The sequence below is a fragment of the Halorubrum sp. Atlit-28R genome, assembly GCF_003665955.1.
Taxonomy (GTDB): domain Archaea; phylum Halobacteriota; class Halobacteria; order Halobacteriales; family Haloferacaceae; genus Halorubrum; species Halorubrum tropicale.
In genome coordinates, this window is sequence record NZ_QPLS01000002.1 from 55,442 (window position 1) to 110,642 (window position 55,201).

At 71.4% G+C, this 55,201-nt stretch carries 56 protein-coding genes (2 of these 56 cut by a window edge); 24 read left to right on the forward strand and 32 right to left on the reverse strand.

Going from position 1 to position 55,201, the window contains the following annotated elements; genetic code table 11:
* The 6 genes from DVK06_RS03820 to DVK06_RS03845 all read right to left on the reverse strand — a co-directional run.
* Positions 1–177: the start of a universal stress protein gene (locus tag DVK06_RS03820; RefSeq protein WP_053771176.1), read on the reverse strand. It extends 249 nt beyond the left edge of the window; 177 of the gene's 426 nt are visible here — the first part of the coding sequence; it begins with the start codon at positions 175–177; its stop codon lies beyond the left edge, outside the window.
* 222 nt (positions 178–399) lie between these two features.
* On the reverse strand, positions 400–684 hold the full coding sequence (locus DVK06_RS03825) for a hypothetical protein (protein ID WP_121599356.1): 285 nt from the start codon (positions 682–684) through the stop codon (positions 400–402).
* Positions 685–870: 186 nt separating this feature from the next.
* Complete coding sequence (locus DVK06_RS03830) at positions 871–2,475, reverse strand: MATE family efflux transporter (protein WP_121599357.1); 1,605 nt, start codon at positions 2,473–2,475, stop codon at positions 871–873.
* A gap of 98 nt (positions 2,476–2,573) precedes the next feature.
* Positions 2,574–3,014: an EamA family transporter gene (locus tag DVK06_RS03835; RefSeq protein WP_053771179.1), complete on the reverse strand. Its 441-nt coding sequence runs from the start codon at positions 3,012–3,014 to the stop codon at positions 2,574–2,576.
* Positions 3,015–3,044: 30 nt separating this feature from the next.
* Positions 3,045–4,835, reverse strand: coding sequence for a histidine kinase N-terminal 7TM domain-containing protein (locus DVK06_RS03840; RefSeq protein WP_121599358.1), 1,791 nt, complete (start codon positions 4,833–4,835; stop codon positions 3,045–3,047).
* A gap of 98 nt (positions 4,836–4,933) precedes the next feature.
* Complete coding sequence (locus DVK06_RS03845) at positions 4,934–5,899, reverse strand: UbiA family prenyltransferase (protein ID WP_121599359.1); 966 nt, start codon at positions 5,897–5,899, stop codon at positions 4,934–4,936.
* A gap of 178 nt (positions 5,900–6,077) precedes the next feature.
* Here DVK06_RS03845 and DVK06_RS03850 point away from each other — a divergent pair, with 178 nt between their 5' ends.
* Positions 6,078–6,845 (forward strand): VOC family protein, encoded by a 768-nt coding sequence (locus DVK06_RS03850; protein WP_121599360.1) that lies wholly within the window; start codon positions 6,078–6,080, stop codon positions 6,843–6,845.
* Positions 6,846–6,920: 75 nt separating this feature from the next.
* Here DVK06_RS03850 and DVK06_RS03855 read toward each other — a convergent pair whose 3' ends face one another.
* The 9 genes from DVK06_RS03855 to DVK06_RS03895 form a co-directional block, all read right to left on the reverse strand.
* A complete protein-coding gene (locus tag DVK06_RS03855) occupies positions 6,921–9,632 on the reverse strand; it encodes a PAS domain S-box protein (RefSeq protein ID WP_121599361.1) in 2,712 nt (903 codons plus the stop codon).
* A 156-nt stretch (positions 9,633–9,788) separates the two neighbouring features.
* A complete protein-coding gene (locus tag DVK06_RS03860; RefSeq protein ID WP_121599362.1) occupies positions 9,789–10,232 on the reverse strand; it encodes a Zn-ribbon domain-containing OB-fold protein in 444 nt (147 codons plus the stop codon).
* Positions 10,229–11,395, reverse strand: a complete 1,167-nt coding sequence (locus tag DVK06_RS03865) for a thiolase domain-containing protein (protein ID WP_121599363.1) — start codon at positions 11,393–11,395, stop codon at positions 10,229–10,231. Before DVK06_RS03865 ends, DVK06_RS03860 begins: the two co-directional genes overlap by 4 nt.
* A gap of 114 nt (positions 11,396–11,509) precedes the next feature.
* Positions 11,510–12,262, reverse strand: a complete 753-nt coding sequence (locus tag DVK06_RS03870; protein ID WP_121599364.1) for a proteasome assembly chaperone family protein — start codon at positions 12,260–12,262, stop codon at positions 11,510–11,512.
* 101 nt (positions 12,263–12,363) lie between these two features.
* Positions 12,364–12,546, reverse strand: coding sequence for an RNA-protein complex protein Nop10 (locus tag DVK06_RS03875; RefSeq protein WP_053771187.1), 183 nt, complete (start codon positions 12,544–12,546; stop codon positions 12,364–12,366).
* 27 nt (positions 12,547–12,573) lie between these two features.
* Positions 12,574–13,374 (reverse strand): translation initiation factor IF-2 subunit alpha, encoded by an 801-nt coding sequence (locus DVK06_RS03880; protein ID WP_121599365.1) that lies wholly within the window; start codon positions 13,372–13,374, stop codon positions 12,574–12,576.
* A gap of 18 nt (positions 13,375–13,392) precedes the next feature.
* The gene (locus DVK06_RS03885; RefSeq protein ID WP_004595868.1) at positions 13,393–13,566 is read right to left on the reverse strand and encodes a 30S ribosomal protein S27e; all 174 of its coding nucleotides are present in this window, start codon (positions 13,564–13,566) and stop codon (positions 13,393–13,395) included.
* A gap of 2 nt (positions 13,567–13,568) precedes the next feature.
* Positions 13,569–13,850, reverse strand: a complete 282-nt coding sequence (locus DVK06_RS03890) for a 50S ribosomal protein L44e (RefSeq protein WP_053771189.1) — start codon at positions 13,848–13,850, stop codon at positions 13,569–13,571.
* Between the two features lie 95 nt (positions 13,851–13,945).
* Positions 13,946–14,623 carry a cyclase family protein gene (locus DVK06_RS03895; protein ID WP_121599366.1) on the reverse strand — a complete coding sequence of 226 codons (678 nt, stop codon included), beginning with the start codon at positions 14,621–14,623 and terminating at the stop codon, positions 13,946–13,948.
* 131 nt (positions 14,624–14,754) lie between these two features.
* Here DVK06_RS03895 and DVK06_RS03900 point away from each other — a divergent pair, with 131 nt between their 5' ends.
* Positions 14,755–16,902, forward strand: coding sequence for a S9 family peptidase (locus DVK06_RS03900; RefSeq protein ID WP_121599367.1), 2,148 nt, complete (start codon positions 14,755–14,757; stop codon positions 16,900–16,902).
* A 36-nt stretch (positions 16,903–16,938) separates the two neighbouring features.
* Here DVK06_RS03900 and mce read toward each other — a convergent pair whose 3' ends face one another.
* Positions 16,939–17,325 carry a methylmalonyl-CoA epimerase gene (gene mce, locus DVK06_RS03905; RefSeq protein ID WP_053771191.1) on the reverse strand — a complete coding sequence of 129 codons (387 nt, stop codon included), beginning with the start codon at positions 17,323–17,325 and terminating at the stop codon, positions 16,939–16,941.
* A 157-nt stretch (positions 17,326–17,482) separates the two neighbouring features.
* Between mce and DVK06_RS03910 the strand changes: the two genes are divergently transcribed.
* The gene (locus tag DVK06_RS03910) at positions 17,483–18,286 is read left to right on the forward strand and encodes a formate/nitrite transporter family protein (RefSeq protein ID WP_053771192.1); all 804 of its coding nucleotides are present in this window, start codon (positions 17,483–17,485) and stop codon (positions 18,284–18,286) included.
* 46 nt (positions 18,287–18,332) lie between these two features.
* Here the strand turns inward: DVK06_RS03910 and DVK06_RS03915 are convergent, their stop codons facing one another.
* Complete coding sequence (locus tag DVK06_RS03915; RefSeq protein ID WP_121599368.1) at positions 18,333–20,006, reverse strand: methylmalonyl-CoA mutase; 1,674 nt, start codon at positions 20,004–20,006, stop codon at positions 18,333–18,335.
* Positions 20,007–20,125: 119 nt separating this feature from the next.
* Here DVK06_RS03915 and DVK06_RS03920 point away from each other — a divergent pair, with 119 nt between their 5' ends.
* Both DVK06_RS03920 and DVK06_RS03925 read left to right on the forward strand, forming a co-directional pair.
* Positions 20,126–20,791, forward strand: coding sequence for an O-methyltransferase (locus DVK06_RS03920; RefSeq protein WP_053771194.1), 666 nt, complete (start codon positions 20,126–20,128; stop codon positions 20,789–20,791).
* 46 nt (positions 20,792–20,837) lie between these two features.
* Entirely contained in the window at positions 20,838–23,477 is a 2,640-nt protein-coding gene (locus DVK06_RS03925) for a PAS domain S-box protein (protein WP_121599369.1), read from the forward strand.
* 50 nt (positions 23,478–23,527) lie between these two features.
* On the opposite strand, the gene DVK06_RS03930 is transcribed toward DVK06_RS03925, so the two are convergent.
* Both DVK06_RS03930 and DVK06_RS03935 read right to left on the reverse strand, forming a co-directional pair.
* On the reverse strand, positions 23,528–23,926 hold the full coding sequence (locus DVK06_RS03930) for an OsmC family protein (protein ID WP_121599370.1): 399 nt from the start codon (positions 23,924–23,926) through the stop codon (positions 23,528–23,530).
* 152 nt (positions 23,927–24,078) lie between these two features.
* A complete protein-coding gene (locus DVK06_RS03935; RefSeq protein WP_121599371.1) occupies positions 24,079–24,801 on the reverse strand; it encodes a metal-dependent hydrolase in 723 nt (240 codons plus the stop codon).
* 105 nt (positions 24,802–24,906) lie between these two features.
* Here DVK06_RS03935 and DVK06_RS03940 point away from each other — a divergent pair, with 105 nt between their 5' ends.
* The 6 genes from DVK06_RS03940 to DVK06_RS03965 all read left to right on the forward strand — a co-directional run bounded on the left by DVK06_RS03940 (position 24,907) and on the right by DVK06_RS03965 (position 30,925).
* Positions 24,907–26,049 (forward strand): zinc ribbon domain-containing protein, encoded by a 1,143-nt coding sequence (locus tag DVK06_RS03940; RefSeq protein ID WP_121599372.1) that lies wholly within the window; start codon positions 24,907–24,909, stop codon positions 26,047–26,049.
* Positions 26,050–26,127: 78 nt separating this feature from the next.
* Complete coding sequence (locus DVK06_RS03945) at positions 26,128–26,871, forward strand: fumarylacetoacetate hydrolase family protein (protein ID WP_053771199.1); 744 nt, start codon at positions 26,128–26,130, stop codon at positions 26,869–26,871.
* Positions 26,872–27,120: 249 nt separating this feature from the next.
* The gene (locus DVK06_RS03950) at positions 27,121–28,557 is read left to right on the forward strand and encodes a GTPase (protein ID WP_121599373.1); all 1,437 of its coding nucleotides are present in this window, start codon (positions 27,121–27,123) and stop codon (positions 28,555–28,557) included.
* 75 nt (positions 28,558–28,632) lie between these two features.
* Positions 28,633–29,727 (forward strand): histidinol-phosphate transaminase, encoded by a 1,095-nt coding sequence (gene hisC / locus DVK06_RS03955; RefSeq protein WP_121599374.1) that lies wholly within the window; start codon positions 28,633–28,635, stop codon positions 29,725–29,727.
* Positions 29,724–30,296, forward strand: coding sequence for an adenylate kinase family protein (locus tag DVK06_RS03960; RefSeq protein WP_121599375.1), 573 nt, complete (start codon positions 29,724–29,726; stop codon positions 30,294–30,296). Before hisC ends, DVK06_RS03960 begins: the two co-directional genes overlap by 4 nt.
* A 26-nt stretch (positions 30,297–30,322) precedes the next feature.
* The gene (locus DVK06_RS03965; RefSeq protein WP_053771203.1) at positions 30,323–30,925 is read left to right on the forward strand and encodes a CDP-alcohol phosphatidyltransferase family protein; all 603 of its coding nucleotides are present in this window, start codon (positions 30,323–30,325) and stop codon (positions 30,923–30,925) included.
* A gap of 19 nt (positions 30,926–30,944) precedes the next feature.
* On the opposite strand, the gene DVK06_RS03970 is transcribed toward DVK06_RS03965, so the two are convergent.
* Together DVK06_RS03970 and DVK06_RS18615 are read right to left on the reverse strand one after the other, a co-directional pair.
* Positions 30,945–31,565, reverse strand: a complete 621-nt coding sequence (locus DVK06_RS03970) for a hypothetical protein (RefSeq protein WP_121599376.1) — start codon at positions 31,563–31,565, stop codon at positions 30,945–30,947.
* Between the two features lie 72 nt (positions 31,566–31,637).
* Positions 31,638–31,790 carry a hypothetical protein gene (locus DVK06_RS18615; protein WP_158295139.1) on the reverse strand — a complete coding sequence of 51 codons (153 nt, stop codon included), beginning with the start codon at positions 31,788–31,790 and terminating at the stop codon, positions 31,638–31,640.
* A gap of 44 nt (positions 31,791–31,834) precedes the next feature.
* Between DVK06_RS18615 and DVK06_RS03975 the strand changes: the two genes are divergently transcribed.
* Complete coding sequence (locus tag DVK06_RS03975) at positions 31,835–32,071, forward strand: hypothetical protein (protein WP_053771204.1); 237 nt, start codon at positions 31,835–31,837, stop codon at positions 32,069–32,071.
* Positions 32,072–32,108: 37 nt separating this feature from the next.
* On the opposite strand, the gene DVK06_RS03980 is transcribed toward DVK06_RS03975, so the two are convergent.
* Both DVK06_RS03980 and DVK06_RS03985 read right to left on the reverse strand, forming a co-directional pair.
* On the reverse strand, positions 32,109–33,293 hold the full coding sequence (locus DVK06_RS03980) for an MFS transporter (RefSeq protein WP_053771205.1): 1,185 nt from the start codon (positions 33,291–33,293) through the stop codon (positions 32,109–32,111).
* Positions 33,294–33,403: 110 nt separating this feature from the next.
* The gene (locus DVK06_RS03985) at positions 33,404–34,579 is read right to left on the reverse strand and encodes a Xaa-Pro peptidase family protein (RefSeq protein WP_121599377.1); all 1,176 of its coding nucleotides are present in this window, start codon (positions 34,577–34,579) and stop codon (positions 33,404–33,406) included.
* A 112-nt stretch (positions 34,580–34,691) separates the two neighbouring features.
* Here DVK06_RS03985 and DVK06_RS03990 point away from each other — a divergent pair, with 112 nt between their 5' ends.
* Both DVK06_RS03990 and DVK06_RS03995 read left to right on the forward strand, forming a co-directional pair.
* Positions 34,692–35,348: a hypothetical protein gene (locus DVK06_RS03990; RefSeq protein ID WP_121599378.1), complete on the forward strand. Its 657-nt coding sequence runs from the start codon at positions 34,692–34,694 to the stop codon at positions 35,346–35,348.
* A 271-nt stretch (positions 35,349–35,619) separates the two neighbouring features.
* Positions 35,620–36,597, forward strand: coding sequence for a transcription initiation factor IIB family protein (locus tag DVK06_RS03995; RefSeq protein WP_121599379.1), 978 nt, complete (start codon positions 35,620–35,622; stop codon positions 36,595–36,597).
* A 75-nt stretch (positions 36,598–36,672) separates the two neighbouring features.
* On the opposite strand, the gene DVK06_RS04000 is transcribed toward DVK06_RS03995, so the two are convergent.
* Entirely contained in the window at positions 36,673–36,864 is a 192-nt protein-coding gene (locus DVK06_RS04000; RefSeq protein WP_121599380.1) for a hypothetical protein, read from the reverse strand.
* A 106-nt stretch (positions 36,865–36,970) separates the two neighbouring features.
* Between DVK06_RS04000 and DVK06_RS04005 the strand changes: the two genes are divergently transcribed.
* Entirely contained in the window at positions 36,971–37,444 is a 474-nt protein-coding gene (locus DVK06_RS04005) for an NUDIX hydrolase (RefSeq protein ID WP_121599381.1), read from the forward strand.
* A 128-nt stretch (positions 37,445–37,572) separates the two neighbouring features.
* Positions 37,573–39,792, forward strand: coding sequence for a hypothetical protein (locus DVK06_RS04010; protein WP_121599382.1), 2,220 nt, complete (start codon positions 37,573–37,575; stop codon positions 39,790–39,792).
* Positions 39,793–39,871: 79 nt separating this feature from the next.
* Here the strand turns inward: DVK06_RS04010 and DVK06_RS04015 are convergent, their stop codons facing one another.
* On the reverse strand, positions 39,872–40,177 hold the full coding sequence (locus DVK06_RS04015) for a hypothetical protein (protein WP_004045854.1): 306 nt from the start codon (positions 40,175–40,177) through the stop codon (positions 39,872–39,874).
* A 295-nt stretch (positions 40,178–40,472) separates the two neighbouring features.
* Here DVK06_RS04015 and DVK06_RS04020 point away from each other — a divergent pair, with 295 nt between their 5' ends.
* Positions 40,473–41,825 (forward strand): adenylosuccinate synthase, encoded by a 1,353-nt coding sequence (locus DVK06_RS04020; RefSeq protein WP_121599383.1) that lies wholly within the window; start codon positions 40,473–40,475, stop codon positions 41,823–41,825.
* Positions 41,826–41,861: 36 nt separating this feature from the next.
* Here DVK06_RS04020 and DVK06_RS04025 read toward each other — a convergent pair whose 3' ends face one another.
* Complete coding sequence (locus DVK06_RS04025; RefSeq protein ID WP_121599384.1) at positions 41,862–42,728, reverse strand: aldo/keto reductase; 867 nt, start codon at positions 42,726–42,728, stop codon at positions 41,862–41,864.
* Positions 42,729–42,868: 140 nt separating this feature from the next.
* On the opposite strand from DVK06_RS04025, the gene DVK06_RS04030 reads away from it, so the two are divergent.
* The 4 genes from DVK06_RS04030 (at position 42,869) to DVK06_RS04045 (ending at position 46,599) form a co-directional block, all read left to right on the forward strand.
* Entirely contained in the window at positions 42,869–43,357 is a 489-nt protein-coding gene (locus DVK06_RS04030; RefSeq protein ID WP_053771215.1) for an Lrp/AsnC family transcriptional regulator, read from the forward strand.
* Positions 43,354–44,493 carry a pyridoxal phosphate-dependent aminotransferase gene (locus DVK06_RS04035; RefSeq protein WP_121599385.1) on the forward strand — a complete coding sequence of 380 codons (1,140 nt, stop codon included), beginning with the start codon at positions 43,354–43,356 and terminating at the stop codon, positions 44,491–44,493. Before DVK06_RS04030 ends, DVK06_RS04035 begins: the two co-directional genes overlap by 4 nt.
* A gap of 133 nt (positions 44,494–44,626) precedes the next feature.
* Complete coding sequence (locus DVK06_RS04040) at positions 44,627–45,781, forward strand: acyl-CoA dehydrogenase family protein (RefSeq protein WP_121599386.1); 1,155 nt, start codon at positions 44,627–44,629, stop codon at positions 45,779–45,781.
* Positions 45,782–45,846: 65 nt separating this feature from the next.
* Positions 45,847–46,599, forward strand: coding sequence for a sensor histidine kinase KdpD (locus DVK06_RS04045; RefSeq protein WP_121599387.1), 753 nt, complete (start codon positions 45,847–45,849; stop codon positions 46,597–46,599).
* A gap of 45 nt (positions 46,600–46,644) precedes the next feature.
* Here the strand turns inward: DVK06_RS04045 and msrB are convergent, their stop codons facing one another.
* Positions 46,645–47,055, reverse strand: a complete 411-nt coding sequence (gene msrB, locus DVK06_RS04050) for a peptide-methionine (R)-S-oxide reductase MsrB (protein WP_121599388.1) — start codon at positions 47,053–47,055, stop codon at positions 46,645–46,647.
* A gap of 107 nt (positions 47,056–47,162) precedes the next feature.
* On the opposite strand from msrB, the gene DVK06_RS04055 reads away from it, so the two are divergent.
* Complete coding sequence (locus DVK06_RS04055) at positions 47,163–47,399, forward strand: CDGSH iron-sulfur domain-containing protein (RefSeq protein ID WP_053771220.1); 237 nt, start codon at positions 47,163–47,165, stop codon at positions 47,397–47,399.
* 31 nt (positions 47,400–47,430) lie between these two features.
* Here the strand turns inward: DVK06_RS04055 and DVK06_RS04060 are convergent, their stop codons facing one another.
* On the reverse strand, positions 47,431–48,516 hold the full coding sequence (locus DVK06_RS04060; RefSeq protein ID WP_053771221.1) for a DNA topoisomerase IV subunit A: 1,086 nt from the start codon (positions 48,514–48,516) through the stop codon (positions 47,431–47,433).
* Positions 48,517–50,958, reverse strand: coding sequence for a DNA topoisomerase VI subunit B (locus DVK06_RS04065; RefSeq protein ID WP_121599389.1), 2,442 nt, complete (start codon positions 50,956–50,958; stop codon positions 48,517–48,519).
* Between the two features lie 195 nt (positions 50,959–51,153).
* On the opposite strand from DVK06_RS04065, the gene DVK06_RS04070 reads away from it, so the two are divergent.
* Positions 51,154–52,113 carry an oxidoreductase gene (locus DVK06_RS04070; protein WP_121599390.1) on the forward strand — a complete coding sequence of 320 codons (960 nt, stop codon included), beginning with the start codon at positions 51,154–51,156 and terminating at the stop codon, positions 52,111–52,113.
* 55 nt (positions 52,114–52,168) lie between these two features.
* Here DVK06_RS04070 and DVK06_RS04075 read toward each other — a convergent pair whose 3' ends face one another.
* The 3 genes from DVK06_RS04075 to DVK06_RS04085 form a co-directional block, all read right to left on the reverse strand.
* Positions 52,169–52,708, reverse strand: coding sequence for a hypothetical protein (locus DVK06_RS04075; protein ID WP_121599391.1), 540 nt, complete (start codon positions 52,706–52,708; stop codon positions 52,169–52,171).
* A 117-nt stretch (positions 52,709–52,825) separates the two neighbouring features.
* Positions 52,826–53,020, reverse strand: coding sequence for a cold-shock protein (locus tag DVK06_RS04080; protein ID WP_004045866.1), 195 nt, complete (start codon positions 53,018–53,020; stop codon positions 52,826–52,828).
* Positions 53,021–53,156: 136 nt separating this feature from the next.
* On the reverse strand, positions 53,157–53,927 hold the full coding sequence (locus DVK06_RS04085; protein ID WP_121599392.1) for an MOSC domain-containing protein: 771 nt from the start codon (positions 53,925–53,927) through the stop codon (positions 53,157–53,159).
* Between the two features lie 222 nt (positions 53,928–54,149).
* On the opposite strand from DVK06_RS04085, the gene DVK06_RS04090 reads away from it, so the two are divergent.
* Positions 54,150–55,201, forward strand: the start of a protein-coding gene (locus tag DVK06_RS04090; protein ID WP_121599393.1) for a heavy metal translocating P-type ATPase. The gene runs 1,606 nt beyond the window's last position; the window shows 1,052 of its 2,658 coding nt (coding positions 1–1,052); it begins with the start codon at positions 54,150–54,152; its stop codon lies off the right edge, out of view.

Here is a 55,201-nt window from a genome sequence, read left to right on the forward strand (position 1 = left end):
CGCGAACTCGTCTCGTCCGGTCTTGATCGTCGTCTCGTCGCCCTCACCCGGGGTCACGTGCGTCACGATGAGCGTCGTCCCCGGGTCGAGATGCGGCCGAACCGCCCGCGCCGTGGCCTCGGCGTCGTCCGGGCCCGCGATCGGTATCAGGATCCGCTCGAATAGCTCGTCGTTCACGAGCGTCCCCTCTGAGGGCGCGACCAAAAGCGTATGGGGCGCCCCCGGGTACCGTCCCCGTGTCCGGACCGCCGGACGGCCGGCGGCGTCGAACGCCGCACGGAGCGACCCGTCGCGGCCGCCCCGTCGGTCACACCGGGAATCCCGCCGGCCGTGGGCCGCGGAACCCGGCCCGAGACCGTTCGCCGGCGGCGCTCCCGGACGCTCTCTCCCGAAGTACGTTCACTCGTCGGCGGCGTCCTCCGTGCCGGCGCGGTCAGAGGTCTCCGCCCCCTCCGCGTCCGCGAGGAGCAGTCCGGTCCCGCCCGCGGCGATCATGCCCACGCCGACCGCGCGCAACTGCCGGAGGTACGCCGGCTTCGCGTCGAGTTCGTCGGCGTTGTGGAAGTTCTTCCCGATCATCTTCTTGGTGAGGCGAACGCTCGCCCGTGGGAACAGCGCCGTCACGACTCCCTGCAACAGCACCAGTGCCGACCCGAACAAGCGCGCTTTCTCACAGTTCTCCATACCGAACTATCGGTGACGCGGCCGCATAACTATTGTGCCTACCATCCAATACTGGCCTCGGATCGAGCTTCGATCGGAATCTCCCAGCTTCTTACTCCTTAAGTATTGTGTAGAATTCACAATATCAAGTCGCTCGAACGGCGCCCGCACGTGACTCGAGGAGCGGCGATCTGCTCGCCGCCCGCCTCAGTCGTCCGCGGCCGCTTCGGGCCGGTACGCCTCGCTGATCGCCTTCCACTTCCCGGAGCGGAACCGCAGGTAGTTGATCGCGGCGGGGATCGTCGTCTCGGCCATGAACGCGAGGTAAAGCCCCCACAGGCCGATCGCGGGCAGGGCCACCTCCGGGAGCGTGAACCCGACGAACGGAATTTCCACGAGCGGGGTCGCGAAGCCGACGAGCGGGAGCTTTACCGCCGGGATCGTGAGGACTTCGGGAACCGTTACCGCCGGCGTCGCGTCGTGCGCGCCGACGTACGCGAGGGGGATCGAGACGCAGAACATCCCGAGGAACTGGCTGGCGAAGGGGATCTTCGTGTCGCCTGCGGCGTCGAGGGGGCCGGCCGCTCCGCCGGAGACGCCCTGGAAAATCACCGCCGCGCAGGCCGCGTACACGAGGTCGACGGCGATCGGGATCTCCGGGCTGGTGGGCGACTCGGCGAACAGCGAGACGATGTCGGTCGCGAAGGTCGCGATCAGCACCGCGGAGACGGCGTACGTCGCCACCGAGAAGCGGATGATGTCGCGGGCGTACGCCTCCGCCTCGTCGGGGCGCTCGACGCCGAGCGCCTGCCCGACCAGGCTGGAGGAGGCGAGGCCGAATCCCCAGCCGGGCGTGTTCATGATCCCCCAGATGCGGCGGGCGATGACGAACGCCGCGACGGTGTTCTCGCCGAACACGTCGAGGATGGCGAGCATGGGGAACTCGGCTGCGGTCCACACGAGGTTGCGCGCGCCGACCGGGACGCCTATCTCGACGAGGTCGCGGAGCATGCCGGGGTTGACGTACGAGCCGGTCGCGTCGATGGCGACCGGGAACTCGCCGATCAGCGGGGCGCTCCCGCGGACGAGGCCGACGGTGAAGCCGGCGACGGCGAGCACGTTCGAGAGGACGGTGCCGACCGCGGCGCCCTCGACGCCCCAGCCGAGGCCGAAGATGAACAGCGCGCTGAGGACGATGTTGGCGACCGCGCCGCCCGCCCGGACCTGCATCGCGGTGTAGGCGTCGTCGCAGCCGACGAGCACGCGGCTCCCGACGAGGTTGAGCGCGGCGAACGGGACGCCGAGCCCGACCACGCGGAGGTAGTCGGCGCCGTGAGCGATCGCGGCCTCGTTGCTGCTCAGGACGTCGATGAACGCCGGCGCGTACAGCCAGAAGGCGCCGCTGACGGGGACCGTGATCGCGATCACGAGGAGGACGCTCGACCGGACCGCGTCGCCGAGCTCGGCGAACGCCTCGGCGCTGAACCGCTGGGAGACGAGGGCGATGGTGCCGCCGGCGACCCCGCCGCCGAGCGCGAACGCGAGCCCCCAGTAGGGGCCGGCGAAGCCGACGCCGGCGACGGCGCTGGTGCCGACCGCGACGCCGACCATCGCGACGTCGACCGCGTTCTTCGACATCCGCGCGATCCCCGTGACGATCCGCGGCCACGCGAGGTCGGTGGTCCGGACCACGCGGTGGCGGTCGATCAGGCCGACCCGGGCGAGCGCGAAGCCGATGTACAAGATGAGCAGCCGAAACGGGTTCGGAAGGCGGGAGATCAGCTCGCGGGGAGAACTCGGGAGGCGAGACACGACGGATGGGCCCGTTTCCCGCTGGCGGCTAAAGGGGTTTCGTCACGCGGCAGGCGGTTCCGGATCGGCGGCGGTCTCGGGCCCGCAGCGGTCCGCGGTCAGGCGCCCGAGACCAGGTAGACGGCCGCGGCGGCGAAGGCGATCCCGAGCCCCTTCCGGGCCGTGAACGACTCGCCGAGGAAGAGGAAGCCGATCACCGACGAGAAGACGAGGAACATCGCGAAGATGGGCGTCACGACGCTCACGGGCCCCAGCGAGAGCGAGCGGTAGAGGGCGAGGATACCGATGCCGAGGAACACGCCCGCCGCGAGGACGTGCGCCAGCTTCGGCGACCCGAGGTGGGCCGTGAACCCCTGTCCGGTGTACGCGATCACGCCGATCGCCATGGCGACGAGCAGCGTGTTCGAGACGACGACGGCGACGTCGCTCGGGATCGCGTTCGGTCCGGTCGTGGCGACGCGCATCAGCGGCGAGACGAGGGCGTACGCGCCCATCGCGAGCAGCGCGTACGGGAGATAGGTCGTGGCCGTAGCGTCCATGTGCCGCGGTCGGCGTCCGGCGTCAAGTGCCTATCGACCCGCGTCCGGCGGCGCCCGCCGCGAGACCGAACCGCCCGCGGCCGACGGGCCGTCGGCGGGCGGCTCCGAGGCCTCGGCCCCTTCGTCTTCGGCCCTCACCGCTGTCCGGTCGAGCGGAACGGCGACCGTCACGAGCGTGCCCGCGGGGTCGCGCTCGTCGAACGAGATCCGGCCGCCGAGGTGGTCGACGCCCCACTTGACGATCCACAGGCCGATTCCGCTACCGTGTCGGAGGGGGGTCTCGGTGCCGCGATCTAAGACGTCGTACTCGGCCGGGTCGATCCCGGGGCCGTCGTCCGCGACGGTGATCTCGACCCACCCGTCCGAGACCGCGGCGTCGACCCGCATCCACGGCGCGTCCGCGTCGTTGTGTTGGAGCGCGTTCGAGCAGAGGTTCTCTAAGACGACCACCAACACCCCTCGGACGGGGACGGTCGGCACGTCCCCGACCTCGGTCCGCGCGTCGGGATCGTCCGCCCGCGCCGCCGCGACGGCCTCGTTGACGACCGTCGGCAGCGGCGTCCACTCCGACTCGTCCGTCGGATCGAACAGCTCGCCGGCGGTCCGAGTGCGCTCGCTGAGGTCCAGCATCCGCTCGGCGCTCTCCGAGATGACGGATAACGCGCGCTCGTCTGTCGGGTCCGAGCGGAGCTGTTCAAGGTACCCCAGGATGAGGTTCGTCTCCGTGCGAACGTCGTGCCGGAAGACGCGGTTGAGTACGTTGAGCCGCTGTTGTTGACCGAGGTACGCCCCCACGTCGTGGTAGGTAATCACCCGCGCAGTGGTGCGGTCGTGGTCGTCGACCACGTCCCTGATCGTCGCCTCGTAGGGCCGCTGCCCGTCGCGCCCGACGACCCGTATCGCCCGCGGCTTGTCCTCCCCGCCGTCGTCGAGTTCGCGGACCGCGTCGTACTTCGGGACGACCGCCGACGCCGGCTCCCCGATGGCCGCGCGGCGGTCGACGCCGAACGTCTCGGCCGCGCTCTCGTTCAGGTCGACGAGGAGCCCCTCCGTCCCGACGACGAAGACGGGGTCGTGGAGCTGTTCGAAGACGAGCTGGCGCGCGCGGCGGCGCGGGGCGGGCGCGAGCGTCAGCAGCCGGAACCGCGAGAGCGCGAGCAGGTACGCGACCCCCGAGACCCCGAACACCAGCGGCGTGGGGTCGAGTCCGGGGACCGGGATCGCGCCAGAGAGGTACGCGACGCTGCCGGCCCACGGCGCCGCGGTCCCGACGAGGAGCGCCGCGCTCTGTCCCCGGAACGGGCGGGCGTCGTCGCGGATCAGCTGGATCAGCGGGACCGATCCGACCGCCCCGAGGAGGTAGGTGTAGCCCGCGATGATGTAGTACAGCGGTCCGGGCATCACTTTGAGGAACGTGCCGACGGCCGTCTCGCGGACGACCCGGTCGGCCGCGAGGAGGTTGCCCGGGTCGCCGGCGGCGGCGACCGCGACGGTGGCCGCGGGCACGACGGACACCATCGCCACGGAGAACGGCGTCACGTAGCGGTCGTAGCCGGTGTACGCCAGCGCGAAGAAGAGCCACCCGACCGGGATGACGACGACGCCGACCCACTGGACGTCGTACCACAGCGCCTTCGCCGGCAGCGTCGTCGCCTCCAGTTCGAAGACGAGGAACGTCGCCCACCAGACCTGCCCGGCGAGCAGCACCGCGAGCCACGTCGCGCCCGGTTCCGGGCGCTCGCGCCACGCCAGGATCGCCGCCGCCAGTCCGACCGTCACCGCCACGAGGAGGACGACGGACAGAGGGCTCAACGCCGCCATAGAATTTTTACGGACATTGTATTTATAATTCATCGGGTTGTGATTATCTATCGAAAAAATCGGGATCTGGGGCCCTCAGCGCCTGAGATTACGCCGCCTCACAGCGCGAACGCGAGGAGGACGACGCCGGCGACGAGGTAGCTGCCGTCCGGGGCGACGCCGAGCGCCGTCCCGTCAAGCCTGTCGGCGAGCGCGGTGATGGTCATCGAGACCACGAGACCGACGCCGAGCGCGACGAGGGCCGGCGTCGACGCGGCGCCGGTCGTCGCGGTGACGGCCAGCAGCCCGGCGGCGACGGCGTCGACGCCGAGGAGGATCCGTCGCGTTCCGGCGACCCCGAAGACGACCGGGAGCGTCGCCACGCCCTGCGCCGCGTCGGCGGCGGCGTCCCTGACGTTCGGGACTTCGACGTCCACGAACGAGCGGACGAGGACGTACGCGAACAGCAGGGCGACCGTCCTCGGCCCGACCGAGTCGACGGGGACGCCGGCGAACGCGAGCGGCGCGGCGACGACCGCGACCGCCCAGGCGAGCGCGACCGCCGCGGAGTTGAAGAGGAACACGTCCTTGAGCCGCGGCACCGAGCCCGCGCCGAGCGGCGCGAGGCGGTCGCCGAGAGTCGGTAGCCAGTCGGTGGCGTAGCCGATCCACACCGCGCCCGGGACGAGCGCGAGCGCCAGCGCCGCGGGCCCGGCGCCCGCCGCGAGCGCGACCGCGAGCCCGTAGCTCACGGCGGCGGCGACCATCAGCTGGTCGGCGTAACGGAGCGCGAAGCGGGCGCGCAGCGGCGTCGCGTCGGCGTCGCCCTCCGCGTCGGCGACGTGGTCCGCCGCGTACACGGAGAAGGCGATCAGCCCGACCGCGACCGGCGCGGCGGACCGCTGGACCCCGAGCGCGGCCGTCACGAGCGCCACCTCGACGGCCGCGACGAGCGCGGTGAACGGGGCCCCCGCGGCGAACGCGGCGACCCGGCGCACGGCGCTCGTGTCTGGGGGAGTCACGTGCGAGCGATACTGCGATGTCGTGCCGTCTGCCGTCGACGGCTTCGTCGGTTCGTTTGCCATAGAGTCGTTCGCCGCCGGTCGACGGCGAACGTACGGTATGGGAGATCGAACCGTATCTATCCACCCCGTTCAGCGTTAATAAAATGCGAATTAGACCCGTATCTGGTCCACCGGTTCGGCCCGTCGCGGGGGTTCGGGCTTCAGTACGCTTTTGACCCGAGCGGCCGATTTCCCGCCCATGGACGGAACCTTCGATCACGTGATGATCCGCGTCGAGGACCTAGAGGAGAGCCTCGACTGGTACCAGACGCACCTGAACTACGAGGAGAAGGGCCGCTGGGAGGCGGACACGTTCACGAACGTGTTCCTCGGCCCCGAGGACGTTCACGAGGACGGCGCACTCTTAGAGCTCACGTACAACCACGACGGCCGCAGCTACGAGATCGGCGACGCCTGGGGCCACATCGCGGTCCGCGTCCCCGAGGACGCGCTCCAGGAGTCGTACGACCAGCTGATGGACGAGGGCGTCGAGGACTACCGCGACCCCGAGTCCTGCGGGAACCGCTACGCGTTCGTGAAGGACCCCGACGGCCACGAGATCGAGATCGTCAAGCGCGACCACGGCGCGAAGTGGAGCATCGACCACACGATGATCCGCGTCGAGGACGCCGACGAGGCGCTCGGCTACTGGACCCGGAAGTTCGAGTACACGGAGTACCCGGGCCGCTGGGAGGCCGACACCTTCTCGAACTACTTCGTGGCGCCCGAGGACGCGGCCGAGGAGGAAATGAAGCTCGAACTCACCTACAACTACGACGGCCGCGAGTACACGATGGGCGACGGCTGGGGCCACGTCGCGGTGCGCGTCGACGACCTCGACGAGGCGTGGGACGACCTCATGACCCGCGAGGCGCCCGACTACCGCGACCCCGCCTCGTGCGACCACAACTACGCGTTCACCAAGGACCAAGACGGCCACGAGGTCGAACTGGTCACGCGGGACTGATCGAGTCCGCTCGGCCGCGATTACACGGGCGACGCCGCCCCTCTGCTCCCCTGCTCGCGCCCGGTTCGGACCGGCTCACTCCTCGAACTCGACGCCGGTGATCTCGAACCGCGCGCCGCCGTCCTCGCTCGCTCCCGCCCGCACCGACCAGCCGTGCGCGTCGGCCACCTGCTCGACGATACGCAGCCCGAACCCGGTTCCCGACTGCGAGGTCGTGTGCCCCGCCTCGAACACGTCTTCCCGGCGGTCGGGGTCGATGCCCGGGCCGTCGTCGACCACGTAGAAGCCGTCCGGCAGCGTCCCGACCGCGACCGTCACGTCGTCGCCGCCGTGTTCGATCGCGTTCCGCATCAGGTTCTCTAACAGCTGTTTGAGCCGTCCCTCGTCCGCGAGGATCATCCCCTCTGCGTCGGCGCGCAGCGTCGCGTTCCGCGTGTCGACCGTCCGCCAGCAGGAGCCGACGACCCGGCCCAGGTCCACCGGGTCGGGGTCGGTCACGGGGTCGCCCTCGCGGGCGAGCGTGAGCAGGTCGTCGATCAGGGCGGTCATCCGGCCGTGCGCGCGCTCGACGGCCGCGAGGTGGTCGCTGTCGCACTCCTCGCGGGCGAGTTCGGTCCGGCCGCGCGCGACCTCCAGCGGGTTCCGCAGGTCGTGTGACACCACCCCCGCGAACTCCTCTAAGCGGTCGTTCTGTCGCTCCAGTTCCGACGTCCGCTCCGCAAGCCGGCGGGTGCGCGCCTCGGCCTGGAACGCCGTCTCGGCCGCCGTCGCCAGGATTCCGGCGAGGTACTCGTCGACGCCGCCGAACACGCCGGGCTCCGTCTCGCCGACCGATATCGTCCCGTAGTCGCCGATCGGGACGATCAGCAGGCTGCGGAGGTCCGTGTCGGCGTCGAGCGCCTCGGTCTCGCGGATGTCGTCGAACTTCCGGGGCTCGCCGGCGTCGAACGCGCCCCAGTTCAGGCTCCCCCCGTCGGGGGTGTACGTCCGCCGTTCCGGCAGCAGGTCCACCGCCTTCGGCGAGACGGCCATCGGCACCAGTCCGCCGGCGTCCTCGTCGTGGATCCGGACCGTGACGATCGAGAACCCGAGCACGTCGGTGGCGGCCTCGACCGCCCGCTCCGCGATCTCCTCCCGCGAGTCCGCCCGGACGAGGGTCCGAGTCGCGTCGTGGAGCCGCTCCACGCGGCTCTCCCGCTCGATGCGGTCGAACGCCGCCTCGAGGTGGCCGGTGAGGATCTCGGCCACGAGCACGTCGGTGTCGGTGAACTCGTTCGGCTCCGGCGAGGAGACGACGAACAGCCCGTGGCCCCCGATCGGGCGCAACACGAGGCTCTCCGCCGGCGAGGGCTCGTCGAGCGGCTCGTACGCCGACAGCTCGTCGACGACGAGCGACTCGTCGCTCCGGTAGGCGTCCCACGCCATCGCCGCCCGCGTCCCCGGCGGCGCGTCCCGGTCGTACGACGGCTGCTCCTCGAACAGCGCGGGCACCGACTGGCCGAGCGCGACCGGTTCGAGGCGGTCACCCTCCTCGGTGCGGAGGTGGATCCCGCTCAGTCCCGCGTCGATCAGGTCGTCGACCGCGTCCACCGCCAGCTCGGCCGCTTCCTCGGTGGTCCGGGCGTAGTTGAGGTCCCGGGTCCACTCGCGGAGCCGGGCGAGGGTCCGCTCGCGCTCCTTCCGCTCGGAGACGTCCCGCGTGGTGACGACGTATCCCTCGGTGGCGTCCGTCTCGATCCGCTCGCTCCCGACCGATTCGAGCCACCGGTACTCGCCGTCGGCCGTCTCGAACCGGTACTCGGCCGTCGGCGGGCCGCCCTCGGCGTCCAGCTCGCCGAACGCCGCCCTGACCGCCTCCCGGTCCTCCGGGTGGACGTAGTCGAGCGACCGCTCGCCGAGCAGGTCCGACGGGGCGTGGCCGGTCACGCGCTCGCAAGAGGGGCTCAGGTACCGGAACCGCCAGTCGCGCGACAGCACGGCGACCACGTCGCTGGCGTGTTCGATGAACGCCCGGTGGCGGTCGCGGTCGGTGGCGTCGCGGATCACGCCGACGAAGTGTCGCTCGCCGTCCGCGGTGAACTCGCCGTACGACAGCGAGACCGGGACCTCGTGACCGTCGCGGTGGAGCGCGTCGAACCGAACGTCCGACCAGTCGACGCTCCGCTCGCCGGTGGCGAGGTATCGCTCGACCGCCCCGAGGCGGTCGTTCCGGTGCCGGTCGGGCATCAGCGTCGTCAGCGGTTCGCCCTCCAACTCGCTCGGCTCGTACCCGAACACCGACTCGACGGCCGGGTTCGCGAACTCGATCACCCCGTCGGTGTCGACCGACAGGATCGCGTCCGACGCCCCCTCCGCGACCGCGCGGAACTGACCGACGGCCTCCTCGGCCTCCCGTTCGGCCCGCCGCTTCTCGACGGCCTCGACGACCCTGTTCGCCAGCCGCTCGTACCGCTCCGTGCCGCCGCGCTTCTGGAGGTAGTCGGTGACGCCGGCGGAGGTCGCTTCGCTCGCGACCTCCTCGGACCCCCGGCCGGTGAAGAGGATGAACGGGAGGTCCGGGCAGCGCTCGCGGACCGCGGCGAGGAACGCCAGCCCGTCCCGGCCGGGCATCTCGTAGTCCGAGACGACGCACTCGAACTCGCCGTCCGCCAGGGCGTCGAGCCCGGCGTCCGCGTCGGGCGCCGTCTCGACCGCGATCCGGTCGGCCTCGCGCTCTACGTACGAGGCGGTGACCTCTCGCAGGTCCGGGTCGTCGTCGACGAGGAGGACCGGGATGCGGTCGGGCATACGCTCGGAATACTTACCATTCGCGTATAATGGTTTTGCCCGTCCGCGCCTCGGACCCCGAAAATCGACGGGGAAGGCCGCGAGCGACGTCGGCTCCGGGGCGGCGTTCACTCGCCCCGCGACTACGCCGAGTGGCTCGACGCGCTCGCGCTCGGCTCACTCGTCCGGGGACCGGTCAGGCGCGGGACGGAAGACGACGAGCCGCTCGCCGTCGGTGGCCCGCTCGCCGACGGCGGCCGTCACCGCGTCACCGATCGCCACGTCCGGGGCGGCGTCCTCGTCCGAGTCGTCGCCGCGGACGATCCCCGTCAGCCGCGTCGGGCCGAAGTCGACCACGGCGGTCGCGTACGGCGCGTCGTCGGCGAAGCGGGGCGACGGGACGTGGACGACGCTGTACGTCTCGACGGTCCCCGTCTCGCGGAGCGGCTCCCGCGAGAGGTCCGGCGACCCGCACTCGGGGCAGACGCGGCGCGGGGGGAGCGAGCCGTGGCCGTCCGGACACGCGAGCGCGAACCCCTCGCCGTCCGCGAGCGCGTCGAGCCACTCGGCGTAGTCGCGGTCGGTCGGCGGGGCCTCCCCGCCCGTGTCCGCGTCGCTCATTCCGCCACCTCCAGCACGTGGACGACCGCGCTGGCGACGGTCCCGCCCGCGTTGTGCGCGACGCCGACCTCGGCGTCGGGGACGTGCTCGCTGTTGGGGTGGTCCCCGCGGAGAAGGCGGGTCAGCTCGGCGATCTGCGACCCGCCGGTCGCGCCGACCGGGTGGCCCTTCGCCTTCAGCCCGCCCGAGAGGTTCACCGGGAGGTCGCCGTCGGCGGTCGTGACCCCCTCGCGGGCGGCCGATATCCCCTCGCCCGGCTCGAACAGCCCCAGCGACTCCAGCGCCAGCACCTCGGCGATGGTGAAGCAGTCGTGGACCTCCGCGACGTCGACGTCGCTCGCCCCGACGCCGGCGTCGGCGTAGGCCGCGTCGGCGGCGTCGTCCGCGGCGGGCGTCCGGGCGAGGCGGTCGCGGTCGCCGAGCGCCATCCGGTCGGTCCCCTGTCCGGTGCCCGTCACCGCGACCGGCGCGTCGAGGACGTTCCGCTCCGCGTACTCCGCGGAGACCAGCACGAGCGCGCTCGCGCCGTCGGTGATCGGGCAGGCGTCGTACAGGTGGAGCGGCTCCGCGACCGGCGGCGCGTCCATCGCCTCCGCGACGGAGACCTCCTTCCGGTACTGGGCGTACTCGTTGGGCACGGCGTTGGCGTGGTTCTTCGACGCGACGTGCGCCAGGTCCTCGCGGCTCCCGCCGTAGGCGTCGAAGTAGGCGTTCGCCATGAGCGCGTAGGCGCCGGGAAAGGTGACGCCCGACCGCACCTCGAAGAGGTCGTCGGCCGCGATGGCGAGCCCCTCGGTGACCTCGGCGGTCGGGAGGTTCGTCATGCGCTCCATCCCGCCCGCGAGGACCACGTCCGCGTCGCCCGCGGCCACCGTCCGGACCGCCTCCCGGACCGCGACGCCGGCCGACGCGCACGCCGACTCGTAGCGCGTCGCCGGGCAGCGCACCCCGGCGGCCTCGGCCATCAGCGGCGCCTGGTGGCCCTGGTGCTCGGCGAGCGCCCCCATGAAGTTGCCGTAGTTCAGCTCCTGGACGTCGGCCCTGTCGACGCCGGCGTCCTCGAACGCCCGAAGCGCGGCCTCCCCGAACAGATCGCGGCCGGTGCGCTCCGGGTGACTGCCGAAGGGAGTGAGCCCGACCCCGGCGACGCGTACCTCTGTCATACACGAACGATGATCGGGGACGTGATTTATCTCTGCCGGAAGCGGGAGTTCCGGTTCTCCGGCGGAAACGAACGGCCCCGCAGAGAACGAGCGGGTCGCGGCGGTCGCGTCCGGTCAGCCGATGTAACGCAGGTCGTCGTCCGGCACCGCCGGTCCCTCCTGCATCTCGCGGATCTTGCCGACGACTTCCTCCATCTCCTCGGCGCGGTCCTCTAAGCTCTCGTAACCGACGGAGAGGTCGAGGACGGACTCTAGGACCTCCAGCACGGCGCGGGCGCTCTTCGGGTCGACGAGGTAGCCGCTCGTCTCGCCCATCAGGCAGGCGGCCTCGAACCCGCGGCGACCGCCGAGCCCCAGGACGAGCCCGGAGACGCCGACGATGCCGCCCGCCGGCTCGTCGGCGCGGAACTCGACGCCGGCGTCTTCCAAGTCCTCCGTGAGCGCGCCGTCGGAGACCGCGCCGAGGACCGTGTACTCCTCGACGAGTTCGCCGGTCGGAACGCCGCCGAGCGCGAACGCGCGCTCAGCCCCGAACGCCTCGGCCACGTCGAGGAACGTCGAGGTGAGCTTGTAGTGGCCCGCGTTCGACCCGGCCTGGTGGTCGCCGGTCAACACGAGCAGGTCGGCGCCGTCGGTCTCGACGGCGTGGAACTCGGCGCAGGTCAGCTCCGCGACCCCCCCGTCGTCGACGTTCACCTGCGGCGGGAACTCCGTGGCGTACACCCGGCGGACGAGCTCCCCGTCGAACTCCTCCAGCAGGTGTTCGGCCGCCAGCTTCCCCACGTGCCCGACGCCCGGCAGCCCCTCGATCAACACCGGGTCCGTGAGCTCCGGCGTCGCGACCTCGTCGATCTCGATGTCCTCCATACCCCGTCCGTCCGGGCGGCGGTCACAAGAGCGTGGCTATTCCGGTGGCTCGCGATCGAGCGGTCACGAGGACAGCCCGGACGCCGCCGCGGCGTCCGCGCCTACTCCGAGCCGCGTCGCCGCGCCCGCCGTCGGTACTCGCCGTACGGGTCTTCCGGGCCGAACGGCGCGGGCGCGCTGTTCTCGGTCGGGCCGCCGCAGACCGGACAGCGCTCGCCGAGCGCGTACACCGGCCGCTCGTGAGCGGCCGCCCAGTTCGCGCAGACGCGGATATCTGATTTCACGGATGGAAAGCGTCGGGTCGGACCGAGTTACTCGTCGTCTTCGCGCCGCTCGCGGTGGAACTCGCCGGCGCCGCCGGCGGCCTCGATCGCCTCGCGGGCGCGCTCGGCGGCGGCTTCGAGCTGCGACTCCGCCGTCTTGTAGTCCGGCGCGCGGACCTTGATCCGGTACTCGGGCGAGCCGACGTAGCCGACGTCGAGGTCGACGCCGTCCGGGACCTCGCCGTTCCCTTCGGCGGCGGCGAGCGCGTCGCGCACGTCGTCGACGCCGTCGGGGGCCGCCGATTCGAGGTCGACGTAGCCGGTCACGTCGACGTACGGGACGGAGACGTTATCGCGGGCGGCCGCGACGACCGCGTCGACGGTGTCGGCGTCGACGTCGACGTCGTCGAGCGCCTCGTCGCCGCGGATCGCCGCCGCCTCGAAGGCGTCGTAGAGGCTCTCGTACTCCGCGAGGAGCGCGTTGGCGACCGACGTGTAGCGGTCGTCGTCGACGTCCTCGCCGAGCGCGATCTCCATCCAGTTGTCGGCCTTCTGGGCGTTCTTCCAGTCCTGGATCGTCTCCTTGCGCTGGTGTTCGTTGACGTCTTTGATCGAGAGGTCGATCTGGTTCGACGACTCGTCGACCTCGAGCACCTTCGCCACGACCGTCTGTCCCTCGCGGACGTGGTCGCGGACGTTCTTGATCCAGCCGGACGCGACCTCGCTGATGTGGCAGAGGCCGCGCTTGTCCTCGTACTCGTCGAGGTCGACGAACACGCCGAAGTCGGCGATCTCGTCGACGTCGCCGACCACCAACTCGCCGGGTTCGGGCCAGCCGCTGTACTTCATGACGGAGCGGTGAGGCGGTTACCGCGCCTCAACGGTTTCGACGATTTCGCCGTGAAGCTCCGCCTCCCCGCCGGTGGGGGTCGCGAGGGTCGTGCCGCAGACCGCGCACGACACCGTCGAGGAGGCCTTGCCGAAGACGACCTGTTCGTTCTCGCAGTCGCCGCAGGCGACGCGGTGGAAGTCTCCCGCCATGCTTACTCCTGGAACGTGAGACGGCCGGCGCGCCATCCCTCGCGCATGTGGGCCTTCCCGCAGTCGCCGCAGCGGTACTTCAGGTGGGTCTTCTTCGTCGGCTTGTCGCCACCGGGCACCTTCGAGTACCCGCCGGCGTTGCCGATGGTCGCGAGCGCGCGGCGTCGCTGTCGCGCGTCGCGTTTCATTCCGGTCGCGCGACCCGATCGGACCTTCTCCACCTCGTGCTCCTGGTGGGAGTCACAGTGGGGGCAGTACGTGTTGAAGCGGCGTGGCATTTCCATGGATATCGACCTTGAGACGCGGTTCGTCGCCGACGCTTAAAACGGGTTTGGTCTGGGCCGCCCGCGAGCCGGCCCGCGCGGCGGTCCGCGTCCGTCTAATCCTCCCACTCGGCGACCGCGCGCACCGGCGACCCGTCTGCGCCGCGGAGCCGGAGCGGGAAGGCGGAGAGCCGGAACCGCGCCGGGAGGCCGTCGAGGCCGCAGAGGTTCTCGACGACCGGGAGCGAGGCGCCCAAGAGGGCGTCGTGGGCAGGGGTCCCCCGGGGCTCGCCGTCCTCACTCGCTCCCCCGTCTGCCCCTCCGCCCGCCGTCGGCGTCGGGTCCGGTCCGAAGGCGTCGAGCCCGACGCCGACGCCCGCCTCCCGACACCGCTCCGCGGCCGCCGCGGTCAGGTACGGGTGGTCGCGGTATCGGTCGGTCCCCCAGTGCGACTCCCAGCCGGTCCGGAGGACGAGGAGGTCGACCGCGGGGTCGAGGGCGTCCGGTTCGGGGAGCGCGCCGGGGCGGATCGGCTCCCGCGGCTCGAGCGGGCGGGGGTCGACGAGGCGGGCGTCGAACGCGAACCGGCCGACGGCTCGCTCGTCTATCGACTCGCCCCCGCGCACCGTATGCCGCGGCGCGTCGACGTGCGTTCCCGCGTGCGTTCCGGTCCGGAGCTCGCTCGTCGCGTAGCCGTCGGCCTCGTGGGTCGCGGCGGGCGCGAGCGTCACGTCGGGGTCGCCGGGGTAGGTCGGCATCCCCGTCTCGATCGGTCGCGAGAGGTCGCGGAACACGACCGGCGGTGCGGTCGCGTCGCGGTTAAGTCGGTCGCCCTCGCGGCCCGCGTCGCCGGCGACCGCGCTCCCTCGGTCGCCGAGGTTCCGCGGCCCGAACGTATTTCCTCCGCCCGCCGCTGGGTGCGTTCATGTCGGAACTGCCGCTGGACGCGTACTACGACCTGACCCAGATCGGCGAGGTCGCCGTCTCCCCGACCGGCGACCGCGTCGCCTTCACCGCGACCGAGTACGACCAGGCCGCGGACGAGGCGGTCTCCTCCCTCTTCGTCGCCCCGATCGACGGCTCCCGCGAGCCGCACCGCCTGACGAGCGCCTCCGGCGCCTCCGCGCCGTCGTGGGGGCCCGACGGCGACCGCCTCGCGTTCGTGGCCGCTCGCGACCGCGACGCCGAGAAGCGGGTGGGCTGGCGCGACCGAGACGACGAGGGGGACGAGGAGGACGCCGAAAGCGGGGACGAGGACGCGGACGCCGAGAGCGAGGGCGACGGCGAGGAACCCCTCGAAAACGGCGACGACGGGCCCAAGCCGCAGGTGTGGATCTTCGACCTCGCGCTCGGCGGCGACGCGCGGCAGGCCACCGAGCGCGACGAGGGCGTCGCGGACTTCGACTGGTCGCCCTCGGGCGACCGCCTGGTGATCGAGTCGCGCGACCCGACCGACGAGGAGTCCGAGTACCTCGACCAGGTGCGCGAGGAGGGCGGCCCCATCGAGACGACCCGGCTTCAGCACAAGGTCAACGGCGCCGGCTGGACCGACGAGGTGACGCGGTACCTGTTCGTCGTCGACCTCGACGACCCAGGGAGCGACCCCCGCCGGCTCGACGACGCCTACGGCGGCGGCGCCTTCGAGGACATCGCCGGGATGGACCCGACGTGGGGCCCGGACGGGCGGATCGCGTTCACCTCCTGCCGGCTCGACCGCCCGGACGACACCTCCGTCCGCGACCTCTACGCGGTCCCGGCCGACGGCGGCGACGCCGAGCGGCTCACGGGCGGCGATCTGACCCACGGCGCGCCGGCGTGGCGCCCCGACGGCGACGGGATCGCGACGGTAGCCAGCGACCCCGACGACCCGCCCGCCCCGGCGGAGGTGTACCTCGTCGACGCAGCGGACGAGGCGGACGCCCGCGGCGAGCCCCCCTCCCTCACCGCCGCGCTCGACCGGACGGTCGCCCGCGGCGGCGAGCCGGCGTGGGTCGACGGCGAGATATACGCCCGGATCGCCGACGAGAGCCAGACGCGGCTGGTCCGCCTCGAGACGGACGGCACCGTCGAGCGCGTCTTCGAGGCGCAGGGCCGCGACCGCGCGATGGCCGGGGTCGACGTGGCCGACGACGGGTCGACGGCGGTCGTCGTCCTCTCCGACCCGACCGAGGGCACCGACCTGTACGCGGTCGACGTCGACGACCTCGACGCGGCCACGGAGCCCGACTCCTTCCGGCGGCTCACCCGCGTCAACGAGTCGCTCGTCGACGAGTTCGCGGTCCCGGAGGCGCGGCGCGTCGAGTGGGAGTCCGACGGCTGGACGCTCGACGGCGTGCTCTACCACGACCCCGAGGTCGACCCCGAGTCCGGCGACCACCCGCTCGTGGTGGCCATCCACGGCGGGCCCATGTCGTACGACGAGCCCGTCTTCAGCTTCGGTCACGCGGCGCTGACGAGCCGGGGCTACCTCGTCTTCCGCCCGAACTACCGCGGCGGCACCTCGCGCGGCCGCGAGTTCACCGCCGAGCTCACCGGCAAGTGGGGCACCGCGGAGGTCGACGACATCGCCGCGGGCGTCGAGTCGCTCGCGGACCGCGGCTGGGTCGACCCCGACCGCGTGTTCGGCCACGGCTTCTCGTACGGCGGCATCGCGCAGGGGTTCCTGGTCACGCAGGAGCCGGACCTCTTCGCCGCCGCGGCGCCGGAACACGGGATCTACGACATCCGGTCGGCGTTCGGCACGGACGACACGCACGTCTGGATGGAGGCGGAGTTCGGGCTCCCGTGGGAGAACCCCGAGGCGTTCGACGCGTCGACCGCGATCCTCGACGCCGGGAACATCGAGACGCCGCTGCTCGTCATGGCCGGCGGCGAGGACTGGCGCTGTCCCCCCTCGCAGTCGGAGCAGCTGTACGTCGCCGCCCGCAAGCAGGGGGTCGACGCAGAGCTGGTCGTCTACCCGGACGAACACCACAACATCGGCGACCCCGACCGCGCGATCCATCGGCTGGAGAAGATCCTCGACTGGTACGAGACCCACGACCCGGCGGTCGAGGCCGAGTCCGGGAACTGAGCCGCGCCGTCGGTTTCTCGGCGCCGACGGGCCGCCTCAGTGCTCGACGAACTCGACCAGCACGCCGCCCGTCGAGCGCGGGTGACAGAAGGCGACCTCGTGGCCCCACGCGCCGGGGCGCGGCTCCTCGTCGACGAGGTCGATGCCGAGGTCGCGGGCGTCGTCGAGCGCGGCCGGGAGGTCGTCGACCGCGAGCGCGACGTGGTGAACGCCGGGTCCCTCGCGGTCGAGGTAGTCCGCGATGGTCCCGCCGGCGTCCGGTTCGAGCAGCTCGAAGTAGCCGCCGCCGTCGAGTTCGAGGAAGACGACGCGCATCCCGTCGAACGTTTCCTCGTGGGCGACCGGGGCGTCGACCAGGCCGCCGAACAGGTCCGCGAGCGCCGTGGCGTCCCGCGTCGCGACACCGACGTGATCGAAGCGCATACCCGACCGTCGCGGCGCGCGGACATAAATGGCCCCGGGCGGCGCGACCGAGCGGGAACGCGGTCGGGGGACGCGGGCGACTGTCGGTCCCGGCAGCCCGGTCGACCGATGGAAAGTGTTGGGTAGCTCCAGTGACAACGGGCGGCAGAGCCATCCCGTGAGCGACCAGAACCCCGACACGGCCTTAGAGCAGAAGACGTCGCGGACGATCCTCGACTCGATCCTCGACAGCGCCGTCCACGAGATGAACCGCGAGCGGTCCGGGCTGCTGCTCTCCGGGCTGTCCGCCGGGCTCGACATCGGGTTCGGTCCCCTCCTGATGGCCGTCGTACTGACGCTGTCGCCGGGCGGATACGGCGACCTCGGGACCGAGCTGCTGCTGGCGACCGTCTACTCCGTCGGGTTCGTCTTCGTCATCCTCGGTCGGTCGGAGCTGTTCACGGAACACACCATGCTCGCCGTGATCCCCGTGATGGACGGGCAGGCCTCGCTCGGCCAGCTGGGCCGCCTCTGGGGGCTGGTGTACGTCGGGAACCTGATCGGCGGCCTGTCGTTCGCCCTGCTCGCGACCCTGTTGACGCCCGGGCTCGGCGTCGTCGAGGCCGCGGCGTTCGAGGAGATCGCGCTCAAGCTGGTCACCCACGACCTCACGTGGCTGTTCGTCGGCGGCGTGTTCGCCGGGTGGCTGATGGGGCTGCTGGCGTGGCTGATCACGGCCGCCCAGGAGACGACCGGCCGCCTGCTGCTCGTCTTCATCGTCACCGGCACCATCGGGATGCTCCACCTGCCGCACTCGATCGCGGGCAACGTGGAGGTACTGTTCGGGCTGTTCTCCTCGCCCGCGATATCGATCGCCGACTACCTCTCGTTCCTCGCGCTCGCGACCGTCGGCAACGCGGTCGGCGGCGGGGTCTTCGTCGCGGCGCTGAAGTACGGCCACGTCGTCAGGGGCGCGGACTGAGCGCGCCGCCGGGGGCGGCTCGGAACCGTCGCCGCCGCCTTCCCGCTCACCGCCCGGGCTTGTACTCGCCGAACTCGTCGCGGAGCACGTCCGATATCTCCTGGACCGTCGCGTACGCCTTCACCGCGTCGACGACGTGGGGCATCACGTTCTCGGACCCCTGCGCGGCCTCGCGGAGCCCCGCGAGCGCCTCGTCGACCGCGTCGTCGTCGCGCTCGGCCTTCACCTCGTTCAGCCGGTCGCGCTGGTTCTGCTCCTGCTCGGGGTCGACCTCTTCCAAGTCCATTTCCGGCTCCTCGTCGACCTCGAACTCGTTGACGCCGACGATGATCCGCTCGCCCTCCTCGATCTCCCGCTGGCGCTCGAAGGCCACGTCCTGGATCTGCCGCTGGACCCAGCCGCTCTCAACGGCCTCTAACATCCCGCCGCGGCGGTCGACCTCTTCGAGGATCTCGAACGCCTCCTCCTCGATCCCGTCGGTGAGGTCCTCGACGTAGTACGAGCCCGCGAGCGGGTCGATCGTGTCGGCCGCGCCGGACTCGTGGGCGAGGATCTGCTGCGTGCGGAGCGCGGTGCGCACGGACTTCTCGGTCGGGAGCGCGAGCGCCTCGTCTTTCCCGTTCGTGTGGAGGCTCTGGGTGCCGCCGAGGACCGCCGCGAGCGCCTGATACGAGACGCGGACGACGTTGTTCTCGATCTGCTGGGCGGTGAGCGTCGACCCGCCGGTCTGGGTGTGGAACTTCAGCTGCTTCGATTTCGGGTTCTCCGCGCCGAAGCGCTCGTCCATGATCTGCGCCCACATCCGCCGTGCGGCGCGGAACTTCGCGGCCTCCTCGAAGATGTTGTTGTGGGCGTTGAAGAAGAAGGAGAGCTGCGGGGCGAACTCGTCGACGTCGAGGCCCGCGTTGAGGGCGGCCTCGACGTACTCGATGCCGTCGCCGAGGGTGAAGGCGATCTCCTGGGCCGCGGTCGAGCCGGCCTCGCGGATGTGGTAGCCGGAGATGGAGATGGTGTTGAACTTCGGCGTCTCGGCCGCGCAGAACTCGAAGATGTCCGTGATCAGCCGCATCGACTGCTTCGGCGGGTAGATGTAGAGGTTCCGCGCGATGTACTCCTTCATGATGTCGTTCTGGATGGTCCCCCGGAGCTGGTCGCGCGGGACGCCCTGCTCGTCGCCCATCGCGACGTACATCGCGAGGAGGACGGCCGCCGGGGCGTTGATCGTCATCGACGTGGAGACCTCGTCGAGCGGGATGGAGTCGAAGACGGTCTCGAAGTCGTCGAGCGTGTCGATGGCGACGCCCGACCGCCCGACCTCCCCCTCGGCCATCGCGGCGTCGGAGTCGTATCCCATCTGCGTCGGGAGGTCGAACGCCATCGACAGGCCCGACGAGCCCTCGTCGATGAGGTAGCGGAAGCGCTCGTTCGTCTCCGCGGCGGTGCCCATCCCCGCGTACTGGCGCATCGTCCACAGCCGCCCCCGGTGCATGGTCGAGTAGACGCCGCGGGTGTACGGCTCCTCCCCGGGGTAACCGAGGTCCTCCCGGTAGTCCACGTCGACGTCGGCGGGCGTGTACAGCGGGTCGACCTCCTGGCCCCCGGTGTCGGTGGTGAACGTCTCCTCGCGCTCGCCGAACCGTTCGACAGTGTCGCCGTAGGTCCCGTCCTCCCACGACTCCTTGGCCTCCCGGATCGCGGCGAGTTCCTCAGGATCGTACATTATTCAACCGGTCGACCGAGCGGGACTTAACAGTTTTCAGGGTCGCCGAGCGCCCGGGCCGGGCTCGGCCCGGCCGGCCCGCCGGTCCGATTTAAGTTTCACGCGTCCGAGACGGCGGTATGGACGTGCTCACCGACCCCGCGCGTCGGTTCTTGGCCGCGACGGCGCCGGAACACACCGAGACGCAGGCGGAGATGGCCGACCTCGCCGACGAGTGGGGCTTCCCGATCATCGGGCCGGAGGCGGGGGCGGTCCTCCGCCTGCTCGCGCGACTGACGGACGCCGACCGCGCCTTCGAGTTCGGCTCCGGCTTCGGCTACTCCGCCACCTGGTTCCTCCGTGGCGGCGCCGGGCACGTGGTGTGTACCGAGTTCGACGCAGACGAGGCCGAACGCGGCGTCTCGTTCGCCGCCGAGGGCGGGTACGCCGACCGCGTCACCTTCGAGGTCGGGGACGCGATGGAGACCGTCGACCGCTACGACGGCCCCTTCGACGTGGTGCTGATCGATCACCAGAAGGAGCGGTACGCGGACGCCTACCGGGCCGTCCTCCCGAAGGTCCGGTCCGGCGGCGTGGTCGTCGCCGACAACATCGCCCGGGGCCCGATCGACTTCGGCGACCTCGTCGCGCACTTCGAGGCCGGCGAGCCGCTCCCGGACGCCGCCGTCGACGCCCAGACGCGCGGCGTCGGCGAGTACGTGGGGACCGTCCGCTCGGACGACGCCGTGGAGACGGCGGTCCTCCCCGTCGGCTCCGGCATTTCCGTTTCGACGGTCGTCCGATGAAACCGAGCGAAACGGTTATCATGTCGAGTAGAAAACAGCTACGCAGATGAGTCAAGCGGACGGAGTCGGCGGCGACGAGGGGGGACGAGGGGCGTCGCTCGTACGCGTCCTCGTGGTCGACGGCGAACCGGCGTTCGCCGAGACGGCGGCCTCGCGGCTCGAAGCGCGCGACGACCGGTTCGAGGCGGTCACGGTCGAGGGCGCCGAGTCGGCGCTGGACGCGCTGTCGTCGGCGTCGTTCCACTGCGTGGTCTCCGGGTACGAACTGCCCGAGGTCGACGGCGTCGGGCTGTTAGAGACGGTCCGCGACCGCCACGGCGACGTGCCGTTCGTGCTCTTCACCGGGTCGGGGTCGGAGGCGGTCGCCAGCGACGCCGTCTCGGCCGGCGTCGACGAGTACGTCCGACGGGACGAGCCGGCGGACGAGTTCGCGCGGCTCGCGAGCGCGGTCGCGGACGCGGTCTCCGAGGCGCGCGGCGGTCGCCGCCTGGCCGCGCACCTGGAGCGCACCAGCGACGCGTTCTGTCAGGTCGACTCGGAGTGGCGGCTGACCTACCTCAACGAGCGGGCCGCGGGGTTCGTCGAGCGCGACGCGGACGCGCTGCTCGGCGAGCGGATCTGGGAGCTGTTCCCGGAGGTCGCCGGCACCGAGGCGGAGGCGGCGCTCCGCGAGGTCGTCGAGACCGGCGAGGCGACCGAGTTCGAGCACCACGTCGACCGCCTCGACGCGGAGCTCGCGGTGAACGCCTACCCGACCGCCGACGGGCTGGCGTTGTACTTCCGCGACGTGACGGAGCGCCGGGAGCGCGAGCGGGAGCTCCGGGAGGTCTCGGAGCGGCTCCAGCTTGCCGTCGAAGGGGCCGACGTCGGCGTCTGGGACTGGAACGTGCGGACGGACGAAGTCCGGTTCGACGACCGGTGGGCGGGGATGCTCGGCCACGACATCGACGAGATCGACTTCGACCTGTCGACGTGGGAGGACCGCGTCCACCCCGACGACATCGACGACGCCTGGGACGCCATCGAGGCGCACTTCGCCGGCGAGACCGACCCCTACCAGAGCGACTTCCGCATGCGGACCACGTCGGGCGACTGGAAGTGGATCCGCGACCGGGGCCGCGTCGTGGAGCGGACCGAGGACGGCGAGCCCCTCCGGGCCGTCGGGATCCACATCGACGTCACCGAAGAGAAGGAGCGCGAGCGCGAGCTCGAACGCTACCGCCGCATCGTCGACGAGCTGCCGGAGTCGGTGTGTATCTACGACGCCGACGGCCGCATCGCGCTCGCGAACGACCACATCGCCGACGTGTTCGGCACCGACCCGGAGTCGCTCGTCGGCCGCGAGAGCCGCCTCGTCGAGCGCATTCAGGCGGCCGACGGCGACGAGTACGGCGAACTCGTCGAGGGCGAGCGCGACTCGCTGACCGGGACGGTCGAAGTCGACCTCCCGGACGAGCCCGCTGCGATCGTCGACTACGGGCTGACACGGCTCGTCATCGACGGGGAGTTCGACGGGGTGCTCGGCATCTCCCGCAACGTCACCGCCGAGCGGCGCCGACAGCGTCGGCTCGAACGCACCTCCGCGCGCCTGGAGGCCCTCTTCGAGCGCTCGCCGGACATGGTCGACATCCACGACGAAGCGGGGTCGATCGTCGACGCCAACCGCGCGATGACCGACGCGCTCGGGTACGACCGCGAGGAGATAGTCGGGATGGACGTGTGGGAGGTCGACGCCGAACTCGACCCCGAGGAGGGGGTTCGGCTCTGGGAGGGCCTGGAGGTGGACGAGACGGTCCGACTGGAGACGACGTTCGCCCGTGCCGACGGCTCGACGTTCCCCGCCGAGGTCCACGTGCGGCGCATCGACGTCCAGGGCGAGGACCGGTTCCTGGCGAGCAGCCGCGACATCTCCGAGCGGAAGGCGTACGAGCGCCGCATCGAGCGGGAGAACGAGCGGCTCGACGAGTTCGCGAACATCGTCTCGCACGACCTCCGGAACCCGCTCAACGTCCTCTCGGGGTACCTCCGGCTCGCGCGCGAGACGGGGACCGACTCCTACTTCGACCGCTGCGAGCGCGCGCTCGACGAGATGGAGCGGCTGATCGAGGACGTGCTCGCGCTCGCCAAGCAGGGCGAGGCGGTCGGGTCGTTCGACCCCGTCAACCTCGGCGACCTGGCCGCCGGGTACAGCGACGACGCCTTCGGATCGGCGGACGGCGAGGACCCGTTCGGCGACGACGCGGCCGGCGGGGACGAGCCGGACGCGCCGGTCGAGGTCGTGGTGGAGGCCGACGGGGAGATATGCGCCGACCCGGGCCGGGTCCGGCAGCTCCTCGGGAACCTGTATCGAAACGCCGCCGAACACGGCGGGCAGCGCGTCGTCGTCGGCGACCTCCCGGACGGGTTCTACGTCGAGGACGACGGCCCCGGGATCGACGCCGACGAGCGGGACCGGGTGTTCGAGAGCGGCTACACCACCTCCGAGACGGGCACCGGCTTCGGGCTCTCCATCGTCCAGCGCATCGCCGAGGCGCACGGCTGGGAGGTGGCCGTGACGGAGGGGGAACGCGGGGGCGCTCGGTTCGAGTTCACCGGGCTCGACCGCCCGGGGGCGGACGCGGACGGGCCCGCGCCGCCCGCCGACCCCTCGGGCCCGGTCGCCGAAGAGGCGGAGCCGCGGGACTGAGCGGGCGGGGACGGTCGAAAAAAAGCGGGCGTCGACGCGGGAGTCCAGCCTCAGAACGCGCCGGAGTAGACGCTGACGTCGGCGTGGAGCTCCTCGCGGAGCGCGCTGTGGACGTGGCAGATGCCCTCGGCGCGCTCGGCGATGTCGGCGGCGGTCTCGTCGTCGAGGTCGGCCTCGACGTGGACGTCGAAGGCGATCGATTCGAGGTCGTCCTCGTCGTCGAGGTCGGCGCTCGCGTCGATCTGGATCTTGCCGAGGTCCTCCTCGCCGCGCTGGCTCCCGCCGACGCGGAGCGCCGGGAGGTAACAGGAGGCGTACGTCGCGACGAGCGTCGCGTTCGGGTTCGGGCCCGTCTCGTCGGTGGCGTCGATCTGGAGGTCGAACTCGCCGACCTGGCTGGTGCTGGCGTACCCTTCCTCGGAAACCGTGGACGTCTCGATGTCTGCCATAGTCGACCGACCCTTCGTCCTCCCGCCGCTAAAGGCTGCCGACACGGGACGTGAGTGCCGGGGGACGGACGGGGTCGATACAGCGCGGTCGCGTCGCTCCGGACGGGAACGCTGCGAAAAATGGCGGAATCACCGGTGGGGTCGTCGCCCCCTCAGTCGAGCGTGTACGTCTCGTCGCCCTCCAAGACGACGGGTTCGGCGGCGGCGCCCGCGGCCGTCACCTCGTTGACGAACTCGCGGGTCTCGATCTCGATCGGCCCGAACGAGTCGTAGTGCATCGGGAAGACGACGTCGGCGCCCACCCAGTCGGCGGCGATGCCGGCGCCCGCGGGCCCCATGGTGAAGTGGTCGCCGGCGGGCAGGGCGGCGGCGTCCGGTTCGAGGTACGGGGCGATCACGTCGACCATCTCGGACATCAAGCCCGTGTCGCCGGCGTGGTAGAACGTGGTACAGTCGGGGTCCGACTCCTGGGTCGGCTTCTTGTCGCCGACGACGAACCCGGTCGGCATGCCGGCGGAGTAGTCGGGGTCGTTCTCGATGCCGTTCGAGTGGTCCGCGCGGACCATCGTCACCCACGCGTCGCCGCACTCGGCGGTGCCGCCGATGTTCATGCCGCCGGCCGGGAGCGTGTGCTCGTGGCCGAAGTTCTCCTGGACGTAGCCGGTCAGCTCCGGGGTTGCGACCACCGTCGCGTCCGGGAACTCGGCGGCGTCGCCGATGTGGTCCGCGTGTCCGTGGGTCAACAGGAGGTAGTCGGGGTCGAGGTCCGCGGGGTCGACGTCGGTCTTCGGGTTGTCGAAGAACGGGTCGATGAGCAGCTCCGTGTCCTCGACGACGACGTGCCACGTGGAGTGGCCGTGCCAGGTGAGTTCCATGGTCCGTTCCGTACGTCTCGGCGCGTCGTAATAAAACTCGACGCCGCGGAGGCCGTCGCCCGTCGGCGAAAGCGATTAACCGGAACGGACGCGAACGTCCGGTAGATGCCCTCCCAGACCAGCGAGCCCGGCGGCCCGCCGGCCGCCTGCCCCGCCTGCGGCGAGGCGGTGCCGGACGGGGCGAGCTTCTGCCCCGACTGCGGCGCCGACCTCGACGGCGCCGCGGGCCCCGCGTACTGCGCCGACTGCGGCGCGGCGTTCGACGACGACGACCGGTTCTGTTCGAACTGCGGCGCGTCGCGGTCCGGCGGCGAATCCGCGGCGTCCGAGCGGTCGAGCGGCCGGTCGGAGCGGTCGGACGACCGGTCCACGTCGCGCTCGACCTCGTCGCCGGACGAGAGCGAGCGCGCTTTCCGCCGCCGCGTCCAGGACCACCTCGACGCCGGGTGGGACATCGAACAGGACGCCGGCGACCGGGTGATCCTCGTCGACAGGGGAATCGGCTCCGTCGGCGTCCACATCCTCCTGTTCCTCTTCACCAGCGGGATCGGGAACCTGCTGTACGGCTGGTGGCACTACTCCAAGCTGGCCGAGCGACGGCGGCTCGTGCGCGGCGACGAGACGCGCGCTCGCCTTCCGTCGAGCGTGGAGAGCGGGGGGACGGTCGAAACCGTCTCCGCGTACCTCCTGAGCGGGTTACTGCTGCTGATCGGCGGTTGGATCGCGTTCCTCTCGTTCGAGTCCGGCACCCCGCCGGTGGCGCTGGTCGGGCTCGCGTTCGCCCTGTTCGGGGCGGGGGCCGCGCCGGCCGTGAGGCGCCGCCTCGGTCGACGGCACGGACTCACCGATTTCGGCCGGCAGCGGACGGTCGATCACCGGGTCGTTCGACCCCCGGAGTCCGTCGACGAGTCCTGCGTCGTCTGCGGCGAGGCGTTCGAGCGCGGCCTCGTCAGGCGTCGCCGCGACGAGACGGTCGTCGCCGGCGTGCCGGTCCGCACCCACGCGATCCGCCACAACCACTACTGTGCCGACTGCGCGCGCTCCGAGCTGTTCGGGGACCGCGTCGGGGCGCCGTCGCTCGACGAAGTAACGGGCGAGGCGGGGGAAGCCACCGACTCGCGCTTCGCCGACGAGGGCTCGGAGACGGACGCCGCGGACGAGGATTCCACCGTCGACGCCGCGGACGGCGACGCGACGGACGCGGCGGCGACCGACTCGGTCCGCGAGGCGACCGACTCGACCGAGTGAGCCCGCGAGCACGCCCTGTCACGGTCGTCGCTTGCCTCTCCGGGAACGCTTTTCCGGGGGCCGCCCGTTCGGCCGCGTATGTACCGCGCACGGTTCCGCGACCCGGCCGGATCGATCCGCGAGGGCGAGTACGACCCGGCGACCGACACGGTCGCCTTCGGCGGCGAGGAGTACGCGCTCTCCGACCCCGACATCGACGTGCTCGCGCCGACCGACCCGTCGAAGATCGTTTGTATCGGGCGCAACTACGCTGACCACGCCGAGGAGCTCGGCAACGACGTGCCCGACCGCCCGCTGCTCTTCCTCAAGCCGCCGAACGCGGTGGCGAGCCACGGCGACACCGTGACCGTCCCCGCCGGCAAGGACCGGATCGACTGGGAGGCGGAGCTCGCGGTCGTGATCGGCGAGCAGTGTAAGGCGGTCGACGCCGCCGACGCGATGGACGTCGTCGCCGGGTTCACCTGTATGAACGACGTGTCGAACCGCGACGACCAGAACCGCGAGCAGAACTGGGTGCGCGGGAAGGCGTTCGACGGCGCGGCGCCGCTGGGCCCGGTCCTCGCGACGCCCGACGAGGTGCCCACTGACGCGGGCGTCGAGCTCCGCGTCAACGGCGAGACGAAGCAGTCGAGCGACCGCGAGCACATGATCTTCGACGTGCCGACGCTGATCGAGGAGATCACGACGTACCTCACGCTCGAACCCGGCGACGCGATCGCGACGGGCACCCCCGAGGGGGTCGGCGCGCTCGCCGACGGCGACACCGTCGAGGTCGAGGTCGAGGGCGTCGGTACGCTGGAACACGACGTTCGCATCCCCTGACCGGCGCGCCGTTCTGACACCCACGTTTCCGCGTCTCGGTACCACACCGCGTTTCCGGTGAACGCTTATGTGCGAGCCCGCGGAGTTGGAGGTATGGAGACCAGTTCGTTCGTCGACGGCTGCTGACGGTACCGCCGCGTCGCGACGCGGCCGCCCCGTCCGCGAAGCGGGGTCGGTCGCCCGCGCCGCAGCACCGCGACCGGAGCGCGAGACGCTCCCCTCTCCGGGCCGACGCGAGCGCCCGACCGAATGTCACGAGACGACGCCACGACGAACGAGACCGCCGAATCGATCGACACCTCCCCTCTCGACCCCGCCGATCCCGACGCGACCCCCGCCGTCGTCGCGGCCCGGTCCGAGGGCGAGCCGCCTGACACGGCGGAGATCCGGGACCTCGCCGCCGCGGCCGGCTACGCGGTCGTCGGCGAGGTCACACAGCGGCGCCGCGAGGACCCGACCTACGACCTCGGCCGCGGGAAGGCAGAGGAGCTGATGCGGCTCGCGGCCGACGCGGGCGCCGAGGCGGTGATCTACGACGGGGGGCTGTCACCGGGACAGACGTTCTCGCTCGGCGACCTGCTGCCGTCCGGGACCGCGGTGATCGACCGCCCGCGCCTCGCGTTGGAGCTGTTCGCCGACGCCGCCGACTCGCGCGCGGCCGACCGTCAGCTGGAGTTGGCGCGGCTGCGCTACGAGCTCCCCCGGCTCCAGGAGGCGGTCGCCCGCGACGCGAGCGAGGACGTGCGCCTCCAGCCGGAGGGCGACAGCCGCGTGCTCGACGTCGAGAAGCGGATCGAGTCGGCCGAGCGCGCGCTCGACGAGATAGCCGACGACCGGGCGGCCCGACGGGCGGAGCGCCGCGACGCCGGGTTCGACCTCGTCGCGCTCGCGGGGTACACGAACGCCGGGAAGTCGACGCTGGCCCGCCGGCTCGCCGACGAGGTCGACGACCCCGAGTTCGGCGACGGGGGCGGGCCTCGTGACGCCGACCGCGACGACAACGGCGAGGGGGAACCGGCGGACCGCGACGGCCCGCTCGCGGTCGCCGACCGCCCGTTCGAGACGCTCTCGACGACGACGCGCCGGGCGACGGTCGGCGGGCGGCGCGCGCTGCTCACCGACACCGTCGGCTTCCTCGACGGGCTCCCTCACGAGTCGGTGCGCTCGTTCCGGACGACCATCGACGCGATCCGGGCGGCCGACTGCGCGGTGCTCGTCGTCGACGCGAGCGACGATCGTGCCGACCTCCGCCGGAAGCTCACGGCGTCGCTGTCGGCGATCGAGGCGACCGACGGGCCGGTGATCCCCGTGCTGTCGAAGGCCGACGAGGTCGGAGCGGACGGGCTCGCGGCCGCGGTCGAGGCCTACGAGGACGCGGTCGCCGACCTGGACCCCCGGGACGCCCCCGTCGTCGACGCGCTCCGCCCGCCGGTCCCGGTCAGCGTCCGCGACGGGACCGGGCTCGCCGACCTCGCGGACGCGGTGGCCGACGCGCTGCCGACGGCGACCGCGACGGTCGAGGCGCCCAACGGCGGCGCCGCCCAGGCCGCGCTCTCGTGGGCGTACGACCGCGGCGTGGTCGCGGGCGTCGACTACGGGAGCGAGACCGTCGCCGTGGAGCTCGCGGGGCGCCCCGACGTGGTCGCCGAGGCGGAGCGGCGGTTCGCCGACGCCCCGTCGTCGTGAGCCGCGCCGCGCCCCCAACGCGAGCCCTCGACCGCCAAGACCACGCTTAAGCCCGCCGGTCCCCGACCCGGTGACATGGAACCACGGGATCTCTCCGATCACTCGCCGTACGTGCCCGGGCGGGGCGTCGAGGAGGTCGCCCGCGATCGCGGGCTCGACCCCGACGACCTCATCAAGCTCTCCTCGAACGAGAACCCGCACGGGCCGAGCCCGGCGGCCGTCGAGGCGATCCGCGAGCACGCCGACCGCGTGAACCAGTACCCGAAGTCCTCGCACACGGACCTCACCGCACGGATCGCCGAGAAGTGGGGCGTCGACGACGGGCAGGTGTGGGTGTCGCCCGGCGCCGACGGCTCGATCGACTACCTCTCGCGGGCCGCCTTAGAGCCCGGCGACGAGGTGCTGGTGCCGAGCCCCGGCTTCGCCTACTACGCGATGTCCTCGCGGTACCACCACGGCGAGGTGACGGAGTACGAGCTCTCCCCGGCCGACGGGTTCGCGCAGGACGCCGAGACGGTGCTGTCCGCCTACGGCGGCGAGCGGATCGTCTACCTCACCTCGCCGCACAACCCCTCCGGCTCGACGATCCCGCTGGACGAGGTCGAGGCGGTCGCCGACGCGACCGCCGAGGAGACGCTCGTCGTCGTCGACGAGGCGTACGGGGAGTTCGCCGACGTGGACAGCGCGATCCCGCTCGCCGACGAGCGCGACGACGTGGCGGTCCTCCGCACCTTCTCGAAGGCGTACGGCCTCGCCGGGCTCCGGATCGGCTACGGCGTCGTCCCGGAGGCGTGGGGCGAGGCGTACGCCCGCGTCAACACGCCGTTCGCGGCCAACGAGCTGGCCTGCCGCGCCGCGCTCGCCGCGCTCGACGACGAGGGGCACGTCGAGAAGTCCGTCGAGTCCGCGCGCTGGGCCCGCGAGTACATCGCGGACGAGCTCGACGCGCCCACCGTCGACTCCGCGGGGAACTTCGTCCTCGCCGCGGTCGGCGACGGCGAGCGCGTCGCCGAGGCCGCTCAGGAGCGCGGCGTCATCGTCCGCGACTGCACCTCGTTCGGCCTCCCGGAGCACGTCCGCGTCTCCACGGGGACGCGCGAGGAGACCCGCGAGGCGGTCGCCCTCCTCAACGAGACGCTGGCGGACCTCGAACTCGGTGTCAGCGCGTGAGCGACGACGCTGAGGCCGCGGCGCGGGCCGACGCGGAGGAGAGAACCGACCGCGGCCGGGCCGACCGCGTCGCCGTCACGGGCACCCCCGGAACCGGCAAGTCGACCGCGACGGCGCTCTTAGAGGACGAGTACGACGTGATCCACCTCAACGAGCGGATCACGTCGGACGACGACCTCTGGACCGAGCGCGACGCCGACCGCGACACGCTCGTCGCCGACCTCGACGCGGTCCGCGATCACCTCGGCGACTGGACCGGCGTCCTCGACTCCCACCTCGCGCACCGGTTCGACGTCGACCGCGTCGTCGTGTTGCGCTGTCGCCCGGAGGCGATCGAGTCCCGCCTCGCCGAGCGCGGCGAGTCGTCGGAGACGGCCGCCGAAAACGCGGAGAGCGAGGCGCTCGACGTGATCCTCTCCGAGGCCGTGGCGGAACACGGCGCGGAGAACGTCTACGAGGTCGACGCGACCGACCGCGAGCCCGCGGCGGTCGCCGACGCGATCCGCGCGGCGGTCGAGGGCGAGCGCGAGCCGAGCGCCGGCACCGTGGACTTCATCGATTATATATGAGCCGGCCGCGAGCGTCGAGACGGTAGATGACCCTCGACCAGTACCGCTCGGTGGCGGACCGCCTGCTCGGCCCGTGGGTGTCGGCGGCCGACAGGCTCGGCCTCTCGCCCGACCAGGTGAGCGTGATCGCCTTCCTCGTCGCGGTGGGGGCCGCCGCCGCCTTCGCCCTCGGGTCGGCGCCCCTGTACGCGACCGGCGCGCTGCTCGTCCTCCTCAACGGCTGGCTCGACGTCGTCGACGGCGCGCTCGCGCGGCACCAGGGCGTCGCCTCCGACGGCGGCGACTTCCTCGACCACGTCCTCGACCGCTACGCCGACGTGGCGATCATCGCCGGGCTCACGGCGGGCGTCGAGGCGTACGCGCTCGGCTTCGCCGCGGTCACGGGCGTCCTCCTCACCTCGTACCTCGGCACGCAGATCCAGGCGGTCGGCATCGGCCGCGAGTACGGCGGGCTCCTCGGCCGGGCCGACCGCCTCGCGCTCGCCGGGATCGTCGGCGTGGTCGCCGCGGTCTACTCCGCGCCGATCGTCGCCGGACTGAACGTCGTCGGCCTGCTGCTCGCGCTGTTCGCCGCGGTCGGCCACCTCACCGCGGTCCAGCGGTTCCTCGGCGCCTGGCGGGACCTGTAACCGGCCCCGCGACGGGCGCTCAGAACGGCGCGTCCGTCGAGCGTCCCCCGGCGCCCGACCCCTTCGTCCCGCTCATCGGCGTCGACTCGACCCCGACCCCCTCCTCCGGATCGACCCCCACGTCGCCCGTTTCGAGGTACGCCTCCTCCAGCGCCGCGAGCCGGCCGTTCACCGCCTCGCTCTGGTTGTGCGACGCGGCGGCGCGGACCCGGACGAGGTCGTACTCGTGTCGGTCGGCGAGCCCGTTCCACGCGCGGAAGGCCCCGACCGTCAGCGTGTGCGTCTGCGGGCAGAACGCGGTCGTCGGGGTGAACTCCGCGCGGAGGACCCGGTCGACCTCGCTCCCGGCGACGGCGTCCGGCGCGTCGCCGCGCTCGACGGCGTAGCGGAACCCGGCGTCACCGTGGCGCGTGTCGAGGTTCAGCCGGGCGAGGTTGTAGTCGAACGTCGTGTCGTACACGGTCCGCTCCTCGAAGCACTCGCGGGTGAGCCGGTGGAACGCGAGGTGGTCCGCCCCCGTGAGCACGTCGTGGCCGTCGAGGAACCCGCCCGGGCGCGGGATGCTCCCCGCGACGAACTCGTCGTAGCCGTCGAACAGGTCCTCGTCGTCGGCGCCGAAGGGCGACGGGAAGCCGGGCATACGCGAATCCAGTCACCCCGTCGGGGTACCCTTGACCCCGCAGATGTTCGGGCCGTCGCGGCCGGTCGGCCCTCAGCCGCTCTCGTCCGCTTCCGAGCGCAGGTCCCGCGCCTCTGCCTGAGCGCTGTCGACGGCGTCGCGGACGATACGACGGCCGCCGTCGGCCGCCTCGATCACCGTCTCGCCGCCGTCGGTCGCTGTGATCCCCCTCCGTAGACGCGCCACGCAACGAGGGAACGATTTAAAAGCGTCCGGTCGGAACGAGGGGTATGCCCACTTTCGAGCTGAACCTCTCGGACGACGTGTACGCGGAGTTTCAGCAGCTGGCGGACGAGGAGTTCGTCTCCGAAGAGCAGGCCGCGGAGGACCTGATCGCGTCCGGTATCGAGGCGTACAACGTGAGCGTGGTCGACGAGGAGCCCCGCGACGAGATGCTCGACGGCGCCGAGAACAACATGTTCGACACCGCGGAGGACCCGGGCAGCATCGAGGACGACCGCCTCTGAGGCGGCACGGGGCTCTCGCGACTCGCCTTTCTCCGGCTCAGTACTTCGTCCCGAGCAGCCGGTTCGCCGACAGCGTCGCCAGCCCCAGCGCCATCACGCCCGCGAGCAGCCCGAACGCGACGGGCCACCCGGCGGCGTCCGAGACGGCGCCGACGACGACGCTGCCGGTGGCGCCCGTCACCATGTAGGCGGTCCGGACGAGTCCGAAGCCGGCGCCCCGCTCGGCGTCGGACAGCAGGTCCATGAACCGCGACTGGATCGGCGCGCCCCACGACATCGCGAGGCCGACGAGGCCAACGGCCGGGACCGACACGAGGAGGCCCAGGTCGAGCGTCGCGGCCGCGGCGAGGGCCCCGTAACCGACGACGCCGGCGCCCATCGTCACCATCGCCGTGGCGTCGCGTCCGATCCGGTCGGACACCGAGCCGGTCACCGGCTGGGTGCCGCCGTGGACGAGGAAGTACGCGGAGAACAGCAGCGCCGACAGCGCGCTCGACAGGCCGGTCCCGACCTCGAGGAACGTCGGGAGGAACGAGGCGGTCGCCTGCCACGTGAACGCCCCCATCGTCGCGAGCGCGGTCGTGTAGAGGATCCGCGGCCGCGAGAGCAGTTCGACGAGCGGGCCGACGGCGAACCGCTCGCCGATCGGCTGGTCCGGCCGGAGGGGTTCGGTCGGTCGGACCCGCCACGCGAACAGGACGAAGACGGGGACCGCCACCGCGGCGCCGAGGAGCACGCCGGCTCGCCAGCCGTACCGCGACCCGACGAGCGCGGCGGCGGGCGGCGCGGCGAGCCCCGCGAGCGGGCCGCCGGCGACGTGGACGCCGATGGCGCGGCCCGTGTCGTCGAACTGCCGGGTGAGGAACGTCGTCGCGACCGAGTAGTGGAGGCCCGCGCCGACGCCGAGCGCGGCCGCGAACAGCCCGAAGGCGAGCATCGAGGGCGACGCGGCGAGGAGGACGGAGGCGACCGCGGTGGCGCCGACGGCGGCGAGGATGACGCGGCGCTCGCCGTAGCGGTCGCCGAGGACGCCGGAGGGGAACTGCGCCAGCGCGTAGGTGAGCCACATCCCGCTCAAGGCGAGCCCGACCGTGCCGTTCGTCACGCCGAACCGGGCAGTGATCTCCGGGACGAGCGGGCTCACGACGAGCCGCGCCACCATCGTCCCGGTGAACGCGAGCGTACAGAGCGCGAGCGCCGTGTGTTCGTACCGCCAGTTCACGGTCGCCGTACCGGGTACGGGTCAAAGCGGCTTCCGATCGCGGTCAGACGGGCCGGATGTCGCGCGACGCCGACGGCGGTCCGGGACGCCCCCCGGCGCCCCGCAACGGTTCACTCCGCGACGAACTCGATCGGGTAGTCGGTGAGGTTCTCGTACCCGTCCTCGGTGACGACGACGAGGTCCTCGATCCGGACGCCGCCGACAGCGGGGTCGTAGAGGCCGGGCTCGACGGTGATCACGTGGCCCGGCTCCAGCTCCTCGCCACCGCTCGCGAGCCGCGGCGACTCGTGGACGTCGAGGCCGATCCCGTGCCCGGTCGAGTGAATGAACCCGGTCTCGGTCTCGGGGTCCGTGCGGAACGTCGGCTCGCCGGCCTCCTCGTACACCTCGCAGGCGGCGGCGTGGACCTCCTCGCCCGTGGCGCCCGGCTCGACCGCGTCCAGCGCGGCGCCCAGCGCGCGCTCGGTGAGGTCGTACCACTCGCGGAGGGTCTCGCTCGGCTCGCCGACGCAGAACGTCCGCGTCATGTCGGCGTTGTACTTCGACGCCTTCGAGCGCGGGAAGATGTCGACGATGATCGCCTCGTCCGCGCGGAGCGGGCCGGAGCCGCGGTCGTGCGGGTCGGCGGCCTGCGCGCCGCCGGCGACGATCGTCTCGTCGAGCGCGCAGCCGTGGCGCAGCAGCGTCACCTCTATCTCCTCGGTCACGCGCTCGCTGGTGAGCGGCTCGCCGTCGCGGAGGAGGACGCCCGCCTCCGCGTCGTCACCCTCGCCCGCCACGTCGGCGCCGGCGATCAGCTCCTCGGCGGCCCGCATCGCGGCCTCGTTCGCCTTCTGCGCGTCGCGGATCGCGTCGACCTCGTCGTCGGTCTTCACGGCGCGGACCGCTTGGAGCCGGTCGTCGGCGTCGACCGCGACCTCGATCCCGCGGTCGCGGAGGGCGTCCGCGGTACCGACCGGGCCGCGCGGCGGCATCGAGACGGACTCGACGCCCTTGTCGCGGACGAACGCCGCGTACATGTCGTTGCGCTCCTCGCGCCCGCCGTACTCGTAGTCGTAGTCGGCGTGGCGTTCGACGGTGTCGGCCGCCGCCTCCGTCGTCGCCCGGCCGTACTCCAGCCCGCTGACGAGGACGTGGACCTCGCCGTCGGCGTAGAGGGTGAGGAACGGGTCGGGGCCGGTGAACCCGGAGAGGTACAGCTGGTTGGCGTCCTCCTGCGAGGCGTCGAGGAGGTAGCCGTCGGTGTCGAGGTCCGCGAGGCGGTCGTCGAGCCGCGTTCGGTTCATAGGCGTGGTGCTCGCGCGACGCCCAAAGCGGTTGTCCTCGCGGAACCGATCGCCGCTCCGCCCGCGGCCCGTGAGAAGACATATCCCGCTCGCTCGGGAACGCCGGAGCGAGATGGCGACCGACGGCAGAACGACGGTCGGCTCGCTGGTGTCGCTCCCGGCGGGGTGGTTCCCCGTCGCCGCCGCCTGCGGGGCCGGCGCGGCGCTGCTCGGACTCGGGCTCACGCGGGTCGGACTCGCGGTCGCCGGCGTGTCGCCGGGGGACTCGGCGGTCGCCCGGTGGATGGTCGGGGGACCGGTCTCGGCGGTCGAGGGGTCGATCTGGTTCCTCTTCGACGCGCACTGGGTCCGGACGCGGACGGGTCCCGGGCTGTCGGACCTCGTCGTCTTCGGGCGCCCGCTGATACAGGCCGACGCCGCGCTGTGGCCGCTCCGGGCCGTCCCGCTCGTCGTCGCCCTCGGCGGCGCGGCCGCCGTCCGATACCTCGGCGTCGCCGACACGCTCGCCGGCGCCGTGACCGGCGCAGGCACGGCGCTCGGGTACCTCCCGGCGATGCTCGCGCTGCGGGCGCTCTCCCGCGTGCCGCTCACGCGCCACGCGTCCGACGGGCGGGTACCAATCTCCGACGCCGACGGGATCCCGGCCTCGGAGGCGGCCGGCGTCGCCGCCGGCCCCGACCTCGCCTCGAGCGTCGCGCTGGTGACCGGGCTGGCCGTGATCCTCGGCTCCCTCGCCGGCGCCGTCGCGGCCGCCGCGACCGGGGAGTGACCGGCGGGCCGGCGGCCTCGAACGCCGCCCCGTCCGGCGCGAAACGCCTTTATACCAACTCCCGCGTTCGCGCCGTCGATCGCGCTTCCAGCGCGGGTCAGTCGGTCCCGTCGAGAATTCCGAATTGTACAGGGTTCTACACGCCGTTTTCGGCCGTGTCCTCGCGCCGTCAGATACGCGAACATTTAAGTGCGTCGGTCACTTACCCGAAGGTGAGGAAAACACCGAGACCCGTCTCTCGGTTTCGTTGTTCCCTCCACGCACCAAACCAATGAGCGAGAACCTGCGAACGTACACGACCGAGACCGTCGACGACGAGAGCCAGACCGAGTCGGCAACCGAGGACGAGGAGCTGCGGTGCCCCGAGTGCGGCGGGCAGTTAGCGACCGACACGGAACACGGCGAGACCGTCTGCGTCGACTGCGGGCTCGTCGTCGAGGAGGACGAGATCGACCGCGGGCCGGAGTGGCGCGCGTTCGACTCCAAAGAGAAGGACAACAAGTCGCGCGTCGGCGCCCCGACGACGAACATGATGCACGACAAGGGGCTCTCGACGAACATCGGCTGGCAGGACAAAGACGCCTACGGCAAGTCGCTGTCCAGCCGCCAGCGCGAGAAGATGCAGCGGCTGCGGACGTGGAACGAGCGCTTCCGCACCCGCGACTCCAAGGAGCGCAACCTCAAGCAGGCGCTCGGCGAGATCGACCGGATGGCGAGCGCGCTCGGGCTCCCGGACAACGTCCGCGAGACCGCGTCGGTCATCTACCGCCGCGCGCTCGACGAGGACCTGTTGCCCGGGCGCTCCATCGAGGGCGTCTCGACGGCCTCGCTGTACGCCGCCGCCCGGCAGGCGGGGACGCCGCGAAGCCTCGACGAGATCGCGGGGGTCTCCCGGGTCGAGAAGGACGAGATCGCCCGGACGTACCGCTACGTCGTCCGCGAGCTCAAGCTGGAGATCCAGCCCGCCGACCCCGAGAGCTACGTGCCCCGGTTCGCCTCCGACCTCGGCCTCTCCGACGAGGCCGAGCGCCGGGCCCGCAGCCTGCTCGACACGGCGAAGGAACAGGGGATCCACTCCGGCAAGTCGCCGGTCGGGCTCGCCGCGGCCGCCGTCTACGCCGCCTCGCTGCTCGTCAACGAGAAGGTGACCCAGAGCGAGGTCAGCGAGGTCGCGAACATCAGCGAGGTCACCATCCGGAACCGTTACCACGAGCTCCTCGAGGCCGAGGACTCGGTCGCGCTGAACTGACGCCGCCGCTGCGCGGCCGCCCGTCACCGCGTTCGGAGGTCGCTCGCCGGTTCACTCGCTTTCTTCGCCGTCCCATTACTCCGCGTCGCCGCCGATCATATAGTCCCCCGACAGCGACCGTTCGGCGTCGCCGCCGGGCGGCAGCTCGTAGAGGCTACGGCCGAGGTCCGCGCCGCCCGCCGCGGCGTCCGGCCGCTTCCGTCGCCACGCGGCGTCGTCCGCGTCGGTCGTCGTCCACGACAGGTCGTCCGCGTTGATCGGTGGCATATCACGCGGTCACGCCGGACCCCCAAAGGCGTTCGCGTCGCCCGAGCGGAGTCCCCATCCCGCCGGGAGCCGAAACCGCGAAGGCGACGCGCCGCCACCCGGGACCATGGAGACGACTCGCCACTTCACGGCGACGACCTACATCGTCAACGACGGGGCGACCGCCCTTCACGAGCACGAGCGGCTGGGGATCACGCTGCCGCCCGGGGGCCACGTCGACCGCGACGAGCTGCCGCACGAGGCCGCGCGGCGCGAGGTCCGCGAGGAGACGGGGCTGACCCCCGAGCTGGTCGCGACGGAGTCGGCGATCACGGGCCCGAACACCCGAGGGCTCCCGGAGCCGGCCCACCTCATGCTCCACGACATCAACGTCCACGAGGACGGGTCAGTGGGGCACCAGCACGTCGACCACCTCTACTACGCCCGCGTCGACTCGCGGGAGATCGCCCCCGACGGCGACGACGAGGTGGACCCGGCGTGCTGGCGCTGGTACACCGCCGCGGAGTTGGCGGCGAGCGACCTTCCGGACGACGTCGTCGACCTCGGCCGCGAGGCTATCGCCGCCGTCGGCACGGACTGACCGGGCCGGGCGTGGCGCCGAGACGTCCGGCCCGCGGTCGAGCGGTTCGGTCCGCCGCGCGCGGCGTCAGACGGCCGTCTCACGCTCCGGAAGGTATTTGAGTCGGTGTTGGCGACGTAAACGCAAGGATGGACGCACAGCGACGGGAAGCGATCGCCGAGTGGGACGACCGCTCGTTCTCCGACGGGTTCGCGGGGCTCCGGCGGGTCGTCGACGACGGGTTCTCGGGGGCGGCGACCGACGGGACCGGATGGCTGTTCCTCGTCGACGGGCGCGTCGTCGGCGTCGTCGACGCGGCGCTCGACGCCTTCGCCGAGGCCTCCGGGACCGTCTATCGGGCCCCGGACGACGCGCTCCCCGTGCTCTTCGCCATGCAGGAGCTCGGCGGCGAGCCGCGGGCGAAGTACTACACCAAGGACACGCCGCTGGACGAGGCCGACCGCAAGCTCTCGCAGGGGGGATTCACCGGGTACATCGAGCTCTCGGAGAACGTCCTCTCCGGCGACTACTACGTCGCCTACACCGGCGGCGAGTCGATGGCGGCGGCGTACGTCGGCAACGCCCGGCGGCTGGAGACGGGCGACGACGCGTTCGACCTCGCCGCCGACGAGGTCGGGATCTACACGGTGTACGAGGTCGACCTCGACGTCCGGCCGCTCCCGGACGGCGACGAGGCGGGCGAGTCCGGCGCGGCAGCCGACCCGACCGCGGCCGGCGGATCCGACGCGGCGAGCGACGAGGCCGACGAATCGACCGACGAGCCGGCGAGCCCCGGGGCCGCCCCCGAGGCCGACGAGACCGACGACCGACCCGGGGCCCCCGACGAGCCGGGCGACGGCGCCGGGCGGGGAGACGGGCCGTCTCCGACGAACCGCTCGGACGAACCGACCGGCGTCGACGTGCGCACCGCGGAGAGCGACCGCGACGGCGCGGACCCGAGCGACGGTTCCGACGAGACGGACAGGCCGGCGTCCGACGCCGTCCGGATCGGTGACGCCGACTCGGACGGCCGCGACGCCGACGGCGCGGCGGGCGCCGACCGGACGGGACGGGCGCCGGCCGATTCCGACGGCGCGGCCGCGTCGGACGCGGGCGCAGCGGACGGCGACGCCCCGGACTCCGACGACGTGTTCTCCGAGGAGGCCGAGTGGCGTGAACAGAAGTCGATCCCGGCGCTCGACCCCTCCGAGGCCGGCGGCGAGCCGCGTTCCGGCGGGGGGCGGCGCGGGGCGTCGTCGCAGCGCTCCCGTTCGGCGAACGACCGCGCCCGGACCGGGCGGAGCGGATCGGACGCGAACGGCGGCTCGCCCTCGCCGCGCGCCACCGAGACGCCGTCGTCAAACCCGTCGGCGGTGTCGAAGCGCGAGGCGGCGGCCGACGCCGACCCCGAGCGGGTGCGGAAGCTCGAGGCGGCCTTGGAGGAGACGGAGACGGAGCGACAGTCGCTCGCCGACGAGCGCGACCGCCTGGCGGCCGAGCGCGACGAGATCGAGTCGGAGCGCGACGAGCTGGCCGAGGCGGTCGACCGGCTCGAGTCCGAGGTCGAGGACCTCCGCGAGGAGCGCGACCGGCTCCGGGACGAGCTCTCGAACGCCAGGGAGCGGCTCCCGGAGGCGGAGCGGACGCTCACGCCGGGCGAGGCGCGCGAGGGGACCAACCTGTTCATCAGGTACGACTCGAAGGAGGGCGCGACGCTCGCCGACGCCCACGAGGGCGCCGCCGACCGGGAGGCGCTCCGCGAGAACCTCCGGGTCGAACACCACACGAGCTTCGAGACCGACGGCCTCGCGGTCGACGGCCGACCGTTCGAGGAGTTCCTCCAAGACACCATCGAGTACGGGTTCACCCGCTGGCTCGTCGAAGACCTCCCGTTCGAGGTCCGCGGCACCGGCAACGAGGGGACGCTCCGCGACCTCTACGACGCGCTCCCCGAGATCGACCGCGCCGAGATCGGCGGGACGGTGTCGATCGCGATTCGGGAGGGGGGCGAGGAGACCCGCGAGCAGCGGGCGTTCGACCTCGTGTTGCGCGACCGGATGGGCCACCCGCTGTTCGTCGCGGACCTGAACGACAGCCGGGACCCGACCGCGGAGGGGACGCTGGAGTCGCTCGTCGAGAACGGGCGCGACATCGCGGCGTCGAACGAGACGTTCGCGGGGGCGTTCGCGGTGACGGAGAGCTTCTTCGAGCCGGGGGCCCTAGAGACAGCGAGCGACGCGGTCGGCGGGGGCCTGTTCAGCCGGTCGAAGCGCGCGAGCTTCGTGAAGCTCTCGCGCAAGCAGGGGTATCACCTGTGTCTCGTGGAGGCGCGCGACGGCGGGTTCCACATGACGGTCCCCGACCTGTAGATGCGGGGAAAGCGTCGGGAGTAGCTCGCGGAGAACGGAAACGCGGCAGGTGCGTCGGCGGGCGAAATCGAAGTTCCGATCAGTTCTCGAGCTCGGCGGCGTCGTCGATCCGCATGGACCCGAGCTTATCGACGGTCTCGTCGAGCTTCTCGTCGAGCTCGTCGACGAACTCGTGGGTGCGCTCCGTGGTGATGGCGCCCTGACTGGACGGCTCGATGAGGTTCTCCTCCTCGAGGACGCGCAGCGAGTACCGGACCTTGTGGTGCGGGTAGCCGGTCTCGTTCGACATCTTCACGATGCCGATCGGCTCGTTTTCGATGACCATCCGCAGGACCTGGAGGTGACGTTCCAGCATGTCTACCTCCTTCTCTAGTCGATCTATCATGGCACATGTTAACTCGTCATGCCCCCGTTTAAAAGTTGCTGTCGACGGCCGCGGAGGCCCGCTCAGATCGCACGCTTTTACGTGGGAGTAGTTAACGTGTTCGATCGCGGCGCGGCAGCGGAGAACACGCACGGTCCGAACGCGAACGATAACACCGATCGCGAACGGTGCGGGGAGTAAATACACGAACAAGCGTATTATCTCTGATATACGGGCTTTTCGATCCACGTTTGTGGTAGTCTCACGGTCACAGACCGTAATCTGTTTTACCTCCCGCGGGGAATCGGCAGGTCGTATGACACTCACCATCGTCGGCTCCCAGCTCGGCGACGAGGGCAAGGGCGCCCTCGTCGACCGGTGGGGAGGGGACGCGGACGTCGTAGTCCGTTATCAGGGCGGCGACAACGCCGGCCACACCGTCGTCGAAGGCGGCGCGGAGTACAAGCTCTCCCTGGTTCCCAGCGGCGCGGTCCGGGGAACGGTCGGAGTCTTGGGCAACGGCTGCGTCGTCAACCCGCGCACGCTGTTCACCGAGATCGACGACCTGCGCGAGCGGGGGCTCGACCCCGACGTGCGCGTCGCCCGCCGGGCGCACGTCATCATGCCGTACCACCGCGTGCTCGACGGCATCGAAGAGGAGGTGAAGGCCGACGACGACGCCGGCGACGAGGTCGGCACGACCGGGCGCGGCATCGGCCCGACCTACGAGGACAAGGCCGGCCGCCGCGGGATCCGGGTCGCGGACCTGCTCGATCCCGACGCGCTCCGCGAGAAGCTCGACTACGTCGTCCCGCAGAAGCGCGCGCTCGTCGAGGACGTGTACGGGATCGACCTCGCCGACGACGACCGCGCCGACGCGTTCGACGTCGACGCGCTCCACGAGGAGCTCGCCGCGATCGGCGAGCGCCTCGCCGACGAGGGGATGACCGTCAACTGCTCCGACTACCTCCACCGCCGCCGCGAGGCGGGCGACGCGATCGTCTTCGAGGGCGCGCAGGGGACCCACATCGACGTCGACCACGGGAACTACCCGTTCGTCACCTCCTCGAACCCGACGGCCGGCGCCGCCGCGGTCGGCTCCGGCGTCGGCGTCACGACCGTCGGCGACGGCGAGGTCGTCGGGATCGTGAAGGCGTACCTCTCGCGCGTCGGCGAGGGCCCGCTCCCGACCGAGCTCGACGGCGACGCCGACGAGGAGGCGCTCGCCGACGAGATCAGGGAGAAGGGCGGCGAGTTCGGCACCGTCACCGGGCGCCCGCGCCGGATCGGCTGGCTCGACCTCCCGATGCTCCGGCACTCCGCGCGCGTCTCCGGATTCACCGGCGTCGCCGTCAATCACGTCGACGTGCTCGCCGGTCTCGACGAGCTGAAGGTCTGTACGGGCTACGAGCTCGACGGAACGGAGCTCGACACCGTGCCGACCACCACCGACCGGTGGGAGCGGTGCGAGCCGATCTACGAGACGCTCGACACGTGGGAGCCGTTCGACTCGGCCGCGGTCGCCGAGGCGGGCTACGACGCCCTCCCCGAGGCCGCCCGCGAGTACCTCGAGTTCGTCGCGGACGAGATCGACACCCCGATCTACGCCGTCGGCGTCGGCCCGGACCGCGAGGAGACGGTCGAGCTGACGAACCCGTTCGACGAGTAGTCGGCCCACCGTCGGCGGTGCGCTTTCGATTTCCGGCTACTCCTGCGGGTCGACTGCGTTCAGCGCGGCCAGGTCCTCGTCGGTGAGCGTCAGGTCCGCGGCCCCGAGGTTCGATTCGAGGTGCTCGACGCTCGACGTGCCCGGGATCGGCAGCGTCACGTCGGAGTGGTCGAGCAGCCACGCGAGCGAGACCTGCTGCGGGGTCGCGTCCCGGCGCTCGGCGACCTCGGCGAGCACGTCGCCGGCCTCGTCGTCGTCGACCGCGTACATCGGGCCCCACGGGATGAACCCGACGCCGTGGTCCTCGCAGGCGGCCAGCACGTCCTCGTCGTCGCGGTGCCCGACGTTGTAGCGGTTCTGGACGGTGGCGACGTCGACGATGTCCATCGCCGTCTCGAGCTGCTCGACGGTGACGTTCGAGAGGCCGACGTGCGCGACCTGCCCGGCGTCTTTCATCTCCGCGAACGCGTGGACCGAGTCCTCGAAGTCGGTGTCGGGGTCCGGACGGTGGTACTGATAGAGGTCGATCGTGTCCGTCCCGAGCCGGTCGAGGCTACACAGCACCTGATTCTTCAGGAAGTCCGGGTCGCCGTGGGGGAGCCACTCGCCCTCGCGGTTGCGGAGCAGCCCGGCCTTCGAGGCGACGACCACGTCGTCGGGGTCGCCGAGCGCCTCGCCGATCAGCCGCTCGGAGATGCCCGGCCCGTAGGAGTCGGCGGTGTCGACGAAGTCGACGCCGCGGTCGACCGCCCGCCGGAGCACCGCCTTCGCCGCCTCCTCGTCGTCGGGGCGCCCGATGATGTCCTCGCCGGTGACCCGCATCGCGCCGAAGCCGAGCCGGTTGACCGGGAGCTCGCCGCCGATGTCGAACGTCTCGCTCCTGCCGGTGGTGTCTGAAGCCATGGGCGGCGGTTCGCGTGCCATTCGGAAAGCGGTGAGGGTGCCGGAAGCGGACGCGCCGTGACGGCGCCGGGCGCCGCCCCAGGACTCGCCCGTGTTGCGTCCGTCGCTACTCATAAACCGCCCCCGCGCGATCGTCGGGTATGGACGCCGAGCGCGAGGTACTCGACGTGTTGGCGCGGAACGCCCGCGAGGACATCGACGACATCGCGGCCCAGACGGGCCTCGACGCGGCGGCGGTAGCGGACGCGATCGACGCGCTGGAGGCGGACAACGTCGTCCACGGCTACCAAGCCGTGGTCGACTGGGACCGCGTCGAGGAGGGGAAGATCCGCGCCGTCGTCGAGATCAACGTCGAGCTCGACCGCGAGACGGGGTACGAACAGGTGGCCGACCGGATCGCGAAGTTCCCCGCGGTCGACGCCTTACACCTCGTCTCCGGCGACTACGACTTCGCCGTCGAGGTGCTCGGCGAGACGATGCAGGACGTCTCCGAGTTCATCTCCGAGCAGGTCGCGCCGATGCCCGAGGTCACCCAGACGGTGACCCACTACATCATGGAGACGTACAAGGACGGCGGGATCCGGTTCGAGGACGGCGACGACGACGACCGCCTCTCCGTGTCGCCATGAGGCTCTCGAACCGCGCGCGCACCCTCCCGGAGTCGGGGATCCGGAAGTTCTTCGAGCTCGCGGAGGCGCGCGACGACGTCATCTCGCTGGGGGTCGGCGAGCCCGACTTCTCGGCGCCGTGGGCCGCCCGCACCGCCGCGATCGACTCGCTGGAGCGGGGCAAGACCTCCTACACCGCGAACCGCGGCATGGCCGCGCTCCGCGAGCGGATCGCCGCGCACCACGAGCGCTACGACCAGTCGTACCAGCCCGAGTCGGAGGTGCTCGTCACGACCGGCGCGAGCGAGGCGGTCGACCTCGCCTTCCGGGCGCTGGTCGACCCCGGCGACACCGTCGCGGTCCACGAGCCGACGTACATCTCCTACGGCCCGGGGATCGAGCTGGCGGGCGGCGAGCGGCTGACGGTCCCGACGCGCGCCGCGGACGACTTCGCGCTCACCCGGGAGTCGCTGGCGGCCGCGGGCGCCGCCGAGGCCGACCTGCTCGTGCTCTGTTACCCGAACAACCCGACCGGCGCGACGATGACCGACGAACAGCTCGCCGAGGTGGCGGCGTTCTGTCGGGACGAGGACCTCCGCGTCGTCGCCGACGAGATATACGCCGCGCTCACCTACGGGACCGACCACGCCTCGATCGCCACGCAGCCGGGGATGCGCGAGCGCACCGTCGTCGTCAACGGGTTCTCGAAGGCGTACGCGATGACCGGGCTCCGCCTCGGGTACGCGCTGGGTCCGACCGACGCGATCGACGCGATGAACCGGATCCACCAGTACACGATGCTGTCGGCGCCGACGACGCCGCAGTACGCCGCGGCCGAGGCCTTGGACCGCTGCGACGACGAGGTCGCGGAGATGGTCGAGGAGTACAACCGCCGCCGCCGCCTCGTGGTCTCCCGGTTCAACGAGATGGGCCTCGACACGTTCGAACCGGGGGGCGCGTTCTACGCGTTCCCCGAGTGCGGCGGCGACGACGAGGCGTTCGCCGAGGCGTTGCTGGAGGCCGAGGGCGTCGCCGTCGTCCCGGGATCCGTCTTCGGCGCGGGCGGCGAGGGCCACCTGCGCGTCTCGTACGCCACCTCGATGCGCGAACTGAAGGAGGCGACCGACCGGATCGCCGCGTTCGTCGAGGGTCGCTGACCCCGCAACGCGGCTCCGGGCACGAGTCGGTCACCGCGGTCTCTCCGTGCCCCTGCGAACCTAAACGAACAACTCTTCGCAGATTGTTCCACGTTCGCTAACGATTATCACGCTCGATCCTGATCGTCCGCGTATGGAGTTCCAGCTAACGGACGAGCAGAAGCAGCTGCGTGAGGAGGTCCGGAAGTTCGCCCACGAGGAGATCCGACCGGTCGCGACCGAATACGACGTCGAGGAGTCGTACCCGCACGAGGTCATGGACGAGGCGGCCGACATGGGGCTGCTCGCGCCGCACGTCCCGGTCGAGTACGGCGGGATCGGCTACTCGTCGCTGGAGAACGCCATCCTCACCGAAGAGCTGTTCGCGGCCGACCCCGGCATCGGGCTCTGTATCTCCAGCGCCGGCTTCGGCGCGGAGGCGCTCATGGAGTTCGGCACGGAAGCGCAGAAGGAGCGCGTCCTCCCCGAGGTGACCGCGGGCGACGCGGTGATGGGCTCGGCCATCTCGGAGCCGCAGGCGGGCTCGGACGTGACGAGCGTCGCCACCCGCGCGGAGAAGGACGGCGACGAGTGGGTGATCAACGGCTCGAAGATGTGGATCACGAACGGCACGGTCGCGGACTACTTCGTCGTCGTCTGCGAGACGGACCCGGACATCGACGACCGCTACTCGGGCTACTCGCAGATCCTCGTCGAGGGCGACCGCGACGGGCTCACCCGCGACAAGATCACCGGCAAGCTCGGGATCCGCGCGAGCGACACCGCCGAGCTGCGCTTCGACGACGTGCGCGTCCCGGAGGAGAACCTCATCGGCCAGCGCGGGATGGGCTTTTTACAGCTCATGCAGTTCTTCGACGAGACCCGCACCGCGGTCGCCGCGCAGGGCGTCGGCATCGCCCGCGGCGCCGCCGAGCGGGCGCTGGAGTACGCCGAGGAGCGCGAGCAGTTCGGGCGCTCCATCTCCGACTTCCAAGCGATCAAACACAAGCTCGCGGAGATGCACACCAACACCGAGGCCGCGCGCTGGCTCACCTACCGCTCGGCGTGGGCGGTCGACAACGAGGCCGGCGACCTCACCGCGCTCGCGTCGATGGCCAAGGAGTTCGCCTCCCGGACCGCGGTCGAGGTCGCCGACGAGGCGGTTCAGATCCACGGCGGCGCCGGCTTCGTCAACGACCACGACGTCGAGCGGCTCTACCGCGACGCGAAGATTACCCAGATCTACGAGGGCACCACGGAGATCCAGAAGAACATCGTCGCCCGCGAGCTGCTCGACGAGGGGATGTAGCCTATCGTCGGAGCGCCCCCCACCGGATCGGTATGTAAAAGCGACGAGGGTCCGTACCGTCCCGTATGAGCGAGGAGGCGAACGCCGACGTGGACGCCGACGGGGCGGCCGAGGCCCCCCGCGATCAGGACCCCGAAGAGCGTCTCAAGCGCCAGCGCGACGACTTACGGCTGCTGAACCAGGTGATGCGCCACGACATCCGCAACGACCTCCAGCTCGTCGGGGCGTACGCCGAGCTGCTCGACGACCACGTCGACGAGGAGGGGGAGAAGTACTTAGACGTGATCAAGCGCAACACCCAGAGCGCCGTCTCGCTCACGACGACGGTCCGCGACCTCGCGGAGGTGATGCTCCGCGAGGACGCCGAGCCGAGCCGAGTCGCGCTCGACCGGGTCCTCTCGCAGCAGGTGGAGGAGGTCCGGTCGGGGTACTCGGAGGCCGTCTTCACCGTCGAGGGGTCGTACCCCGAGGTGGAGGTCGTCGGCGACGAGATGCTGAGCTCCGTGTTCCGCAACCTCCTGCGGAACGCGGTCCAGCACAACGACAAGACGCCGCCGACGGTGACGGTGTCCGCGTCCGTCGACGAGGCCGCGGGCGTCGCCGAGGTCCGAGTCGCCGACAACGGGCCGGGCGTCCCCGAGGACCAGCGCGACGAGATATTCGGGAAGGGAGAGAAGGGGCTCGACAGCCCTGGCGCGGGGATCGGGCTGTACCTCGTGCGGTCGCTCGTCGAGACCTACGGGGGCGACGTGTGGGTCGAGGACAACGCCCCCGAGGGCGCCGTCTTCGTCGTCAGGCTCCCGCTGTGTGAGTCCTGACGGCGACGCGGAGCGCCCCGTGGGTCTCGCCTCCTCCCGCCGCGCTTACTCCTCGTCGTACTCCATCGCGACCGAGTTGATGCAGAAGCGCTTCCCGGTCGGCTCCGGGCCGTCGTCGAACACGTGTCCGAGGTGGGAGTCGCAGTTCGCGCACCGGACCTCGGTGCGGCGCATCCCGTGGCTGGTGTCGACGTGCGTCGTCACGGAGTCCTCCTCGGCGGCGTAGAAGGCCGGCCACCCGCAGCCGGACTCGTACTTCGTCTCCGCCTCGAAGAGGACGGTGCCGCAGGCGCGACAGCGGTACTCCCCGTCGTCGGGGTGGTGGTCGACGTACTCGCCGGAGAACTTCGCCTCCGTGCCGCTCTCGCGGAGCACGCGGTACTCCTCCTCGGAGAGTCGCTCGCGCCACTCGTCGTCCGTCAGCTCGCTCGGGTCCCGCTCGTCGGTCTCGCTCATACCACCGATACGGACCCCACGGGCAAGGGGGTTGCGGCGGTCGGGCGGCGAAGGCGGCGCCTCGACGCCGCCGCAACCGGTTTCCCGCTCGGGCCGGATCGGTCGACATGGCGCGCGAAGTCACGCACGAGGAGCGGGGCCCGGCGGTTCTCGACGACGAGGACAAGGGCGACGACGGCCTGATCTACGTCTGTCGGTGCGGCCTGTCGGACTCGAAGCCGCTCTGTGACGGGTCCCACAGGGCGACGGCCGACGAGGCGGACGGCGTCGTCTACAAGTACGCGGACGACGACCCCGACGGCGAGCGGCGGGAGATAGCGGGCATCGACTACGAGGACGAGTAGCGCGGGGCGCCGTCGAGGACGGCGGTCGCGCCTACAGCACGCCCATCTCGCCGAGCCGCTCGGGGAGGTAGGTGTCCGTGACGAAGTCGAGCCCGCGGCTCGCGAGCGACTGCTGCTCGGACTTCTTGCCGATGTCGAGCTGGAGCTCGATCTGCTCCTCCCAGTAGTCGGTCTGGAAGCGCGGGTCCTCTAACTCCGATTCGAGGGCGTTGATGTCGGAGTCGGAGAGCGGGTCGGAGGGGAGGTCGTACTCGACGATGTCCTCGGGCTGGATCCCGATGAACCGCGCCTCGGGCGTCGCGAGGTACTTCGAGAGGTGCGCGGACTTGATCGAGCCGTACGCGACGGAGCCGTAGATCCGGTACGACCACGGGTCGCCGTCGGTGAACACCACGACCGGGAGGTCGAGCTCGTCGCGGAAGCGCTTCGTCAGCCGCCGCGTGGCGCGCGCCGGCTGCCCGCCGAGGTGGACGACGAGGGCGTCGTGTTCCTCGTCGAACCCGTTCTCGACGAGCCGGTCGCGCATGCCGCCGGTCTCCACGCAGAGGACGAACTCGGCGTCGTTGTCGAGGAACTCGATGGTGTCGGGGTTGTTGGGGATCTGGTAGCCGCCCTGCCCCACGTCGAGCTGGCAGTGGATCTCGCGGTCGCCGCGGTTGGTCTGCTCGCGGATCTCCAGCGGGCCCATCACCTTCGCGCCCGACTCCTCCGGGCGCATGTGGAAGTCCTCGCGGGTGACGCCCGTGACGATTTCGAGGTCCTCCACGAGGTCGTTCGACTCGTCCTGCGAGGAGAACTGCGCCTCGTCGTTGTCCCACGACTCGGAGAGGTAGTACAGCTCACGCAGCGTCGACGAGCGGTCGTCGTCGAGCTGGTTCGCGAGGAACTCGATGGTGTAGGCGGCCTTCAACAGCTTGCGCGCGCCTCGCACCGAGTTCGCGCTGCGCGTCGACGTGCGGTCGCCGTAGGTCCAGACCCCGCTCTCGTCGTCGTACTCGATGTTGCTCTTCGTCCGTGTGGGGAGCGTCATCTCCGGGATCGACCCAGACGCGAACTGGTCGTAGAAGTCCGCCGCCAGGTCGATCAGCTCGTCTCGTGCGTCGCTTTCTGTCGTCATTTAGGCGTTCACCGTCAGTTTCTCCGTCTCCACGCCGCCGACGCTGACCTCGAACTCCGCGTCGCCGTCGACCGCGTACGTCAGTTCCCGCTCGTCGCCCGAGGGCACCTCGGGCTTCCACTGAACGAACCACTCGCCGTCCATGTCCACCGCCGTCCCGTCCGAGAGGTCGGTCGGCTCGGTCGAGACGATGTCCGTGATCTCCAGCTGCTCGTTCACGTCGGAGTGGTTCTCGACGACGAGCGTCACCGTCTCGCCGTTCACCTCGCGCTCGACGCTCACGTTGTTCATGATCCGCGCCAGGGCCCCGTCGATGTCGGGGCGCGGTCGGCCCGTGACCTCCGAGACCTTGTCGGCCATCTCGGGGAGGATCCGACCCAGCACGTCCTGTTTCTCCCGGCGCTGTTGCATCGAGCGCCGCTTGCTGAGGTACGACTTCAGCTCGCGGGCGGCCTCACGCACCGCGAGCTCTATCTCGTCTTCGATCTCCGGGACGTTCGCGAGCGCGTCCTTCGACTCGCTCGTGAACGGAACGTTGGTGGAGGCGACGTGAACGCTGATGACGGCCGGTCCGTTCGGCATCCCGGAGCCGCCGGGCTGGTCGAGCCCGTAGTTCCGCCACCCGATCCCCTTTATCACGTCCGTCGTCGCGCAGGCGCCGCGCTGGTAGACGAGCGGGACGCGGTTCGCGAACCGGAGCAGCTCCACCGAGCCGTCCGACGGGATCTCCCCGCCGTAGGCGATGCCGGCCTCGACGATGAACGGGTCGCCGCCGTGGACGTCGGCGTCTCGGGTCGCGGCCGCGTAGAAGTCCGCGTCGTACTCCTTCCGGAGCCCGGCCTCGACCAGCTCCGCCGTGATCGGCGCGAGGCAGTCGGTCGGGGGGGCGAGGATGTCCGTGGTCCGCATCGCCTCGAGCAGGTCGGCTGCGGCGTCGCGGTCGCCCGCGATCGCCGTCACCTTCGGCGGGTCGTCCGGCACCGTCCGCGCCCGCGACCAGAACGCCTCGACCACGTTCTCGCGCGCGGTCTCGCCGAAGGTCGCGTCGCGCTGCTCGGCCACGAACGACGCCGCGTCCGCGACGAGCCGTTCGAGGTCGTCGCGGGTGATCCGGAACGCCTCGCCGTCGAGGTTCTCGAACCGGCGCGCGAGCGCCTCCGCCATCGCCTGGACCGCCGCGTCGTCCTTCCGCGTCGACGTCGCCTCGTCGACGAGCGCGTACACGTCGGGGACGAGCGGCGACTCCGCGTCGCCGTCCGACCCGCCGTCGTCCGCCTCGTCGCCGAGTCCGGTGACCGCTCGCCACGCGGCGTCGACCGCGTTCTCGCGGACGGTTCCGCCGAACGTCTTGCCCGTGTCGTCCGCGACGGTCTCGGCGGTGTTGTCGACGATCTCGGCGACCTCGGACCGTGCGACCCGGTCGTTGTTCCCCGCCGTCTCGGCGACGCCCTCGGCGAAGGCGGTCGTCGCCGCCTCGCCCTTGTTCGCGACGGCCGCCGAGACCGCGGCCGCGACGTCGCGGTCGTCGTGGGCGCGCGGCGGCGACCAGGCGAGCTCTCGACCGTAGTACACGTCGCGGAAGTTGCCGATCACGCTGTCGGCGGTCTTCTTGCCGACCCGGGTGAACTCCTCCTGGAGGAACCCGGAGACGGAGTACGACTCGGTCGCCTCCAGCATCTTGATCAGCGTCCCGAGCTCGACGCCGTGCGGGTGCGGGCGGATCTCGTTCGTCTCCGCCGGCAGCTCGTCGGTCGCGCGCTCGAACTTCATCGGCTCGTCGAGCCCCGGCTCGCGGAGTTCGAGCCGCGCGTGCGGGTTGACGACCGCGGTGTGTTTCACGTAGTCGTGGAGCTGCTGGCGGGCGCGCATGTTCGCCTCCATCTCCAGCTCGATCCGGGTGCCGTGGGGGCGGTCCCACGTCGTCTCCTCGTCGGCCTGGATCTCCGGCTCGTTCGTGTCCGTGTCGATGATGAGCTCGAAGTACTGCGCCCGCGACTGGCCCTTCGGGCGCGAGGTGATCTTCGCCGGCTGACCGGAGGTCAGCTGCGAGTAGAGCACGGCCGCCGAGATGCCGATCCCCTGCTGCCCGCGCGACTGCTCGCGCGCGTGGAACCGGCTGCCGTACAGGAGCTTCCCGAACACCTTCGGGAGCTGTTCCTTCGTGATTCCCGGCCCGTTGTCCTCGATGACGAGCCGGTAGTAGTCGCCCACCTCCTCTATCTCGATGTAGATGTCGGGGAGGACGCCGGCCTCCTCGGTCGCGTCGAGGGCGTTGTCGACCGCCTCCTTGACGGCGGTGACGAGCCCGCGGGCGCCCGAGTCGAACCCGAGCATGTGTTTGTTCTTCTCGAAGAACTCGGCGATGGAGATCTCGCGCTGGCCCTCGGCCAGCTCCTCCGCGATCCCCTCCTCGTCGCCGATCGTCGACTGGAAGGACGTCATTCGGTATCCCTCCCTTCCCCCGAAGCACCTAAAAACGCACCGGCGGCGCAGTGGAAGTGGAGCCCGGCGTCAGACGCCGTCTCCTCCGGGTGTGTGGGTCGCTCTATCAGGGCGTCTCACGGCGCTACGGGACGGCCTCGCGGAGTCGGTTCGCCCGCCGACAGGTTTCTCACTGCGACGCCCCATTCTCGATCCATGACGGACTGGACGGCCGACGAGATGCCGCGACTGGACGGGAAGACGGTGGTCGTCACCGGCGCGAACAGCGGGCTCGGCTACGCGGGCACGCGAGAGTTCGCCGCGAAGGGCGCGACCGTCGTGATGGCGTGTCGGAGCGTCGAGCGCGCCGAGGACGCGGCCGACGAGATCCGGTCCGAGGTCCGGGGAAGCCTCGACGGCGACCTCGACGTCCGCGAGTGCGACCTCGCCTCGCTCGACTCGGTGCGGGCGTTCGCGGAGGGGCTGGCGGACGACTACGACGCCATCGACGCCCTCTGTAACAACGCCGGCGTGATGGCCATCCCGCGGAGCGAGACCGAGGACGGGTTCGAGACGCAGTTCGGCGTCAACCACCTCGGCCACTTCGCGCTCACGGGGCGGCTGTTCGACCTCCTCGCCGACGCCGAGGGAATCGGCGGCGACGCGCGCGTCGTCACCCAGTCGTCCGGCGCCCACGAGCAGGGCGAGATGGACTTCTCCGACCTCAACTGGGAGCGCTCCTACGGGAAGTGGCGGGCGTACGGGCGCAGCAAGCTCGCGAACCTGCTGTTCGCCTACGAGCTCCAGCGCCGCCTCGACGCGGCCGACGACGAGGGGGACGGTCCGGGGATCCGCAGCGTCGCCTGCCACCCGGGGTACACGGACACGAACCTCCAGCTGCGCACCGCCGAGGAGAGCGGGAACCCCCTGATGAAGGTCGGGATGAAGGCCGCGAACGCGGTGCTGGGTCAAGACGCCGACGTCGGGGTCGAGCCGATGCTGTACGCGGCGACGGCCGACGTCGACGGCGGCGCCTACGTCGAACCCGGCGGGCTGATGAACATGCGCGGGCACCCGACTGTGGGGCGCTCGAACGACGCCTCCTACGACCGCGACGACGCCCGGGAGCTCTGGGCGTACTCGACCGAGGCGACCGGCGTCGAGTACCCGTTGTAGGCGGTCGTCGAGCGTCGCCGCAACCGGCGCGGTCCCCGCGCACCGGTCCGTGGCGTCAGTGAAGCGTCCCCTCCCGGTCGTGCGCGTCGTGCGCGAACAGCGCGTACCCCACGTCGACCGCGCGGTGTCCGGTCTCGGCGGCGATGTCGCGGATGGGTTCGATCATCGTCACGTAATCGTCGGCGTCGAACGACTCCTTCCGGCCCTCGAGGTAGCCGAGCCGCTCTAACGACGCCCAGACGCGCGTGTCGACGACGGCGTGGCGGTCCCCGTCGAGCGCCGCGAGCACGCACGAGGCGGTCGGCGCCTTGAAGCCGGCGAGACCGGTGATCAGGTGGATCGTCGAGAAGTCTCCGTCCACGGCGCGGGCGTTCCGCGTCACCTCGCGGCACCGGGACTCGGGGTTCTTCTCGACGTGATAGGCGCTCCGAGTCGAGGACTCGTAGGCGATCTCGTACAGCTGCTCGCGCGTGAGGTGTCCCTGCGACCGGTACGCCTCGCCGAACTCCGCTAAGCGCTCCGGGAGGACGCCCTGGGTCTCGGCGTAGCGGTCGAGGTTCTCGGCGACGAACGCGTCGCGGTCGGCGGGCTCCATGGCCGGCGATTCGGGTCCGGCGACCAAAACGGCGGCGCCGCGGCTCGCGGTGATGATATACGGGGAACGCGTTTCGAGAGCTGTCCGAGTTCGTCGGTAGCGGATGCCGCGACCGAGCTACAGCCGAGTGAGGTTCGTCGCGCGCGGACCCTTGTCCGCCTCCTCGATCTCGAACTCTACCTCCTGTCCCTCCTCGAGGTCCGGGCCGCCGACGTCTTCCATGTGGAAGAACACGTCCTCGTCAGCGTCGTCAGTCTCGATGAATCCGTAGCCGCCGGTGTCGTTGAAGAAGTCGACCTTGCCTGTCGCCATCGCGTCCTAACTCTCTCCCGACGTGGTCATAAGTGTTGTGTGCTGCGGCGGACCGCAGTCACACGCGCTGTGGCGCGCGTATTCGGCCCATACGAAGGTCTCCGCCGCTCGATCGGCGGCGCTCGAGTGACGAGGCTCACTCGCGGACCGCGACCTCGTCGCCGACGCGGATCGTCTCCCCGCGGTGGCGTTCCGGGATCCGCGCGATGGTCGTCAGCGAGTAGTAGTGGTCGAACGCGTCCGCGTCGGCCCACTCGGGGAACGTCGCCTTGCGGCGCTGCACGAACCGCTCGCGGAACTCGGGGGTCGGCTCGCCGGTGTCGGGATCGCGTTCGGGGACGACGCACCGCCCGCACGGCGTCACGCCCTCGACGCGGACGCCGCCTATCTCGAACGCCGGCGCCCCCTCGCCGACGAACCGGTCCTCCCAGAACGCCGGGACGCCCGAGACCTCCACGTTCGCCCGGAGCCGGCGACGCGCGCCGTCGACGGTCACCCCGTCGAACCACGACGCGACCGCCTCCAGCGTCGCGGTGCTGACGACCGACGGGCCCATGTCCCGGCGGTCGACGTACCCGAGCGACTCGTCCCGCCTGAGCCGGAGGTCCGCGTCGAAGAAGTCGCCGAACCACGCTGCGGCGCGGGCCGGCTCAGCCTCCAGATCGAACCGCCGAACGGCCCCGTCGGGCGTCTCGACCCGCAGCGCGCCCGACTCGGGGTCGAAGTCGGTCGCGAGGTCGTGGACCCGGTCGGTCCGCTTCCCGTTGACGACGTCGCCGTCGGCGTCGAACAGCGCGAACTCGCGGTCGCGTTCCAGCGTCCCGCCGTCGAGGACCCGTGCGGCCTCGACGTCGACCCCGTCTAACCCCTTCACCGGAAACACCGTGAGTCGCTCCACGCGAGCCATAACTCGGGGAGGGGCGCCGCGTCCAATAGCCTTCCGTCGACCGCGGTTTCGAAGACTCGCTCCCCCGCGGAGGCGGCGTCGTTCCGCTCGATCCCGGGCTCGGTGGATCTCGGTCAGGCTCACGGCACCGAGATCGCTTTCGATCCGAAGAAATCGGCCGCTCGAACCTTTGGTTTCGAAGTGGAAAACGCACTAAGGGTGTAGCCCGTAGGACTACCTAAGATGAGCACCAGGACCACCCACCTCGACATCACGGGGATGAGCTGCGCCAACTGCTCGGCGAGCGTGTCCGACGCCGTGGGGTCGCTCGACGGCGTCTCGCGGGCGGACGCGAACTACGCGACCGACGAGGCGACGGTCGAGTACGACCCCGAGGCGACCTCGCTCGCCGCAATCTACGACGCGATCGAGTCGGCGGGCTACGGCGCGGTGGCCGAGACGGCGACCGTGGCGATCACCGACATGACGTGCGCGAACTGCGCGGACGCCAACCGCGACGCCTTGGAGTCCGTGCCCGGCGTCGTCGAGGCCAACGTGAACTACGCGACCGACGAGGCGCAGGTGCGGTACAACCCCGCCGAGACCTCGCTGTCGGCGCTGTACGACGCCGTCGAGGACGCGGGCTACTCCCCGGTCCGAGAGGGCGACGGCGAGACGGCCGACGGCGAAGGCGAGGGATCGGGCGAGAGCGCGCGGGACGCCGCGCGAAACGCCGAGATCCGCAAACAGCTCCGGCTGACGCTGTTCGGCGCCGCGCTGTCCGCGCCTCTCCTCTTTTTCATGGTCGACAAGCTGCTCCTCGGTGGCGCGGTGGTGCCCGACCGCATCTTCGGCGTCAGAGCCGTATGGGCCCAGTTCGCGCTCGCGACGCCGGTACAGGTCGTGCTCGGCCGGCCCTTCTACGTGAACTCCTACAAGGCGCTCGTCACGAACGGCCGCGCCAACATGGACGTGCTGATCGCCTTGGGCTCGACGACGGCGTACGTCTACTCCGTCGCCGTCCTCCTCGACCTGGTCGCCGGGAGCGTCTACTTCGACACGGCGGCGCTCATCCTCGTCTTCATTACCCTCGGCAACTACCTCGAAGCCCGCTCGAAGGGGCAGGCCGGCGAGGCGCTCCGGAAGCTGCTGGAGATGGAGGCCGACACCGCCACCCTCGTCGACGGGGACGGGACCGAACGCGAGGTGCCGATCGAGGAGGTCGAGGTCGGCGACCGGATGAAGGTCCGCCCCGGCGAGCAGGTCCCGACCGACGGCGTCGTGGTCGAGGGCCA

Excerpts from the sequence above, each read along its gene's own strand:
- DVK06_RS03825 (WP_121599356.1), bottom strand. The coding sequence starts at position 684 with ATGGAGAACTGTGAGAAAGCGCGCTTGTTCGGGTCGGCACTGGTGCTG.
- DVK06_RS03835 (WP_053771179.1), bottom strand. The coding sequence starts at position 3,014 with ATGGACGCTACGGCCACGACCTATCTCCCGTACGCGCTGCTCGCGATG.
- DVK06_RS03840 (WP_121599358.1), bottom strand. The coding sequence starts at position 4,835 with ATGGCGGCGTTGAGCCCTCTGTCCGTCGTCCTCCTCGTGGCGGTGACG.
- DVK06_RS03845 (WP_121599359.1), bottom strand. The coding sequence starts at position 5,899 with ATGGCAAACGAACCGACGAAGCCGTCGACGGCAGACGGCACGACATCG.
- DVK06_RS03850 (WP_121599360.1), top strand. The coding sequence starts at position 6,078 with ATGGACGGAACCTTCGATCACGTGATGATCCGCGTCGAGGACCTAGAG.
- DVK06_RS03855 (WP_121599361.1), bottom strand. The coding sequence starts at position 9,632 with ATGCCCGACCGCATCCCGGTCCTCCTCGTCGACGACGACCCGGACCTG.
- DVK06_RS03860 (WP_121599362.1), bottom strand. The coding sequence starts at position 10,232 with ATGAGCGACGCGGACACGGGCGGGGAGGCCCCGCCGACCGACCGCGAC.
- DVK06_RS03865 (WP_121599363.1), bottom strand. The coding sequence starts at position 11,395 with ATGACAGAGGTACGCGTCGCCGGGGTCGGGCTCACTCCCTTCGGCAGT.
- DVK06_RS03870 (WP_121599364.1), bottom strand. The coding sequence starts at position 12,262 with ATGGAGGACATCGAGATCGACGAGGTCGCGACGCCGGAGCTCACGGAC.
- DVK06_RS03880 (WP_121599365.1), bottom strand. The coding sequence starts at position 13,374 with ATGAAGTACAGCGGCTGGCCCGAACCCGGCGAGTTGGTGGTCGGCGAC.
- DVK06_RS03885 (WP_004595868.1), bottom strand. The coding sequence starts at position 13,566 with ATGGCGGGAGACTTCCACCGCGTCGCCTGCGGCGACTGCGAGAACGAA.
- DVK06_RS03890 (WP_053771189.1), bottom strand. The coding sequence starts at position 13,850 with ATGGAAATGCCACGCCGCTTCAACACGTACTGCCCCCACTGTGACTCC.
- DVK06_RS03900 (WP_121599367.1), top strand. The coding sequence starts at position 14,755 with ATGTCGGAACTGCCGCTGGACGCGTACTACGACCTGACCCAGATCGGC.
- mce (WP_053771191.1), bottom strand. The coding sequence starts at position 17,325 with ATGCGCTTCGATCACGTCGGTGTCGCGACGCGGGACGCCACGGCGCTC.
- DVK06_RS03915 (WP_121599368.1), bottom strand. The coding sequence starts at position 20,006 with ATGTACGATCCTGAGGAACTCGCCGCGATCCGGGAGGCCAAGGAGTCG.
- DVK06_RS03920 (WP_053771194.1), top strand. The coding sequence starts at position 20,126 with ATGGACGTGCTCACCGACCCCGCGCGTCGGTTCTTGGCCGCGACGGCG.
- DVK06_RS03925 (WP_121599369.1), top strand. The coding sequence starts at position 20,838 with ATGAGTCAAGCGGACGGAGTCGGCGGCGACGAGGGGGGACGAGGGGCG.
- DVK06_RS03930 (WP_121599370.1), bottom strand. The coding sequence starts at position 23,926 with ATGGCAGACATCGAGACGTCCACGGTTTCCGAGGAAGGGTACGCCAGC.
- DVK06_RS03935 (WP_121599371.1), bottom strand. The coding sequence starts at position 24,801 with ATGGAACTCACCTGGCACGGCCACTCCACGTGGCACGTCGTCGTCGAG.
- DVK06_RS03940 (WP_121599372.1), top strand. The coding sequence starts at position 24,907 with ATGCCCTCCCAGACCAGCGAGCCCGGCGGCCCGCCGGCCGCCTGCCCC.
- DVK06_RS03945 (WP_053771199.1), top strand. The coding sequence starts at position 26,128 with ATGTACCGCGCACGGTTCCGCGACCCGGCCGGATCGATCCGCGAGGGC.
- DVK06_RS03950 (WP_121599373.1), top strand. The coding sequence starts at position 27,121 with ATGTCACGAGACGACGCCACGACGAACGAGACCGCCGAATCGATCGAC.
- hisC (WP_121599374.1), top strand. The coding sequence starts at position 28,633 with ATGGAACCACGGGATCTCTCCGATCACTCGCCGTACGTGCCCGGGCGG.
- DVK06_RS03965 (WP_053771203.1), top strand. The coding sequence starts at position 30,323 with ATGACCCTCGACCAGTACCGCTCGGTGGCGGACCGCCTGCTCGGCCCG.
- DVK06_RS03970 (WP_121599376.1), bottom strand. The coding sequence starts at position 31,565 with ATGCCCGGCTTCCCGTCGCCCTTCGGCGCCGACGACGAGGACCTGTTC.
- DVK06_RS03975 (WP_053771204.1), top strand. The coding sequence starts at position 31,835 with ATGCCCACTTTCGAGCTGAACCTCTCGGACGACGTGTACGCGGAGTTT.
- DVK06_RS03985 (WP_121599377.1), bottom strand. The coding sequence starts at position 34,579 with ATGAACCGAACGCGGCTCGACGACCGCCTCGCGGACCTCGACACCGAC.
- DVK06_RS03990 (WP_121599378.1), top strand. The coding sequence starts at position 34,692 with ATGGCGACCGACGGCAGAACGACGGTCGGCTCGCTGGTGTCGCTCCCG.
- DVK06_RS03995 (WP_121599379.1), top strand. The coding sequence starts at position 35,620 with ATGAGCGAGAACCTGCGAACGTACACGACCGAGACCGTCGACGACGAG.
- DVK06_RS04000 (WP_121599380.1), bottom strand. The coding sequence starts at position 36,864 with ATGCCACCGATCAACGCGGACGACCTGTCGTGGACGACGACCGACGCG.
- DVK06_RS04005 (WP_121599381.1), top strand. The coding sequence starts at position 36,971 with ATGGAGACGACTCGCCACTTCACGGCGACGACCTACATCGTCAACGAC.
- DVK06_RS04010 (WP_121599382.1), top strand. The coding sequence starts at position 37,573 with ATGGACGCACAGCGACGGGAAGCGATCGCCGAGTGGGACGACCGCTCG.
- DVK06_RS04015 (WP_004045854.1), bottom strand. The coding sequence starts at position 40,177 with ATGATAGATCGACTAGAGAAGGAGGTAGACATGCTGGAACGTCACCTC.
- DVK06_RS04020 (WP_121599383.1), top strand. The coding sequence starts at position 40,473 with ATGACACTCACCATCGTCGGCTCCCAGCTCGGCGACGAGGGCAAGGGC.
- DVK06_RS04025 (WP_121599384.1), bottom strand. The coding sequence starts at position 42,728 with ATGGCTTCAGACACCACCGGCAGGAGCGAGACGTTCGACATCGGCGGC.
- DVK06_RS04030 (WP_053771215.1), top strand. The coding sequence starts at position 42,869 with ATGGACGCCGAGCGCGAGGTACTCGACGTGTTGGCGCGGAACGCCCGC.
- DVK06_RS04035 (WP_121599385.1), top strand. The coding sequence starts at position 43,354 with ATGAGGCTCTCGAACCGCGCGCGCACCCTCCCGGAGTCGGGGATCCGG.
- DVK06_RS04040 (WP_121599386.1), top strand. The coding sequence starts at position 44,627 with ATGGAGTTCCAGCTAACGGACGAGCAGAAGCAGCTGCGTGAGGAGGTC.
- DVK06_RS04045 (WP_121599387.1), top strand. The coding sequence starts at position 45,847 with ATGAGCGAGGAGGCGAACGCCGACGTGGACGCCGACGGGGCGGCCGAG.
- msrB (WP_121599388.1), bottom strand. The coding sequence starts at position 47,055 with ATGAGCGAGACCGACGAGCGGGACCCGAGCGAGCTGACGGACGACGAG.
- DVK06_RS04055 (WP_053771220.1), top strand. The coding sequence starts at position 47,163 with ATGGCGCGCGAAGTCACGCACGAGGAGCGGGGCCCGGCGGTTCTCGAC.
- DVK06_RS04060 (WP_053771221.1), bottom strand. The coding sequence starts at position 48,516 with ATGACGACAGAAAGCGACGCACGAGACGAGCTGATCGACCTGGCGGCG.
- DVK06_RS04065 (WP_121599389.1), bottom strand. The coding sequence starts at position 50,958 with ATGACGTCCTTCCAGTCGACGATCGGCGACGAGGAGGGGATCGCGGAG.
- DVK06_RS04070 (WP_121599390.1), top strand. The coding sequence starts at position 51,154 with ATGACGGACTGGACGGCCGACGAGATGCCGCGACTGGACGGGAAGACG.
- DVK06_RS04075 (WP_121599391.1), bottom strand. The coding sequence starts at position 52,708 with ATGGAGCCCGCCGACCGCGACGCGTTCGTCGCCGAGAACCTCGACCGC.
- DVK06_RS04080 (WP_004045866.1), bottom strand. The coding sequence starts at position 53,020 with ATGGCGACAGGCAAGGTCGACTTCTTCAACGACACCGGCGGCTACGGA.
- DVK06_RS04085 (WP_121599392.1), bottom strand. The coding sequence starts at position 53,927 with ATGGCTCGCGTGGAGCGACTCACGGTGTTTCCGGTGAAGGGGTTAGAC.